The following is a 56,233-nucleotide window of genomic DNA, read 5'->3' as shown; positions in this document are numbered from 1 at the left end:
CGGTCACCGGTATCTCGTCGTCGCCGACCAGCTTGCGGATCACGGACTCGGCGTACTCGGTGGTCAGGTCGGGGGCGCCCGCCTCGACGTCGTAGCCCCACACGATGAGCCACTCGGTCCAGGGGCGCACGCAGCGCACCAGTCCGGCGCCGATGCCGCCGACCGTCGCTCCGGGTGCGAGGACCCAGTAGAGGGTGGAGGGGCGGTGGGCCGTGTACTTCGTCAGGTCGGCGTCGAAGACGATGTTGATGCTGCCGGCGACCCCCATCTGACCGCCCATCGGCAGGCCCGCGTCCTCGGCGACCCTCGAGCGTCCGCCGTCCGCGCCGATCAGGTACTTGGCACGGATCTCGTAGGTGTCGCCGCGCAGCCGGTCGCGGACGGTGGCCGTGACGCCGTCGGCGTCCTGGGTGTGGGAGAGGTACTCGGTCTCGAAGCGCAGCCGGGTGCCGCGGGCGACGGCCGCGTTCACGAGGACCGGCTCCATGAGGTGCTGCGGCATGTCGCACATACGGGTGGGGCCGGCGAGTTCGTGCGCGGCCTGCACCAGCGGGTCGTTGCCCCAGGAACGCACCCGGCCCAGTTCCTCCCCGGCGAGGCTGGTGCAGAAGGTGGTGTTGCCCATGAGGTGCTGCGGGGTGGCCTGCCGGATGACGTCCTGTTCGACGCCGAGGTCGCGCAGCACCTCCATCGTGCGCTGGTTGGTGATGTGCGCGCGGGGCGTGTCGGCGAGGCTCGCATAGCGGGTCACGACGAGGTTGGGCACGCCGTAGGTGCTCAGGGCGAGCGCGGCCGAGGCACCGGCCGGGCCACTGCCCACGATCAGAACGTCGGTCTCGACGACGGTGGACACGGGGTGCTCCTGACGGGGGAACGGACACCAGGTGTTCATGATCATGGACCTGCGCGAGGGCGTGCGGGTGTCTCATTACGAGACATTGCGGCCGTCCGGTGCGCGGAACAGGGGCAGTTGTTGCCGTTTCAACCGAACCCGCTACGGTGGGTGCGTTGTGACCACGACAGAGCACTCCCTCGCCGGCCCCGCGCTCGCCCCGCTGCGTCTGGCACGCGAGCGATTCCTGGCGGGGCGTCCGCTGCCCGACGGCATACCGGAGGAGGTCGTCGCCGCCTGGCGGCGTGCGCGGTTCTTCGGAGTGCCGCACGACCTGAAGGAGCCGTCCGCCGATCCGGTGCATCCGGTGGAGTCCGCGCTGCTGGATGCGGCCCGGCCCGTGCTCGAACGGATCGCCCCCGCGCTCGGACGCGGACGGTCGGCCCTCGTTCTCACCGACGAGCGGCTGCGGGTGCTGTGGACGGCAGGGAGCGTGGCCGCACTCGCCCCCTGGCCGGATCTGTCGGAACGCGCGGTCGGCCACAACAGCGCGGCGCTCGCCCTGCGCACTCGGCGGCGGGCCGAGGCCCACGGGCCGGAGCACTTCCTCGACCGGTGGCAGGACGTGTCGGCGGTCAGCGTCCCGGTGTCGGCGCCCAGAACCGGGCAGACGCTCGGCACGGTGACCGTGGCGTCACAGCTGTGCGCCGGATGCCCGCCGCATCCGGGCGCGGCACTCGCGGAGGCGGCCGCCGCGGCGGTGGAGGCCGAACTGCTCGCCCGGGCACGGCCGCCCGAGCGCGTCCTGCTGGACGCCTATCTGCGGGCGGCGCACCGGCCGGACGCCGCGGTGGCCGCGCTGGACGGCCTCAGCCGCCTGGTCAACGGGGCGGCTGAGCGCATGCTGACGCCGGAGTCCCTTCAGGCCCTGGAGCGCACGGCGGTGGCGGTACGGCACCGGGAGGACGTGCCCGCCGACGCCGTCCTGCCCGAGGGCGCGGGCTGCACCGCACGGATCACTCCGGTATGCCGGGACGGCGCGGCCATCGGCATCGTGGCCGTACTGGAGCCGCTGGCCGATGCCCCACCGCCGGCGCCGCGCCCGGCCGTCGCCCTGGTCGGCCGCTCGGTCCCCTGGCGCCATGCCGTCGGGCGCGCCGTCGAGCTGGCCCGCTCCCGGGAGCCGCTGCTGCTGACCGGTGAGCGCGGCACGGGGAAGACCGCGCTCGCCCGGGAGCTGCTGGGCGAGCGCGCCACACGGGTGGTCGACGCGGCGGAGAACGGGGAGCTCGACCGCGCGCTCGGCGAGCTGGCCCGGGGCCGCCCCCTCCTGCTCCGCCACGCCGAACGGCTCGCCCAGTCCGGTGTGGCCGCCCTCAACACCCTGCTCGACGCGCACCCCGAGGCACCGCTGCTGGTCACCCACACGCCCGGCGCGCCGCCCGGCCCGTGTCTCCAGCGGCTCCTCGACACGCTGGCCGCCCGCTCGGTCACCCTCCCCGCGCTGCGCGAGCGCCCGGAGGACATAAGGGAGTTGCTGCCCGCGCTGGCCCCGCGGCCCGCACCCGGCCGACCGCCGCTGACCTGGGCGCTGGACGCCCTGCGCGCCCTGGAGCGGTATCCGTGGCCCGGGAACGTGACCGAACTCGCGCATGTCGTACGGGCGCTGGCGGAGCACCGCCGGGCGTCCGGGCCGGTCCGCCGTGCCGAGCTGCCGGACCCCGTGCGCGACGGACCCGCCATCCGTCCGCTCAGCCCGATGGAGCACGCCGAGCGCACCACGATCCTGGAGGCGCTGCGCCGCCACGGCGGCAACAAGGCGCGTACGGCGGCGGCACTCGGCATCGGCCGCGCGACGCTCTACCGCAAGCTGCGCGGGTACCGGGGCTGACCGCAACGTCGTTGCAACGTGGCCCGTGCTGGGATCGTGGCGTGACCATGGACATGATTCCGCGCGTGGAGCTGACCCCCGCGGCCGCCGAACTGGTGCGGCGGCTGCGGGAGGTCCACGGGCCGCTGATGTTCCACCAGTCCGGCGGCTGCTGCGACGGCAGCGCGCCCATGTGCTACCCGGAGGGCGAGTTCCGCACCGGCGGCTCGGACGTGCTGCTCGCGGAGCTGGAGGTCGACGGGGTCGGCGAACCGGTCGGTTTCTGGATGTCCCGAAGCCAGTACGAGGCGTGGAGCCACACCCGGCTCATCGTGGACGTGGTGCCGGGCCGTGGCAGCGGCTTCTCCCTGGAAGCACCCGAAGGAGTGCGTTTTCTCATCCGTTCCCGCGTCGTCGACGCCTGAGCACCGCGCGGAACACCGCCGTCTGGTGCACTTCCCCCGAGTCCTGCGGAAGTTGACGACTTAAGGGGGAGCTGTGACGCGTCACGACAGACGGTTCCGAGTCGTACTGACGGCTCTGCTGGCATGGAGCGCACTGGCCGGTGCCGCCCTCGCGGGGGCCGCACCGGCCAGTGCCGCGCCGGGCGCCCGGAGGATCGCGCCGGGGGTCCAGTACAGCGAGTTCGACATCTCCGCGGCCCACGGGGTGACGCGCGCGCACCTCGTCACCGTGGACCTGCGCGATCCGCGGGTACGGGTCGACCTGCTGCATCCGCGCGCCGTGGCCGCCCGCGCCACCGTCTCTCAACTCGTCGGCGCACAGCGCGCGGTGGCGGGGATCAACGGCGACTTCTTCAACATCACCGAGACCCAGCATCCGTGGGTCCCGGCGACCGGCTCGGCGGTCGGCCCGGCCGTCGCGAGCGGGCACACGCTCAAGGCCGCCGTGCCGTACGGGCAGCGCTTCGGACCGGCCCTGCCGCCCGGCACGAGCACCGAGGACGTGCTCGGCGTGGGCACGGACCGTACCGCGCGCCTGGACCGGCTCACCCTCGACGGCTCCGTGACCACACCGGGCGAGCAGCTGCCGCTGCGCGGGCTCAACCAGTACGCGCTTCCCGAGGGGTCGATCGGGGCGTACACCTCGGACTGGGGCAGCGTCTCGCGGCTGCGCGCCGTCTGCGGGACCGACACCGACCGGGGCGCGCCGTGCAGCACGGACTCGTACGAGGTGACCATCCGGGGCGCCGGGTCTCCGCCACGGCCGATCATCCGGGCAGCGGCCCCGTCGCGGCAGGCAGCACGGTGCTGGTGGGCCGTGAAGCGGGGGCGCGTCAGCTGCGCAAGCTCTTCAAGGGCGAGAAGGTCCAGGTGCGGCACCGGCTGGTGGCGGCCGCGTCCGGGGTTCCGTACCGCTTCGCCGTCGGCGGCTTCCCGGTGCTGCGGCACGGCACGCCGCTGCCCGGCCTCGACGCCACGACGTCCGCCGTGCGCACCGCGGTGGGCGTCGAGGACGGCGGCCGCCGCCTGCTCCTGCTCGCCCTGGACGGCTCGGCCGCCCATCGCAGCGGCCTCACCGTCTCGGAGGTCGCCCGGACCTTGCGGGGGCTGGGTGCCACGGACGGGTTCAACCTGGACGGCGGCGGGTCCACGACCTTGGTCACCCGGTCGCCGGACACGGGCGCGGTGAGCGTGCGCAACCACCCGAGCGGAGGAGCCGAACGCCCCGTCCCGGACGGGATCGGCGTGTTCAGTTCGTGAGCGTCAGGGGCGCAGGCTGCTGACGATCTGCGCGGTCGCCGCGAGCCCCTGGTGGATGGTCGGGGCCATGCTGGTGCTGGCCAGGAAGAAGCCGAGCAGGATGCAGACCAGCGCGTGCGAGAGCTTCATCGCGCCGTTGCGCAGGAAGATCACCGCAATGATCAGGAGCAGCAGCACCACCGAGATGGAAACGGCCATCATCATCCTCCTCCGCCACGCCCACTTCGCGGCTTTCGGCCGCAAGTGTGGCGTAGCCAAGGGTTCATCCGGGCGGCTGACGTGTCCGCCGAACGTGTGGTTCTGCCCCCTCTCGCGGGCGTCGAGGAGAGCCTTTGAGTCGCGGCAGGGTCGTCAACGCGCGCATGCGTGAAGCCCGCCCCAGGCGGGACGGGCTTCACGCACGGTGGATCAGGGCGACTGGAGGTCGACCAGTTCGGCAAGTACCGCGCGGTGCGCTCCCGCCGTGCCGCAGGCGATCGAATCGGCCTTGGCCCGCTTCAGATACAGGTGGACCGGGTGCTCCCAGGTCATGCCGATCCCGCCGTGCAGTTGCAGGGCCTCCTCGGTGACGCGTACGGCGACCGGGGAGGCGTAGGCCTGCGCGACGGCCACCGTGACGTCGGTGTCCTCGCCTGTGGCGAGCGCATCGGCAGCCGCCCGTGCGGCGGCCCGGAGGCCCGCGACCTCCAGCCAGAGCTGGGCGAGCCGGTGCTTGAGCGCCTGGAACCCGCCGACCGGCCGGTTGAACTGCTTGCGCTCCTTCAGATAGCGGACCGTCTCGGTCAACGCCCAGTCGGACGCACCCAGTTGCTCGGAAGCGAGCAGTCCGGCCGCGGCACGCAGGGCTCGTCGCACGGCGGGTTCGGCGTCGCCGACACGGCGGCCGGGCGCCCCGTCGAGGGAGACGGTGGCGAGCGGGCGGGTCAGGTCAAGGGAGACCTGCGGCGTGACGGTCACGTCGTCGGCGTTCACGGCGTACAGGCCACCGTCGTCGGCCGGGACCAGCAGGACGTCGGCGACGGCGGCGTCGGCGATGCCGGTCAACTCACCGTGCAGGGTGCCGTTTTCCAGCCGAGCGGTCTTCGCCACGGCACCTGGAGCGGTGTGCAGGCCGACCGCCAGGGCGCCGATCGCGCGTCCTGAGGCCAGCCGGCCCAGGAGCTCCTCGTCACCGCAGACCAGCAGGGCCTCGGTGGCCACGACCGCGCTGGTGAGGTACGGCACGGGGGCGACGGCCCGGCCCAGTTCCTCCAGCACCACGGCGACTTCGCGGTGCGAGGCGCCCTGGCCGCCCAGTTCCCCGGGCACCAGCAGGCCGGCGAGGCCCATGCCGTCGGCGAGCGCCTTCCAGGCCGCGAGGTCGTGCGGGGCGCCGGACTCGGTGCGCGCGATGACGCCGGGCGCGTCGCAGTGGTCGGCGAGCAGGTCCCGCACGGCGGCGCGCAGCGCCTCTTCCTCCTCGGAGTAGAGAAGATCCGTCATCGGGCGAGGTCCTTCCATGCGACGTCCTTGTCGGTGCGCGGCTCGGCGGGCAGGCCGAGGACCCGCTCGGCGACGATGTTCAGCAGGACCTCACTGGTCCCGCCCTCGATGCTGTTGCCCTTGGCCCGCAGATAGCGGTAGCCGGCGTCGCGGCCGGTGAAGTCGACCAGCTCGGGGCGGCGCATGGTCCAGTCGTCGTACAACAGGCCCTCCTCAGCGCGCAGTTCGACCTCCAGGCCGCTGATCTCCTGGTTGAGGCGCGCGAAGGCGAGCTTCATGCCGGCGCCCTCGGGGCCGGGCTGCCCCGCGACGAGTTGCTGGCGCAGGCGTTCCGCGGTGAGCCGGGACACCTCGGACTCGACCCACAGCTTCAGCAGCCGCTGATGCAGGTCGTGCGTGCGCAGTTCGGGGCGTTCGCGCCAGGTCTTCGCGACCGGGCCGATCATGCCGCCCTCGCGGGGCAGCCGCATGCCGCCGATGGCGACGCGCTCATTGTTGAGGGTGGTCTGGGCGACCCGCCAGCCGTCGCCGACCTCGCCGAGGCGGCGGGAGTCGGGAATGCGGACGCCGGTGAGGAAGACCTCGTTGAACTCGGCCTCGCCGGTGATCTGGCGCAGCGGCCGCACCTCGACACCCGGGTCGGTCATGTCGCAGATGAAGTAGGTGATGCCCGCGTGCTTGGGCACGTCGGGGTCGGTGCGGGCGATGAGGATGGCCCAGCGGGCGACGTGGGCGCTGGAGGTCCACACCTTCTGCCCGTTGACCACCCAGTCCTCACCGTCCCGGACGGCGCGGGTGCCGAGCGCGGCGAGGTCGGATCCGGCGCCGGGCTCGCTGAACAGCTGGCACCACACCTCCTCGCCCGTCCACAGCGGCCTGAGGTGGCGCCGCTTCTGCTCCTCGGTTCCGTAGCGCAGGATCGTCGGCGCGGCCATGCCGAGCCCGATGCCGTTGCGGCGCGAGTCGTTGTCGGGGGCATCCGCGGCCTCGAGCTCGGCGTCCACGACGGCCTGGAGGTGGCGGGGCGCACCGAGCCCGCCGAGGCCCTCCGGGTAGTGCACCCAGGCGAGTCCGGCGTCGAAGCGAGCCCTGAGGAAGTCGAGGCGGTCAGTGGTGGCCGGAGGATACTCGGCCAGCAACTCCTGCGTACGGCGGCGCAGTTCGGCGGCGTCGGTCATGCGGCGGCTCCGTTCTCCAGGACGACGGCGACCCTGCCGGTCGTCACGCCGTCGGCCACGCGCTGCACGGCGGTCGCGGCACCGCTCAGCGGGACACGCTCGCTCACCAAGGGCTTGACGACGCCGCGGGCGGCCAGCTCGGTGAGCTGTTCGTGGCAGTGCTGGACCAGCTTCGGGTTCTTGGTGTTGTACAGGCCCCAGTGCAGGCCGAGGATCGAGTAGTTCTTGACAAGTGCGTGGTTCAGCCCCGGGCTGGGGATGGACCCGCTGGCGAAGCCCACGACGACGATCCGGCCCTCGAAGGCGACGACCTTCGCCGACTGCGCGTAGGCCTCCCCGCCCACCGGGTCGTAGATCACGTCGGCGCCCCGGCCGCCGGTGGCCTCCTTCACCGCGGCGACGACGTCCTCGGCGCGCCGGTCGATCACCACGTCGCAGCCCAGCTCCCGGGCGACGGCCGCCTTCTCCGCGCCCCCGACGACGCCGATGACCCTCGCACCGGCGGCCTTGCCGAGCTGCACGGCCGCGCTGCCGACCCCTCCTGCGGCAGCGTGGACGAGCAGCGTCTCGCCGGCTTCCAGAGCGGCCCGGCGGTGCAGACCGAACCAGCCCGTCTGGTAGCCGATGTGCAGGGCGGCGGCCTCGGCGTCGTCGAGGGAGTCCGGGGCGGGCAGCAGGGCCGCGGCGTCCGCGACCGCGTACTCGGCGAAGCCGCCGTACGGCAGCGCCGGGTTGGCGATCACGCGGCGCCCGTCCTCGGTCTCGCCGCAGATCTCCACGCCCGGCGTGAACGGCAGTGGCGGCCGGACCTGGTACTGCCCGCGGCACAGCAGCGCGTCCGGGAAGTTGACGTTGGCGGCCCGTACCTTCAGCAGGACCTGGCCGTCACCGGGCGTGGGCCGCTCCACCTCCGCGAGGCGCATCACCTCACCGGGCTCACCGTTCTCGTGCACGTGCCATGCCTGCATGCGGGGCCTCCACCGACTGCTCTGTCCGACCGGGCTCGTCGCATACTAAGCGGTCGCTTGCCCATAGGGAACAGTCGGATGCGTCACGAACGCGCGGGCCGCGCCCGTACATGCATCCGCTCCCCCTGCGGCCCGAACAGGCTGAGGAACTCCACCGGCCCCTCCCCCGTCGACCCGAACCAGTGCGGCACCCGCGTGTCGAACTCCGCCGCCTCCCCCGCGGTCAGCACCACGTCGTGCTCACCCAGCACCAGCCGCAGCTTTCCGGACAGCACGTACAGCCACTCGTAGCCCTCGTGCGTCCGCGGATCGGGTGCCTGCTTGCGCTGCGGTTCGAGGACCTTGAACGCCTGGAGGCCTCCGGGCTGCCGGGTCAGCGGCCAGTGGGTGCGGCCGCCCCGGACGATCGGCTTGGCGCGCACCCGCGGATCCCCCACCGGTGGCGCGCCCACCAGCTCGTCGAGCGGTACCTGGTGGGCCTGCGCGATCGGCAGCAGCAGTTCGAGGCTGGGTCTGCGCAGGCCCGACTCCAGCCGGGAGAGGGTGCTGACGGAGATGCCGGTGGCCTCCGACAGCGCCGCGAGCGTCACCTCCCGCTCCTTGCGGATGCGTCGCAGCCTCGGGCCCACGCCCGCGAGAACGTCGTCGGTACTCATGGCTGCATTGCAGTTTCGGCAAACGTGTTTGTCAATGCCGCAGCATCGGGCGGTTTCGCGGCCGACCGCGAGAGACGAAGGTGTAGGCAGGCCGCCCGGGGTGCACCATGACTGCATGCTGCTGAGCCGGCTCGCCCGTGTGTCCCAGGAGGTCGCCGCCACGTCGGCACGGTCCCGGAAGATCGCGCTGCTCGCCGAGCTGTTCCGGGCCGCCGACGCGGACGACGTGCCGATCGTCATCCCGTATCTGGCCGGACGTCTGCCCCAGGGGCGGCTCGGCATCGGCTGGAAGCTCCTCGACCAGGCGGTACCGCCGGCCGAGGAGGCCACGCTCACCGTGCGGGACGTGGATGCCCGGCTGACCCGGATCGGCTCGGTCACCGGCACCGGCTCGCAGGCGGAACGCAGGAGGCTGGTCGGCGCGTTGCTGGCGGCGGCCACCGCCGAGGAGCAGCGGTTCCTGTTCGGGCTTCTCACCGGGGAGGTGCGACAGGGGGCGCTGGACGCCCACGCCGTGGAGGGACTGGCCGAGGCGACGGGCGCCGACGCGGCGGACGTACGGCGGGCCGTCATGCTCGCCGGATCGCTGCAGACAGTGGCGCGGGCCCTGCTCGCCGACGGCCCTGCGGCCTTGGAGGCGTTCCGGCTCACGGTCGGCCGGCCGGTGCTGCCGATGCTGGCGCAGACCGCGCCCTCGGTCGCCGAGGCCGTCCGGAAGCTGGGCGCCTGCGCCGTCGAGGAGAAGCTCGACGGCATCCGCGTCCAGGTCCACCGGGACGGCGACGAGGTACGCATCCACACCCGGACCCTGGACGACATCACCGACCGCCTGCCGGAGATCACCTCCGCCGCCCTTGAGCTGCGGGGCGAGCGGTTCATCCTGGACGGCGAGGTCATCGCCCTGGACGAGGACGGCAGGCCGCGCTCGTTCCAGGAGACCTCGGGGCGTGTCGGCTCCCGGGTGGACGTGGCGACGGCCGCCGCGTCCGTCCCCGTCTCCCCCGTCTTCTTCGACGCGCTGTCCGTGGACGGCCGGGACCTGCTGGACCTGCCGTTCACGCACCGCCACGCCGAGCTGGCCCGGCTGGTCCCGGAACCCATGCGGGTCCGGCGCACGCTCGTGCACGACCCGGGCGACCCGGGGGACATCGCCGCCGCGGAGGCCTTCCTCACCGAGACGCTGAAGCGCGGACACGAGGGCGTGGTGGTCAAGGCGCTCGACGCCCCCTACAGCGCGGGCAGGCGCGGCGCGTCCTGGCTCAAGGTGAAACCGGTGCACACCCTCGACCTGGTGGTGCTGGCCGCCGAGTGGGGCCACGGTCGCCGTACCGGCAGGCTGTCCAACCTCCACCTCGGCGCCCGCAACCCCGACGGCTCCTTCGCGATGCTCGGCAAGACGTTCAAGGGCATGACGGACGCGATGCTCGCCTGGCAGACGGAGCGGCTGAAGGAACTGGCCGTCGAGGACAACGGCTGGGTGGTGAAGGTACGGCCCGAACTCGTGGTCGAGATCGCGTACGACGGGCTGCAGCGCTCCACCCGCTACCCGGCCGGCGTCACGCTGCGCTTCGCCCGGGTGGTGCGCTACCGGGAGGACAAGCGCCCCGAAGAGGCAGACACCGTGGAGACGCTGCTGGCCGCCCACCCGGAGGTGGCGCCGTGAGCGGGAGGAGCAGGCGCAGCGCGGGTCTGCTGCTGTTCCGGCGCACCGACCACGGTCCGGAGGTCCTGCTGGCCCACATGGGCGGCCCGTTCTTCGCCCGCCGTGAGGCCGGCGCGTGGACCGTGCCCAAGGGCGAGTACGACCCCGACGAGCCGTCCTGGGACGCGGCCCGCCGTGAGTTCCAGGAGGAGCTGGGGCTGCCGCCGCCCGACGGGGAGGCCGTCCCGCTCGGCGAGGTGCGCCAGAGTGGCGGCAAGACGGTCACGGCCTGGGCGGTCGAGGCGGACCTCGACCCGGCGGCGATCGAGCCGGGCACCTTCACGATGGAGTGGCCGCCGAGGTCGGGGCGCCTGGAGGAGTTCCCGGAGGTGGACCGGGTGGCGTGGTTCGGCCTCGACCGGGCCCGGGAGGTGATCGTGAGCGCGCAGCGGGAGTTTCTGGACCGGCTCGCGGAGCACTCGGGCGTGGGTGGTGTCCGATGACACCGGGACAACGCCGCCCGCGTTGCGGTCCCCACCGCCGCGCGGGAAGGTCGAAGCAAGCCTTTCCAGGAGGTCAGCCATGCCCATCGCCACCGTGAACCCGGCGACCGGCGAGACGCTCAAGACGTACGACGCCCTGGGCGCGGAGGAGATCGAGCGCCGGCTCGCCGCCGCCGAGGCCGCGTTCCGCACCCATCGCACCACGACGTTCGCCGAGCGGGCGCTGCTCATGCGCAGGGCGGCCGACCTGCTGGAGGAGGACCAGCAGGACATCGCCCGGGTGATCACCACCGAGATGGGCAAGCCGGTCAAGCAGGCCCGCGCCGAGGCCGCCAAGTGCGCCAAGGCCATGCGCTGGTACGCCGAGCGCGCCGAGGAACTGCTCGCCGACGAGGAGCCCGCCGACGTCGACGTGAAGGACTCGGGCGCCTCCCGGGTGATCGTGCGCTACCGGCCGCTCGGCCCGGTGCTCGCCGTGATGCCGTGGAACTTCCCGCTGTGGCAGGTGATCCGGTTCGCCGCGCCCGCGCTGATGGCGGGCAACGTGGGCCTGCTCAAGCACGCCTCCAACGTCCCGCAGACCGCCCTCTGCCTGGAGGACCTGTTCCGCCGGGCGGGCTTCCCCGAGGGCTGCTTCCAGACCCTGCTGATCGGCTCCGGTGAGGTCGAGAAGGTGCTGCGCGACCCGCGGGTCAAGGCGGCCACGCTCACCGGCAGCGAGCCGGCGGGCCGGTCGGTCGCCTCGGTCGCCGGGGACGAGATCAAGAAGACGGTGCTGGAACTGGGCGGCAGCGACCCGTACATCGTCATGCCGTCCGCGGACCTGGACCGGGCCGCGCAGGTCGCGGTGACGGCCAGGGTGCAGAACACCGGGCAGTCCTGCATCGCCGCCAAGCGGTTCATCGTGCACTCGGACGTGTTCGACGCGTTCGCCGAGCGGTTCACGGCCGGGATGAAGGCGCTCAAGGTGGGCGACCCGATGGACGAGGAGACCGAGGTCGGGCCGCTGTACAGCGAGCGGGGCCGGGCCGACCTCGAGGAACTCGTCGACGACGCGGTGGAGGCGGGGGCGACGGTCCTGTGCGGCGGCGAGCGACCCGACCGACCCGGCTGGTACTACCCGCCGACCGTCCTCGCCGACATCACCCCCGAGATGCGGATCCACCGCGAGGAGGCGTTCGGCCCGGTGGCCACGCTGTACCGGGCCGCGGACCTCGACGAGGCGGTGGCGATCGCGAACGACTCACCGTTCGGACTGAGTTCGAACGTCTGGACCCGCAACGGGACCGAAGTGGACCGTTTCGTGCAGGACCTGGAGGCCGGCGGGGTGTACGTCAACGGGATGACGGCGTCCCACCCGGCGTTCCCGTTCGGCGGGGCCAAGCGCTCGGGTTACGGGCGCGAGCTGGCCGAGCACGGAATCCGCGAGTTCTGCAACATCACCACGGTGTGGCACGGGGCGTGAGCGTCACGCGGTTACGATCGCCTCTGTGAACCGCGAAGTGACCCTGCCTCTGATCGTCGACGACCGCGGGACCTTGCAGGTGGCTGCCGCCGATGTGAGCAAGTTGCTGCGCAGGCTGGGCGGTCGATGGGTGCGGCTTGTGGAGGAGGGGGACCAGGGGTTGGACGAGGACACGGTGGCCGCGCTGGCCATTGAGCTGGCGAAGCTGGCGGACCGGATCGACGTCGCGTGCATCGCGCACAGCAGCGGTTCGTAGGGCCGCCCGGAGCCGCTGCGGTCAGCCCTTGCCGTCCAGTTCCCACAGCGCGTGCCAGAAACCGGTCTCGTGGTTCTGGAGCAGGCGGCCGTAGCGGTGGGCGCGCTCCTCGTTCAGGCGGTCCGCGTCAAGAGCCTCCTGGACCGCCGCGCTCGCCTTTCGGTCCAGGTCCGGGGACGGCTCCGCGAACAGGTCGAAGAAGGCGCAGGCCTCGTCGGTGAAGCCGTAGTGGCTCCGTAGTGCCTGCGCGATCCTGGCGCAGTAGTCGCCCCAGGTCGCGAAGTTGGCGCTCAGGGCCAGGACGACGTCGGCCGGTTCCCCGTTCAGGGCCAGCCAGGCCACGTAGGCGGCGTACCCCTGGCAGTCCGCCATCGGCTCGTACCCGGCCGGCTCCGCCTCCCGGCAGGCGGCGGCGTACGCGCCCAGACGGTCCTGAGCCACGGCCTCGGCCTCGGCGAGAGCGGTGAAGAACTCCGCGCACGCCGGCTGGTCCCGGCAGCGCTCGGCGAGGTGCTGGAAGGCTCGGCGGTCGGAGGCGATCACATCCCGCTGTTCGGCGGCCAGGGCGGCGAGCGTGGCGGGCCGGGCCGCCCCGCGGGCGATCAGCGGAAGCAGCCGGTTGGCGTGCGGATCGGGGGCGAGCGTCTCGGTGGCCGTCTCCAGCAGTTCCCTGGCCGTTCGTGTCATCGGCGCTCCTTCTCGTAGGACGGCTCAGACTACGGTCTGCGACTTCACGCACACACCTCGTCACTGTACGTCCACCACTGGATCGGAGTAGCACCGCGAGATATCCCCGCTGCGCCGGGTGATCGTGGGTGGACCACCCGCGTACGGGTGACGAACCCCCTTCCGCCGGGGGACGAAGAGTCCTCCGCCAAGGCGAAAGAAGGCGCGCTCCATGGCGACTCTGTGCAAGCCCGCGGTTTCTGTCCCGGAACACGTGATCACGATGGAGGAGACGCTGGACCTGGCGCGCTCCCGCCACCCGGACCACCCCCAACTCCCTCTTGCGCTGCGGCTCATCGCGAACACCGGGGTCAAGACCCGGCACATCGTGCAGCCCATCGAGGAGACCCTGAAACACCCGGGCTTCGAGGAGCGCAACAACCTCTACGAGGCCGAGGCGAAGGCCCGCGTGCCCGCGGTGGTGCAGCGGGCGCTGGACGACGCCGAACTGCTCACCACCGACATCGACGTGATCATCTACGTGTCGTGCACCGGGTTCATGATGCCCTCGCTGACCGCGTGGCTGATCAACTCGATGGGCTTCAGCACCGACACCCGGCAGATACCCATAGCCCAGTTGGGCTGCGCCGCCGGCGGCGCGGCCATCAACCGGGCGCATGACTTCTGCACGGCGTACCCCGACGCCAACGCCCTCATCGTGGCCTGCGAGTTCTGCTCGCTGTGCTACCAGCCCACCGACCTGGGCGTCGGCTCGCTGCTGTCCAACGGCCTGTTCGGCGACGGCATAGCGGCGGCGGTCGTGCGCGGCAAGGGCGGCACCGGCGTCAAGCTGGAGCGCAACGCCTCGTACCTGATCCCGAAGACCGAGGAGTGGATCGCGTACGACGTCCGGGCCACCGGATTCCACTTCCTGCTGGACAAGCGGGTGCCCACCACGATGGAACCGCTCGCCCCGGCGCTCGACGGACTGGCCAGGCAGCACGGCTGGGACGCCTCCGAGCTGGACTTCTACATCGTCCACGCGGGTGGCCCACGCATCCTGGACGACCTGAGCAAGTTCCTGCACGTGCCGTCGGAGGCGTTCCGGTTCAGCCGGGCCACGCTCACCGAGTACGGCAACATCGCGAGCGCCGTCGTCCTGGACGCGCTGCGCCGGCTGTTCGAGTCGGGCGGTGCCGAACACGCGGCGCGCGGGCTGCTGGCCGGTTTCGGACCGGGCATCACGGCGGAGATGGCGCTGGGCCGCTGGCACATCTCCGGGAACGGGAAGAAATGAGATGACCACCGACACGGACGACAGGCGCCGCGCCGCGCCCGAGGGGACGAGCGGCGGGAGCCTGCCGCCGGTCCGCCCCTGGCCCGCCCTCCACCCACCCGGCCCGGACTTCGGTCCGGACCTGGCCGAGCTGATGCGCGAAGGCCCGGTCACCCGGGTCGGGCGGCCCGACGGCGAGGGCTGGGCCTGGCTCGTGACCCGGTACGACGATGTGCGTGCGGTCACGAACGACCCCCGGTTCGGCTGTGAGCCGGTCATGGACGGTCGGCCGGTCCGGCTCGCCCCGCACGTCGTCCCGCAGCGGGACGCGGTCGCCTTCCCGCACCCACACGACCCTGCCCGGCCGCGCCGCTCGGTCGCCGCGGCCTTCACGGCACGCGGCGTCGAACGGGTGCGGGAGACGGCGCGGCGCATGCTCGACGAGCTGGTCGACGAACTGCTCCAGGACGGGCCGCCCGCCGACCTCACGGCGACGGTCCTCGGCCCCTTCCCCGGCGCCGTGATCTGCGAGCTGATGGGGGTCCCGGCCGCCGACCGGAACGACATGCGCACCTGGACCCGGCTCATCCTCTCCCCCGCGCACGGCACGAAGGCCGGCGAGCGGGCCAGGGACGAGATGAGCGCGTACTTCACCGGCCTGATCGGCGCCCGTGAGGGCGGCAGCGGCGAGGACGTCGTCTCGCTGCTCGGGGCCGCCGTGGGACTCGGTGAGGTGGCACTCGACGAGGCGGCCGGCCTCGCGGTACTGCTGCAGATCGGCGCGGAGGCGGTCACCGACCACACCGGCCGGCTGTTCCACCTCCTGTTGACCCGACCCGATCTGATCGAACGTCTGCGGACCGAGCCGGCGATCCGCCCGCAGGCCGTCGACGAACTGCTGCGCTACATCCCGCACCGCGACCCCGTGGGACCGCCCCGCGTGGCGACGCAGGACGTGGAGGTCGGGGGTGTACGGATCCGGACGGGCGAGGCGGTGTATGTGTCGTACGCGGCGGCGAACCGCGACCCGGGCGTCTTCCCGGACCCGGAGACGATCGACTTCGCGCGCTATCCGAACCCCCATGTGGCGTTCGGCTCCGGCACGCACCGCTGCCCGGGCGGCATGGCGGCCAGGCTGGCGTCCGAGATGCTGCTGGACGCCCTCCTGGACCGGGTGCCGGGGCTGCGGCTCGCGGTGCCGCCCGACGAGGTCTGGTTCCGTGAGGGCGCGCCGACCCGCGGGCCCGAGGCCCTTCCCGTGACGTGGTGAGCGCTCATGACGACGACTGACAGACCAGTGGCCACGGAGGGACTGTTCGTGCCGCCGGGTCACGGACGCGTGGTGCGGACTCCGGCCCAGCACGTGACGTTCAAGGTGACGGGATCGCACTCGCGCATGGCATCCACGTTCGAGGTGATCGTGCCGCCTGGCTTCGACGTCGGTGCCCATGTGCACACGCGCAGCGAGGAGCTGTTCTACGTGCTCGAGGGCGAGCTGGACGTGCTCGCCTTCGAGCCACGCGTACGGACCCCCGACAACTGGCAGAAGTGGGAGTCGAGCTCGGGCCGCCGGGTGCTGCGCGCCACCCCGGGCACGGTCATCGTCGTACCGCCCGGCTGCCCCCACGCCTTCGCGAACCCGACGGAGACCCCGGCGAAGATGTTCTTCCAGGCGTCCCCGCCCCCGGACCACGAACGCTACTTCGAGGAGCTCCTGGAGATCCTGGGCAACGGGGGCCCGCCGGACCAGGAGGCGATCGAGGCGCTGCGGAGGCGGTACGACATCGAGCAGCTGACGCCGCTCAAGCACCGTTAGAGCCTGTAGGGGCTCTTAGAGCCTGTGGGGGGCTCTTAGCGAATGGGCATGCCCGCGAGTGTCCGGGCGATCACCAGGCGCTGGATCTCGCTCGTGCCCTCGAAGATCGTGTAGATGGCCGCGTCCCGGTGCATGCGCTCCACGGGGTAATCCCGGGTGTACCCGTTGCCGCCGAGGATCTGTATCGCCTGCGCCGTGACCTTCTTCGCCGTCTCACTCGCGAACAGCTTCGACATCGACCCCTCGGCAGCGGTGAACGGCTTGCCGTTGATCGCCATCCACGACGCCCGCCACACCAGCAGCCGCGCCGCGTCGATCTGCGTCCGCATGTCCGCGAGCTGGAAGGCGACGCCCTGGTTGTCGATGATCGGCCGCCCGAACTGCTCGCGCGTCCTGGCGTAGTCGAGGGCGACCTCGTAGGCGGCGCGGGCGGTGCCCACGGCCATCGCGCCGACGGCCGGGCGGGAGGCCTCGAACGTGGCCATCGCCGCGTTCTTCACGCGCTCTCCGCCGTTCCTGGCCTTCTCCCGGGCCCGGGCGAGCCGCTCGTCCAGCTTCTCCTTGCCGCCGAGCAGGCAGGAACCGGGGACACGGACGTCGTCGAGGATGACCTCGGCGGTGTGCGAGGCGCGGATGCCGTGCTTCTTGAACTTCTGGCCCTGGGCGAGGCCCGGCGTGTTCGGCGGGATGATGAAGGACGCGTGACCCTTGGAACCCAGCTCGGGGTCGACGACCGCGACCACGACGTGGACGTTGGCGATGCCGCCGTTGGTCGCCCAGGTCTTGGTGCCGTTGATCACCCACTCGTCCTTGGCCTCGTCGTACACGGCGCGCGTGCGCATGGAGGCGACGTCGGAGCCGGCGTCGGGCTCGGAGGAGCAGAAGGCGGCCACCTTGACGTCGTTGGCGTCGCCGTACATCTGGGGGATCCAGGTGCCGATCTGCTCCTCGGTGCCGTTGGCGAGGACGCCGACGGCTGCGAGTCCGGTGCCGACGATCGACAGGGCGATGCCCGCGTCGCCCCAGAACAGCTCCTCCATCGCCATGGGGATGCCGAGACCCGTGGAGTCGAAGTACTGCTGGGCGTAGAAGTCGAGGGAGTAGATGCCGACCTTCGCGGCCTCCTGGATGACCGGCCAGGGAGTCTCCTCACGCTCGTCCCATTCGGCGGCCGCGGGGCGGATGACATCGGCGGCGAAGCCGTGCAGCCAGTCCCGGACCTCCTTCTGTTCGTCGCTCAGCTCCATGGTGAACTCGGCCATGTCCCCTCCAGCAGTGCGCCTCATGTGTTACTTGCGGTAACAGAGTCTGTTACTCGCCAGTAGAAGAAGTCAACTCCCGGACCCGGCCGGGCCGCCTCCTTGGCGAGTCGGCAGCTCGTTCGATACCGACCCGCCTTTCAGTGTTACTTTGCGCAGGCGTCACCGAATCAGGACGGGTGGGGAGAGATGATGGACACCACGCAGCGGACCGATCAGGAGCGGTCCGCCGACCGCCGACGGCGAGAGTTGCTCGAGGCCGCCGACCGAGTGGTGCTGCGCGACGGCCCCGGGGCCTCGATGAACGCCATCGCCGCCGAGGCAGGCATCACCAAGCCGATCCTCTACCGCCACTTCGGCGACAAGGGCGGGCTGTACGCGGCGCTCGCCAAACGCCACACGGACGCGCTGCTGGACTCGCTGCGGGCGGCGCTGGACGCCCCGGCGGACCGGCGCGAGCGCGTGGAGTCCACGCTGGACACGTACCTGGCGGCGATCGAGGCACGGCCGCAGGTGTACCGGTTCCTGATGCATCCGGCGGAGGGCGGCTCGCAGAACGACCAGGGCTTCGACACCGGCCGCCACTCGATCCCGGTGCTGCGCCGCATGGGTGAGGAACTGGCCCAGGTCATCGAGGAACGCCTGGACCTGGGGCCGGACACCCACCAGCTGGCGCGGGTGTGGGGCCACGGCATCGTCGGCATGATGCACGCCGCCGGCGACTGGTGGCTGGGGGAACGGCCTTGCTCGCGGGCGGAGTTGGTGCGGAGCTTGGCGGACTTGCTGTGGGGCCGTCTGGCTGCGGCCGGGGACCGCGTCGGAGGCCCCGGGTTCTGAAGCGCGCCCTTGGGGCGCGGGGAACTGCACGACCAGCCGAAGGCGGCCTGCGGTCGCCGACGCCTCATCGCCCCCACGGCGCTCTCGCGGCCTGCCGCAACACCCTCCGCTTGCGCCACCCCGCCAGGTGATCCACGTACAGACCACCGGCCAGGTGATCGCACTCGTGCTGCAGGCACCGGGCGAACCACCCGGTGCCCTCCACCCGCACCGGCTCTCCACTCACCGTGAACCCCTCGACGACCGCCCGGTCGAACCGCTCCGTCCCGGCCTCGAGCCCCGGCAGGGACAGGCACCCTTCCGGCCCCCGGATCACCACACCGTCCGCCTCCACGAGCCGTGGATTCACCACATGGCCCAGGTGACGCACGTCTTCGTCGTCCGGACAGTCGTACACGAACACCCGCAACAACTCACCGACCTGATTCGCGGCCAGACCGACGCCCTGCGCGGCGTACATCGTCGCGAACATGTCCTCGACGAGCCGGGCGAGTTCGGGTCCGAAGTCGGTGACGTCCCCGCACGGCTCGCGAAGTACACGGTCGCCGAGCACGGTGATGGGCCGGACACGCCCTCGGGCGCCCGGGATGGTGCGATGTGGCATGCCGGCAAGGGTACGGTCGGCAGGGTCGCGCGGGCGCCTGGGTGGTGCCGCGGTTCGGGGGCGTGCGGGGATCTCGATAGGCTGAGGCCCACACGTTGCCGGAACAGGGCGCGGCGCTGTACGCAAGGAGGATCGAGAACTGATGGCAGGCAACTCGGACCCGCTGACGCCGCGGGCCAAGCTGGCCGTGACCGCGGGCAAGGCGGTCGCTGCGGCATCGCGCGCCGCGGGGCGCGGCAGCGGTTCGGTGATCGGCGGCCGAGTGGCGCTCAAGCTCGACCCCGACCTCCTCGCCCGGCTCGCCCAGAACCTGGACGTCGTCCTGGTCTCGGCGACCAACGGCAAGACCACGACCACCCGGCTGATCGCGGAGGCGCTGCGCGCCGCGGGCCCGGTCGTCTCCAACGCGCTCGGCGCCAACATGCCCGCCGGCATCACCTCCGCGCTGGCGGGCGGCTCCGACGCCAAGTTCGGTGTCATCGAGGTCGACGAGAAGTACCTCGCCGGGGTCGCCCGCGACACCGACCCGAAGTGCATCGCGCTGCTGAACCTCTCCCGCGACCAGCTCGACCGCGCCGCCGAGACCCGTATGCTCGCCGAGAACTGGCGTGAGGGCCTGGCCGGGTCCAAGGCCGTCGTCGTCGCCAACGCCGACGACCCGCTGGTCGTGTGGGCCGCCTCCTCCTCGCCCAACGTGATCTGGGTCGCCGCCGGCCAGATGTGGAAGGACGACGCCTGGTCCTGCCCGTCCTGCGGCGGTGTGATGCAGCGCCCCGGCGACGACTGGTACTGCGGCGAGTGCGGCTTCCGCCGGCCGACCGCCAGCTGGGCGCTGTCCGGGGACCACGTCCTCGACCCGCACGGCTCCGCCTGGCCCATCCACCTCCAGCTGCCGGGCCGCGCCAACAAGGCGAACGCCGCCACCTCGGCCGCGGTCGCCGCCGTGTTCGGCGTGCCCCCGCAGGTCGCTCTGGAGCGCATGTACCAGGTGCAGGCGGTGGCCGGGCGCTACGACGTCGTCCAGTTCCAGAACCGCGACCTGCGCCTGCTGCTGGCGAAGAACCCGGCCGGCTGGCTGGAGACGTTCTCGCTGATCGACCCGCCGCCGACCCCGGTGATCCTCTCGGTGAACGCGCGCTCGGCCGACGGCACCGACACCTCCTGGCTGTGGGACGTCGACTACACGCGGCTGACCGGCCACCCGATCTTCGTCATCGGCGACCGCAAGCTGGACCTCGCCGTGCGCCTGGAGGTCGCGAACCAGTCCTTCCAGGTCTGCGAGAACCTCGACCAGGCCGTACAGCTCGCGCCGCCGGGCCGGATCGAGGTCATCGCCAACTACACCGCGTTCCAGGACCTGCGCCGCCGCGTCGGCAACTGATCACGAAGGACGATCATCGATGAGTGACAACCAGCTGCGTCTGGTGTGGATCTACCCGGACCTGCTGAGCACCTACGGCGACCAGGGCAACGCGCTCGTCGTGGAGCGCCGGGCCCGTCAGCGCGGCCTCGATGTGGCGCGCCTGGACGTGCGCAGCGACCAGCCGATCCCGACCTCCGGCGACATCTACCTGATCGGCGGCGGCGAGGACCGTCCGCAGCGGCTCGCGGCCGAGCGGCTGCGTCGCGACGGGCACCTGTACCGGGCCGTGGAGAACGGCGCGATCGTCTTCTCGGTCTGCGCCGGCTACCAGATCCTCGGCCACGAGTTCATCAACGACCTCGGGCAGCGAGAGCCGGGTCTCGGCCTGCTCGACGTGGTATCGGTGCGCGGCGAGGGCGAGCGGTGCGTCGGCGACGTCCTCGCGGACATCGATCCGCGCCTCGGCCTGCCCCCGCTCACCGGCTTCGAGAACCACCAGGGCGTCACCCACCTCGGCCCGACCGCCCGCCCGTTCGCGCAGGTGAAGCTCGGCAAGGGCAACGGCACGGGCGACGGCACGGAGGGCGCGTACAACGACACGGTCTTCGGTACGTACATGCACGGGCCCGTGCTGGCGCGCAACCCGCAGATCGCGGACCTGCTGCTGAAGCTGGCGCTGGACGTCAACGCGCTGCCGCCCGTCGACGACCGCTGGTACGAGGCGCTGCGGGGCGAGCGCATCGCGGCCGCGCAGCAGCCCGCGTAGACGGAGCCGCCCGGCAGCCCGCGCAGGTACTACAGCCGCGCGAGCCGACGTGGGCGCGGCCCCGCCGCAGTCCGAGGGAAACGGTTCCGCAGGGTCGCGTCCGGCCCCCCGTACACCGGCCGGACAACCTGCGGCAACCGGCCCGTCTGACAGTGCGTCCGCACAGCTGAGCGGGCGCGTCCAGCAGGCGGACGCACGATGCGGCCCCGCCCCCCTTCGCCGGTAGGGTGGCGGGGATCGAGCCGGACAGCGCGGTCCGGTCCCGTGCCCACGTTGAGAAGGTATTCCGGGCTATGCGCATTGGTGTCCTCACGTCCGGCGGTGACTGCCCCGGTCTGAACGCCGTCATCCGGTCCGTCGTGCACCGCGCCGTCGTCGACCACGGCGACGAGGTCATCGGCTTCCGGGACGGTTGGAAGGGTCTCCTGGAGTGCGACTACCTCAAGCTCGACCTCGACGCGGTCAGTGGCATCCTGGCCCGCGGCGGCACCATCCTCGGCTCCTCCCGGGTCCGTCCCGAACACCTGCGGGACGGTGTGGAGCGGGCCAAGGGCCACGTCGAGGAGCTCGGTCTCGACGCGATCATCCCGATCGGCGGTGAGGGAACGCTCAAGGCGGCCCGGCTGCTGTCCGACAACGGACTGCCGATCGTCGGCGTGCCGAAGACCATCGACAACGACATCGCCGTCACGGACGTCACCTTCGGCTTCGACACGGCCGTCGGTGTGGCCACCGAGGCACTGGACCGGCTGAAGACCACCGCCGAGTCCCACCAGCGGGTGCTGATCGTGGAGGTCATGGGCCGCCACACCGGCTGGATCGCGCTGCACTCCGGGATGGCGGCCGGCGCCCACGCGATCGTCGTGCCGGAACGCCCCTTCGATATCGACGAGTTGACGGCCAAGGTCGGCGAACGGTTCGACGCGGGCAAGCGGTTCGCGATCGTCGTCGCCGCGGAGGGGGCCAAGCCGAAGCCCGGCACGATGGAGTTCGACGAGGGCGGCAAGGACGTCTACGGGCACGAGCGGTTCGCCGGTATCGCCCGGCAGCTCTCGCTGGAGCTGGAGGAGCGGCTCGGCAAGGAGGCCCGTCCGGTGATCCTCGGCCATGTGCAGCGTGGTGGTACGCCCACGGCGTACGACCGGGTGCTGGCGACGCGGTTCGGGTGGCATGCGGTCGAGGCCGTGCACCGGGGCGAGTTCGGCATGATGACCGCGCTGCACGGCACGAAGATCGTCATGGTGTCGCTGGCGGAGGCGGTGGAGACGCTCAAGACGGTGCCGATGGAGCGGTACGCCGAGGCGGAGTGTGTTCTGTAACGCATCGGCAGGCTTCAGCCGCCCCCGGTCGCAGCCGCGGCCGGGGGCGGTTCTAGTCTGGGTGCGGACAGACAGCTGTGGACAGACAGCGCACAACCCCCACGAAACAGGAGCCGGCGGATGGATCACAGCGGGCACGGCATGACCATGGATCTGCCGCCGTTCACGCTGGGGCGGGGGCTCGCCTGGTCGACGGACCCGTTCTTCCTGATCGCCTGCCTGGTCGGGCTCGGGCTGTACGGGTGGGGCGTCGTCCGACTCGTGCGCCGCGGGGACAAGTGGCCGGCCGGCCGTACGCTCGCCTACACCGTCGGCGTACTGATCGTGCTGCTCACGATGTGCACCAGGCTGAACGACTACGGCATGGTCATGTTCAGCGTGCACATGGTCCAGCACATGCTGATCAGCATGCTGGCGCCGATCCTCATCCTGCTCGGCGCGCCGATCACCCTGGCACTGCGCGCCCTGCCGACCGCGGGGCGCGGCCGCAGGGGGCCGCGCGAGCTGCTGCTGATGCTGCTGCACAGCCGCTACCTGCAGGTCATCACGCACCCGGCGTTCACCATCCCGCTGTTCATCGCGAGCCTGTACGGGCTGTACTTCACCCCGCTCTTCGACTTCCTGATGGCGTCCAAGGCCGGGCACATCGCGATGATGGTGCACTTCCTCGCCGTCGGCCTGGTGTTCTTCTGGCCCATCATGGGCGTCGACCCCGGCCCGCACCGGCCCGGGCATCTGATGCGGATGCTGGAGCTGTTCGCGGGCATGCCGTTCCACGCGTTCTTCGGTATCGCCCTGATGATGGCGTCCACACCGATGGTCGACGCCTACCGGCACCCGCCCGCCTCGCTCGGCATCGACGCCCTGGCGGACCAGACGTCGGCGGGCGGCATCGCCTGGGCGTTCAGCGAGGTCCCGTCCGTGCTGGTGCTCCTCGCGCTGCTGTTCCAGTGGTACAGGTCCGAACAGCGGCAGGCCAAGCGGAAGGACCGGGCCGCGGACCGCGACGGCGACAAGGAACTCGAGGCGTACAACGCCTATCTGGCCTCACTCAACGCACGGGGCCGCTGAGTTCCGTCACACCGCTGAATTCCCTTTCTTTTCAGGCTGCCTGAAGCACCGCTCCATTCGGTAGCCTGGTGCGGTGACGCCCTGCCGCCGCTCTGCAGGGCGTGGGGGACCGCAGGGGGGAGCGGTGATGAGAATGCGCGCGTCTTTGCACCGGGCGGGGAAATACCCGGCCCGAAGGATCGGCGTTCTGCTGGCCGCGGTGCTGGTCGTCGCCGGCTGCGGAAAAAACGCACAGACGTTCGTGGTGAAGGCCGTCGCCGTCGGGATCCCGTCGCTGAATCCCTTCTTCGACGAGCGCAGCGGTCTCGGGCACGACACCACGGTCCGCATCCGGGAGGTGCCCGGAGGGCTGCAGGCCGGGAACACGCCCGGGCTCTACGGCGGTACCCGGCAGCCCACGATCTGTGACGTCAAGCAGCTGAAGGAATTCCTCACCGATCCCGGGAACGACCGCAAGGCGAAGGTCTGGGCACAGGTCCTCGGAATTACCCGAACACAGATCCCCGACTATCTCGACCGGCTCACACCGGTCCTACTGCGTCACGACACTCTCGTTCAGAACCACGACTACAAGGAGGGCAGGGCCACCCCTTTCAACTCGCTGCTCCAGGCCGGAATCGCCGTATTGGTGAACGACCAGGGGCAGCCCACGGTGAAATGCTCCTGCGGAAACCCACTGCGCCCGTTCCAGGGCGACACCACACGGATTTCGGTCACGTTCGAGGACGGCAACAGGAAATGGGCCGGATACGACCGTTCCTCGGTGGTGGCGGTCAGGCCCGCGCCGCGGCCGCTGACCCGGCTGGTGCTCGTCGACGTCGACGACCCGGGCCGAGGGATCAGCCGCCCCGTCGGGACGGCCGGCGGTCACGACTCCCCCTTCGACGCCCGGGTACGGCACCGGGTGCCCCGGGTGACGGGGATGCCGTTCGCCGAGGCCGGCCGGCGGCTGACGGACCTGGGACTCGCGGTCGCCTACGCCGGGAAGGGGGCGCCGCCCGACAAGGCCGTCGTCACGGGTTCGGATCCCGGGCCGGGCACCGAGCTGGCGTTCGGGCAGTACGTCACCCTGTCGGTGGACACCGCCACCACGGACGGACCCGGCGGCGGCACGAGGGCGACGTCCACTCCCCCGTCGTCGGGCGGGACCACGACACCGGGGAAGGACGGCAACGGCTCTCCCCCGACGCCGGCCGACAGCGGGAAGGTCTCCTCCCCGTCGGCGTCCGGGGGCTCCTCCTCGCCACCGGGGAGCGGCGCGAGCACCTCCGGCGGCTCCGCACCGTCCAGGACCACCCACCCGTCCGCGTCGAGCAGCGCGGCTCCGTCCGGTACGGCGCCCGGGGCGCCCGGTTCCCCGACCACCGGCGAACCGGGGACGAGCAGCACGCCCGCGACGTCGGCGCCCGGCCCTTCCAGGACGCCCGGCTCCTCCAAGTCCCCCGCACCCTCGAAGTCGCTCGACCCGTCCGAGCCAACCGCCCCCTCCAAGCCAACCGCCCCGTCCAAGCCGTCGAAGCCCGTCACCTCGGCGCCCGAGAGCGGCAGGCCGTCGACCGGCACGCCGCCGCCCGGGAGACCGGCCACGAGCAGGCCGGCCACCGGCCCACCGGCCACCAGCGCGCCACCGGTCACCTACAGCCCCTGATCGGCCGGCCCACGGACGTCCCGCACCAGACCGCCGCAGCAGACCGGGGAGCGACGCGATGCCATCAGGATCACCGCAGTCGGGAGTGGGCCGGACCATCGCCGGTCGTTACCTCCTGCTGAACCGGCTCGGCAGCGGCGCCATGGGCCATGTGTGGCGCGCCCATGACCAGCGGCTGGACTGCGAGGTCGCCCTCAAGGAGGTCGTGTTCCGCAATCCGGTGGAGGCGATCGAGGAGCGGGCCGCCCGGGTCGCCCGCGCCCGGGCCGAGGCCCGGCACGCGGCAGGGCTGCGCGGGCATCCGCACGTGGTCACCGTGCACGACGTGCTGGAGCACGAGGGCCTGCCATGGATCGTCATGGAGTACGTCCCGGGCGCGCTCGACCTGCGCGAACTGGTCCGTCGTCAGGGCCCTCTGGCCCCCGCGGAGTGCGCCCGCGTCGGGCTCGCCGTGCTGGACGCCCTGACCGCCGGGCACGAGCGGGGCGTCATGCACCGGGACGTGAAGCCGGCGAACATCCTGCTGGCGCCGGACCGCGACGGGGTCCCGTACGCCCGGGTCCTGCTCACCGACTACGGCATCTCGGTGCAGCCGGACGCGGGCGAGCCCCGGTACACGCTGACGTCCGCGCTCGTCGGCACGCCCGGCTACCTGGCGCCCGAGCGTGCGACCGGCGGGCCGCCGACCGCGGCGGCCGACCTGTTCTCGCTGGGCTGCACCCTGTACTTCACGGTCGAGGGATGCGGGCCCTTCGAGCGGGACACCCAGCTCGCCGAGATCACCGCGGTGGTCCTGGAAGAGCCCCGGCCTCCGGTTCGGGCCGAGGCTCTGGGGCCGCTGCTGTCCGCCGTGCTGGTCAAGGATCCGGCCCTGCGGATCACAGCGGCCGACACGGCAGCCGCACTGACGGCGATCGCGGCTCCGAGCCGCACGGTCCCGGGCTCGCGGACGCGGTGGGCACGTCCGCAGGCGCCGACCCGGACGTCGTACAGCCCGGCGGCAGGCGGCCTGCCGACGTCCCCGGCCGCGCCCTCCCCGGCGAACCGGCGCGTACGCCACCCCCGACGCGCACACCTCCTGCGCGCCCTCCTCGCCTGCGCCCTGGGCCTGGTGCTCGCGCTGGGCGGGGTCTGGTACGCGGTGGTGCACCCGTCAGGCGGCGGGGCGGCCAAGCCGTACGGGGACGCCGTCGGCCTCGCGCGGCCCCTGAAGGACGGTGACTGTGTGGTCGCCGACTGGCCCGGGACCCCCTTCCAAAGCGGTCCTCCGCGGCTGACCGTGGACCCGACCTGCTCCGAGAGGACCCCGGACGGGCAGGTGATGGCGCTCGTCTCCAGCCCGTCCGCGGACGAGGCCCGCCGGCACGGGTCCGACGCGTGCGAGCGGCGCACGCTGGAGGTCCGCGAGAAGCTCGCCGACGTGCGCGGTTACGCCGTCGTCCCGACCCGGGACGGGTTCGGGGCGGCCGGGCGGCGCACCGCGTGTCTGGTGCTGGGCGCGCACGGGCCGGTGTACGGGCCGCTCGGGGACCACCGCAAGCCGGGGATGCCGTTCGTGGACACCGCCCAGATGCAGAAACGGGACTGCCTGGACGCGCCCTCCCTGCGGGTCGCCCGCCTGGTCTCCTGCACGGGCACCCACGACCAGCAGGTGCTCGGCTTCACCCGGCTCGGCCCCGGCACCACCCTGACCGAGGCCAGGAGTCTGTCCGACGCGGCGTGCGCGCGCGACGTGCCGCCGAAGGACTACGGCTTCGATCCGTCCCGCTACGAAGCCGCGTCCTGGACGGGCACGAGCGCCTGGTTGTCCGGAACTCATCTGGTCGTCTGCACCGTGCGCAAGCAGAACGGGGGCACCATGGGTGAGGACGAACCATGAGGAGGGTGTTGCCATGCCCGGTTCCACGAAGGCGATGGGGGTGCTCACCGTCGGTGCGCTCGTCGTGGTGACGGCCTACACGGTGGCGCTCGGCAGCAGCGGCTGGCTGTGGTTCGGCTGGGTCGTCCTCGGCCTCATCACGCTCGGCATGGTGGTCACCACCCGCAACACCTGACTCGGAGCCTGTGTCAGGGGCCCGGCAGCCGCCCCGCCGAGTGCACCCCCGGCTGGTACTTCGGCAACCGGATCGTGATCTTCATGCCCGCCCCCGGCGCGGTCTCGATGACAAGTGCGTGCTCATCTCCGTAGACCTGGCGCAGCCGGTCGTCGACGTTGGACAGTCCGATGCCGCCGGACGGGCTGATCTCCCCGGCGAGGATGCGGCGCAGCAGCTCCGGGTCCATGCCCGCGCCGTCGTCCTCGATGACGACCAGGGCCTCGGCGCCCGCGTCCTGCGCGGTGATGCCGATGTGCCGTTGGTCGGTGGTGCCCTCCAGGCCGTGCTTGACGGCGTTCTCGACGAGCGGCTGGAGGCAGAGGAAGGGCAGGGCGACCGGCAGTACCTCCGGCGCGATCTGCAGGGTGACGGTGAGCCGGTCGCCGAAGCGGGCCCTGACCAGCGCCAAGTAGTGGTCGATGGCGTGGAGTTCGTCGGCGAGCGTGGTGAAGTCGCCGTGCCGGCGGAACGAGTAGCGGGTGAAGTCCGCGAACTCCAGCAGGAGTTCACGGGCACGCTCGGGGTCGGTGCGCACGAACGAGGCGATGACGGCGAGCGAGTTGAAGATGAAGTGCGGGGAGATCTGGGCGCGCAGGGCCTTGATCTCGGCCTCGATGAGCCGCGTACGGGACCGGTCGAGGTCCGCCAGCTCCAGTTGTACGGAGACCCAGCGGGCCACCTCCCCCGCGGCGCGGACGAGGACCGCGGACTCGCGGGGCGCGCAGGCGACCAGCGCGCCGTGGACGCGGTCGTCGACGGTGAGCGGTGCGACCACGGCCCAGCGCAGCGGGCAGTCGGGCACGTCGCAGGTCAGCCGGAAGGCCTCGCCGCGGCCGGTCTCCAAGGGGCCCGAGAGCCGCTGGAGCACCTCCTCCCGGTGGTGCTCCCCCGCTCCGTCCCAGGCCAGCACGGTCTCCCGGTCGGTGAGGCAGAGCGCGTCGGTGCCGAGCAGGGAGCGCAGCCGTCGCGCGGACTTGCGGGCGGTCTCCTCGGTGAGCCCGGCACGCAGCGGGGGTGCGGCCAGGGAGGCGGTGTGCAGGGTCTGGAAGGTGGCGTGCTCGACGGGGGTGCCGAGCCCGCCGAGGCGCTCGGGGCGGGCGGTGCGCCGGCCGAGCCAGAACCCGGCGGCCAGCAGGGGCAGGACGGCCACGCACAGCCCGGCGAGGAAGCCGCTCACGCCGTCACCTCCGCCCGCAGTTCCTCGGGCAGGTGGAACCGGGCCAGGATCGCCGCCGTCCCGGCCGGCACCCGCCCGGGTGTGGCCAGGGACACCAGCACCATGGTCAGGAACCCGAGCGGCACCGACCACAGCGCGGGCCAGGCGAGCAGGGCGTGCAGGGTGCCGCTGCCGGGGTAGCCCGCCATGGTCGCCGCCACCGCGAGGAACGCCGCACCGCCGCCGGCGAGCATCCCGGCCGCGGCGCCCGGCGGGGTGAGCCGGCGCCACCAGATGCCGAGCACGAGCAGCGGGCAGAACGACGACGCGGACACCGCGAAGGCGAGGCCCACCGCGTCGGCCGCCGGAAGCCCGCCGACCAGCACGCTCGCCGCCAGCGGCACCGCCATCGCGAGCAGCGTGCCGAGCCGGAAGTGCCGCACGCCCCGCGTCGGCAACACGTCCTGGGCCAGCACCCCGGCCACCGCCATGGTCAGCCCGGAGGCGGTGGACAGGAACGCGGCGAAGGCTCCGCCCGCGACCAGTGCGCCCAGCAGGTCCCCGCCGAATCCGCCGATCATGCGGTCGGGCAGTAGGAGGACGGCGGCGTCGGCGCCGCCGGTGAGGGTGAGTTCGGGGGCGTAGAGCCGGCCCAGGGCGCCGTAGACGGGCGGCAGGAGGTAGAAGGCACCGATCAGGGCGAGCACGGCCACGGTGGTGCGGCGGGCGGCGACCCCGTGCGGGCTGGTGTAGAAGCGGACGACGACGTGGGGCAGGCCCATGGTGCCGAGGAAGGTGGCGAGGATCAGCCCGTACGTGGCGTACAGCGGGCGTTCCGCGCGGCCGGAGACGAGCGAGGTCGACATGCCGCCGTTGCTGCCGTGCTCGGCGACGGGGACGGGGTCGCCCCGGGTGAAGGTCAGCCGGGTGCCGCGCTCGATGCGATGGGTGCCGGTGGCGAGGTCCGCGCGCTGTCCGTCGTACCGGCGGCCGTCGACGGTGCCCGAGGCGGTGACGGCGAGCGGGCGGGACAGGGTCAGGTCGAGGGTGTCGTCGATCCGTACCACTCGGTGCTCGCGGAAGGTCGCCGGTTCGGCGAACGCCCCGCGGGGTGCGCCGTCGCCCTGCCAGGCCAGCACCAGGAACAGCGCGGGGACGAGCAGAGCGGTGAGTTTCAGCCAGTACTGGAACGCCTGGACGAAGGTGATGCTGCGCATACCGCCCGCGGCGACGGTCGCCACCACCACGACGGCGACGATGATCCCGCCGAGCTGCTGGGGAGCCCCGGTCAGCACGGCCAGGGTGAGTCCGGCGCCCTGGAGCTGGGGCAGCAGGTACAGCCAGCCGACGCCGACGACGAACGCCCCGGCGAGCCGCCGCACCGGCTGGGAGGCGAGCCGGGCCTCGGCGAAGTCGGGCAGGGTGTAGGCGCCGGAGCGGCGCAGCGGCGCGGCGACGAACAGCAGCAGGACGAGGTAGCCGGCGGTGTAGCCGACCGGGTACCAGAGCATGTCCGGGCCCTGGACGAGGACGAGTCCGGCGATGCCGAGGAAGGAGGCCGCGGACAGGTACTCGCCGCTGATCGCGGCCGCGTTCAGGCGGGGGCCGACGGCGCGGGAGGCCACGTAGAAGTCCGAGGTGGTGCGGGAGATGCGCAACCCGAAGGCGCCGACGAGGACGGTCGCGAGGACGACGAGGGCGACGGCGGGGACGGCGTAGTTCTGGTTCACTGCCCTGTCCTCAGCGGTCCTCGACGAGCCGGACGAAGTCCTTCTCGTTGCGTTCGGCGCGGCGCACGTACCAACGGGCGAGCAGGATCAGCGGCGGGTAGAGGCCGAACCCGAGCACCGCCCATTCCAGACCGCCCGTGCGGGTGGCGGCGAAGAACAGGGGAAGGGGCCCGATCAGGAGCACCAGCACGGTGAACACGGCGAGAGCCGCGCGGAGCTGGCTGCGGATCAGTGAGCGGACGTAGGTGTGGCCGAGTGTGGTCTGCTCGTCGATCTCGGTGCGCGGGCGGTAGTAGCCCAGGGCGCGGCGGCGTCCGCTCCGGGGCGGCCCGGTGACGACGACGCGGCGCTCGGCGGGGTCCTGCGGCACACCGTCCCCCTAGCCCGCGGTCCGGCGTATCAGCATCTCCCGCAGTTCGCGGGCGTGCCGGCGGCTGACCTGGAGTTCGACGGAGCCGACGAGGACACTCACGGTGCCGGCGTCCAGACGGAGTTCCTCGATGTGCCGCAGGGCGACGAGATGGCGACGGTGGATGCGGACGAATCCGCGCGAACGCCACCGCTCCTCCAGGGTGGACAGCGGAATCCGCACGAGATGGCTGCCCTGGGCGGTGTGCAGGCGGGCGTAGTCGCCCTGCGCCTCGACATGGGTGATGTCCTCCACGGGCACGAACCGTGTCACGCCGCCGAGTTCCACCAGGACGTGGTCGGGATCCGGCTCGTGCACCGGGATCAGCGGCGTGGTCTCCCTGAGCTGTTCGGCGCGGCGCACCGCCTCCGCGAGCCGCTCACGGCGTACGGGCTTGAGGACGTAGTCGACGGCCTTGAGGTCGAACGCCTGCACGGCGAAGCCTTCGTGGGCGGTCACGAACACGACGAGCGGTGGCTTCGCGAACCCGGTGAGCAGCCGGGCCATCTCCAGGCCGTCCAGACCGGGCATGTGGATGTCGAGGAAGACGACGTCGATCGCGTCGGGGCCGTCGGGCCCGGACTCCAGGGCGCGGTTGATGCGGCGCAGTGCCCCGGTGGCGTCGCCCGCACCCTCCACGCTGCCGATCCTGGGGTCCGCGCGGAGCAGGTAGAGCAGTTCCTCGAGCGAGGGGCGTTCGTCGTCGACGGCGAGGGCGCGCAGCATGAAGGTGGAGTCTAGGAGCAATCCGCAGCTGTGGGCATGTGCGGAGCACGACGTTCTCGCTGGATGCGGTGGCGGCGCCGCGCCGGACACGGTGCCGCGCCGAGTCTCGTTACAGTGCCCGCATGAACAGCAGGCCGGCATCGTTCGACGAGCTCGACCGGAAGATCATCACCGCTCTGATGGCGAACGCCAGGACCAGTTTCGCCGAGATCGGCGCGGCCGTCGGCCTGTCGTCCACGGCGGTCAAGCGCCGGGTGGACCGGCTGCGCGAGACGGGTGTGATCACCGGATTCACGGCCACGGTGAAACCGTCGGCGCTGGGCTGGCGCACGGAGGCGTACGTCGAGGTGTACTGCGAGGGCGCGGCGCCGCCCCGGCGCCTGGCGGAGGTGGTGCGCAACCATCCGGAGATCACGGCGGCGATGACGGTGACCGGCGGCGCGGACGCACTGCTGCACGTGCGGGCGAGGGACGTCGAGCACTTCGAGGAGGTGCTGGAGCGGATCCGCGCGGAGCCGTTCATCCGGAAGACGATCAGCGTGATGGTGCTGTCCCATCTGCTCCCGGAAAGCCCGGAGGCGGGCGCGACCCAGGCGGCGCCCGACGACGTGCCGGAGGGCGCAGCAGACGTGCGCTGACCGGCCCCAAGACGCAGCATTGCTGCGCGAACACGCAGCTCTCGTCGCTTGTCGTCCGTATCCGCCGCTTTCTACCTTGGTGTCAACCCTCAGTCGACACTCCAGGAAACGGAGGAACCCCTCTGTGCCTGACAGCCGTGTGCCGCGCCGGCGGCGCTTCCTCGTCTGCGAACCCAGACACTTCGCCGTGCAGTACGCGATCAACCCCTGGATGCATCCCGACACCACGGTCGACGTGGATCTGGCCCATGAGCAGTGGCAGGGACTGATCCGCGCCTACCGCGCCCACGGCCACGCCGTCGACAGCGTGGACCCGGTGCCCGGTCTGCCGGACATGGTGTTCGCCGCGAACTCCGCGGTCGTCGTCGACGGCCGGGTCTTCGGCTCTCTCTTCCACGCGCCCGAGCGGCGCCCGGAGTCCCTCCACTACGAGACGTGGTTCAAGGCGGCCGGTTACGACGTCCACCGCCCCGTCTCCGTCTGCGAGGGCGAGGGCGACCTCGTGTGGACGGGCCGGTACCTGCTGGCGGGCACCGGGTTCCGTACGACCCGGGAGGCGCACCGTGAGGCGCAGGAGTTCTTCGGCCACCCGGTGATCAGCCTGACGCTGGTGAACCCGTACTTCTACCACCTGGACACCGCTCTGTTCGTCCTCGACGACGACAACGTCGTGTACTACCCGGAGGCGTTCTCGCCGGGCAGCCGGGAGGTGCTGGCGCGGCTGTTCCCGGACGCGGTGCTCGCGACGCACGAGGACGCGATGGCGTTCGGCCTGAACTCCGTCTCCGACGGACGCCACGTCTTCATCGCGCCGAAGGCCGAGGCGCTGGCCTCACGCCTCGCCGACCAGGGTTACGACCCCGTCCCCGTCGACCTGTCCGAGTTCCACAAGGCCGGCGGAGGCATCAAGTGCTGCACCCAGGAGATCCGGGAGACCCGTTCATGACCGCACCCGCCCGTACGCGTTCGACCGCCGAGCTGATCCGGGCCGAGGAGCCCGTCCTCGCGCACAACTACCACCCGCTGCCCGTGGTCGTCGCCCGTGCCGAGGGCACCTGGGTGGAGGACGTGGAGGGCCGTCGCTATCTCGACATGCTCGCCGGGTACTCGGCCCTGAACTTCGGTCACCGCAACCCGGTGCTGATCGAGGCGGCGCACCGTCAGCTGGACCGGCTGACACTCACCTCGCGGGCCTTCCACAACGACCAGCTGGCCGAGTTCGCGCAGTCCCTGGCGGAGTTGACGGGCCTGGACATGGTGCTGCCGATGAACACGGGCGCGGAGGCGGTGGAGAGCGCCGTCAAGGTGGCCCGGAAGTGGGCGTACGAGGTCAAGGGCGTGCCGGCCGACCGGGCGACGATCGTGGTGGCGGCCGGGAACTTCCACGGCCGTACGACGACGATCGTCAGCTTCTCCACGGACGAGACGGCGCGGGCGGGATTCGGGCCGTTCACGCCGGGTTTCCGGATCGTCCCGTACAACGACCTGGCGGCGCTCGAGGCGGCGGTCGACGAGACGACGGCGGCCGTGCTGATCGAGCCGATCCAGGGCGAGGCGGGCGTGGTCATCCCCGACGAGGGTTACCTCACCGGGGTCCGGGAGCTCACGCGCCGGGCGGGGTGCCTGTTCGTCGCGGACGAGATCCAGTCCGGTCTCGGGCGTACCGGTCGCACGCTGGCCGTGGAGCACGAGGGTGTCCTGCCGGACGCGCTGCTGCTCGGGAAGGCGCTCGGCGGCGGGATCGTGCCGGTGTCGGCGGTGGTGGCGCGCCGGGAGGTGCTCGGGGTGCTGCGGCCGGGCGAGCACGGATCGACGTTCGGGGGCAACCCGCTGGCCGCGGCGGTGGGTTCGGCGGTCGTCGGCCTGCTGAAGACGGGCCATTTCCAGCTGCGAGCGGCCGAGTTGGGTGTGGTGCTGCGGGACGGGCTCACCTCGCTCGTCGGCAAGGGCGTCGTGGGCTTCCGCTCGCGCGGGCTGTGGGCCGGCGTGGACGTCGACCCGGCGATCGGCACGGGACGCGAGATCAGCGAACGGCTCATGGCGGAGGGGATCCTGGTCAAGGACACCCACGGCTCGACGATCCGCCTGGCGCCGCCGCTGACGATCACGGAGGAGGAGCTGCGGTCGGCGCTCGGGGCGCTGGAGAAGGTGCTGGCCGCTTGAGCACGGCGCCGCACCGGCTGTGATCCGCCCCCGCCGCCCCCACGCATCGCGTCCCCAGGGGCTCCGCCCCCGCCCCTCCGCTCCCGGCGGGGTCCGGAGGCGCGGCCCCCGAGGGCAGGGGGCGGCGGGGGCGAACCCATGGCCGGCCGTCAGGGCCAGAGTCCCGTCCGCTCCAGCGCCTCCGCCGGCGTCCGCGCGTACCGTACGCCGCGCACCTCCCGCCCGTCGGCGTCCACGAGGCGCCAGCCGTCGCCGAGCTGGACCACGGGCACGCCGCCCCGGCGCATCGCCAGGGCCAGTTCCGACAGCGTGCCCCAGGAGCCGCCGACCACGATGACGGCGTCCCCGCTGTGCACGATGACGCTGTTGCGTGCCTGCCCGAGGCCGGTGGCGATCGCGACGCTCAGGTCCGGGCCGGCGCCGGTACGGTCGGCCCCGGGCAGCACCCCGACGACGACGCCGTCGCGTGACCGGGCACCCGCCGCGACCGCGGCCATCACCCCGCCGTGCCCGCCGCAGATCACCACGGCCCCGCGTTCCGCCAGCAGCCGGCCCACCTCGTACGCGAGGGCCCGCTCGCCTTCCCCGCACCGCGCGGGCCCGCACACCGCCACCTGTACCGCCATGGCCGTGGTCAGGTACGCCGCCTCAGGCGGCGGGCGAGTGCCGCCGCGGGGGCCGCCGCCAGGGCGGCGGCGACGGCTGTCGTCGCCCAGGCGCCGAGGTGTGAGGGCGGCGCGGGGCGCTGCGCCAGACGCTCGGGCAGCTCCGCGGGCAGGGGTCCGTCCAGGCCGAGGGCCAGCGCCTCGGCCAGGTGGAGGGCCCGGCGGCCCGTGCCGCCCTGCTCGATCTGGGTGCGGCAGCTGAAGCCGTCCGCGAGAACCAGACCGGACGGGGCGGCCCCGCGCACGGAGGGCAGGACTCCCTGTTCCGCGACGGCCATGGACACCTCGTGGTGGCCCCGCTCGAACCCGAAGTTCCCGGCGAGCCCGCAGCAGCCCTCGTCGAGGACCTCGGCGTCGAGGTGGGCGCGCCGCATCAGCTCCTGGTCGGCCTCGAACTTCATGATCGCGTGCTGGTGGCAGTGGGTCTGCACGGTCGCCTGCCGGGCCAGGGCGGGCGGACGCCAGTCGTCCGGGGCGTGGTGGACGAGGTGTTCGGCGAAGGTGCGGAACTGCCCGGCCAGGCGCTGCACGTCCTGGTCGGTGGGCATCAGTTCGGGCGCGTCGGCCCGGAACACGGCGGTGCAGGACGGTTCCAGGCCGATGACGGGCGTACCGGCCTCGATCCACGGGCGCAGGACGTCGAGGGAGTGCCGCAGGACCTTCTTCGCCACCGCGAGCTGACCGGTGGAGATCCAGGTCAGTGCGCAGCACACGGGCCTGGTGGGTACGGCGACCCGGAAGCCGGCGTCCTCGAGGACCCGCACCGCGGACTTCGCGATCGAGGGGTGGAAGTAGGTGCTGAAGGTGTCGGGCCACAGCACCACGGCCCGCTCGTCGCCGGGCTCCGGTTCCTCGCTGCCGCGCGTCCGCCACCACTGCAGGAAGGACTCCTCGGCGAACACGGGGGCCTGGCGCGCGCCGTCGACGCCGGCCAGCCGTTTGCCGACGGCGGCCAGTCCGGGCGCGTGCAGCAGGTTGTTGACGACGGGCGGGGCGAGGCGGGAGAGCCGCGCCCACGCCGGCAGCCAGCCCATGGAGTAGTGGGCGGCCGGGCGGAGTCTGCCCGCGTAGTGGTGGGCGAGGAACTCGGCCTTGTAGGTGGCCATGTCGACGCCGGTGGGGCAGTCCGACTTGCAGCCCTTGCAGGCCAGGCACAGGTCCAGGGCGTCGCGGACCTCGGTGGAGCGCCAGCCGTCGGTCACGGAGGAGTCCGCGTGGCCGTCCAGCATCTCGAACAGCAGCCGTGCCCGGCCGCGCGTGGAGTGTTCCTCCTCCTTGGTGGCCCGGTAGGACGGGCACATCACCCCGCCGTGGTGGCTGCGGCAGTTGCCGATGCCGACGCAGCGCAGCACGGCGCGGGTGAAGGAGTGTTCGTCCTCCGGGTAGCCGAAGTGGGTGTCCGGGGTGGCGGGCCGCCACGCGGAGCCGAGGCGGAGCTGTCCGTCGACCGGATGGGGATCGACGACCTTGCCGGGGTTCATCCGGTTGTGCGGGTCGAAGAGCGCCTTGAGTTCCCCGAACGCGGCCACGAGCCGCTCGCCGAACATGCGGGTCAGCAGCTCGCCCCGGGACTGACCGTCCCCGTGCTCGCCCGACAGGGAGCCGCCGTAGGAGGCCACGAGGTCGGCGGCGCGCTCAAGGAAGCGGCGGAAGTCGGCCACGCCCTCGGCGGTCTTCAGCCCGAACGGGATACGGGTGTGCACACAGCCCTGCCCGAAGTGCCCGTACAGCGAGGGGTGGTCGTAGTCGAACTCCTCGAAGAGCCCCTTGAGGTCGCGCAGGTAGTCGCCGAGGCGGTCGGGCGGGACGGCGGAGTCCTCCCAGCCCTCCCAGGTCTCGCGGTCGTCCGGGGGCCGCGCGGTGACCCCGAGTCCGGCCTCCCGGGCCTTGAGCATCCTCTGCTCGCGCTCGGGGTCGTCGGAGAAGGCGACGGTGGACTCCTTCTCGTTCCGGCCGACCGCGCGCAGCAGGGCGTGCGCCTTCTCGTCGACCTCCTCCTGGCCGTCGCCGCTGAACTGCAGCAGCAGCCAGCTGTCGCCCTCGGGGAGGGAGTCGAGGGACTCCAGGTAGGCGTGCTCCTCGCGCATCAGCTGCGCCATCCGCCCGTCGAGCGCCTCCAGCTGGCTGGGCGAGCAGTGCTGAAGGAGGCGGGGGACGTCGTCCGCGGCGGCGCAGATGTCCTCGTATCCGAGGACGAGCAGCGACTGGTAGCGGGGCACCGGGACCAGGTCGAGTTCGGCCCGCAGCACCGTCACCAGGGTTCCCTCGCTGCCGACCAGGGCCTTGGCGACGTCGAAGCCGTTCTCCGGGAGCAGGGAGTCCAGGTTGTATCCGGAGACGCGGCGCGGGATCTTCGGGTAGCCCTGGCGGATGTCCGCCAGGTACTCGGTGACGATGCGGTCGAGGCCGTCGTAGATCTCCGCCCGGCGCCCGCCCTCGGCGGCGATCTGCGCCCGCTCGGCCTTCGAGGTCGGCCCCACCCACATGCGGGTGCCGTCGTAGGTGAGGACCTCCAGACGGCGTACGTTGTCCACCGTCTTGCCGTACGCCTGCGCCGACGCCCCGCACGAGTTGTTGCCGATCATGCCGCCGAGCGCACAGTGGCTGTGCGTGGAGGGTTTGGGCCCGAACTGGAGGCGGTGGTCGGCGAGCCTGCGGTTGAGCTCGTCCAGGACCAGCCCGGGCTCCACGACGCAGGTGCGGGCGTCGGGGTCGACCGACACCAGGGCGTCGCAGTACTTGGTCCAGTCGACGACGACGGCGGTGTTGGTCGTCTGCCCGGCCAGGCTGGTGCCGCCGCCCCGGGACAGGACGGGCGCGCCGAACCGCGCGCACACCTCGACCGCCCTGGCTCCCGCCTCCACCCCGCGCGGCACGACGACGCCGATGGGGACCTGCCGGTAGTTGGAGCCGTCCGTGGAGTACGCGCCCCTGCTGCCCGCGTCGAACCGGATCTCGCCGTCCACGGCACTGCGCAGCGCCGCCTCCAGCCCGGCCACGTCGAGCGCGGTTCCCGCCCGGCCGAGAGCCGGGGACGTGTCGTTGCGGGATGTCAGGGCCATGGATCGAGACCGCCTTTCCTGCACTGTTGGACTATGCAAGGGAGTTTCGCGATCCGTGCCGCCCAAACGGGCGCACGTGGGCGGGGCGCACGTGGGCGGCCTGTGGGCCCCGGTGTGACCCCACCGGGGGTCAGCCGACCTTGCGGCCCTGAAGCGGTGCCGTCGGGGCGCCGGCGCCCTCCTGCAGCCCGTGCAGGAACTCCTCCAGCACCTCGGTCGCGGTCCGCCGCGGCTGCCAGCCGAGCACGGTGCGCGCGCGGGTGCAGTCCATGAGCGGCAGCCTCAGGACGGCGTCGAAGAGGTGGGGTGAGGCGGGCAGCAGCCGCAGCCCCCAGGCGGCGGCGATGGCCGACCGTGCGGCCGTGCGCGGCAGACGCACGGGGCGGGATCCCAGCAGCTCGCCCAGGATCTCGGCGTCCAGGGGCGGATCGGCGGCCAGGTTGAAGGCGCCCCGGACCTCGGCGTGGACGGCGAGCTGGTAGGCGCGGGCCGCGTCGTCGGTGTGCAGGGCCTGCACGCGGAGCCCCTGGATGTCCGGCAGGAAGGGCAGCAGTTCCGGGCGGGCCAGCGGTCCGGGCAGGAACTTCCCGCCGAAGATGCGCCGCTGTTCGCTCGCCGATTCGCGTTTGAACAAGAACGCGGGCCGCATCCGTACGACCCGGATCCCGGGGTGCCGGAACTCGAAGGTGTCGAGATACCGCTCCAGATAGGCCTTCTCCCGGGTGTAGGCGGCGTCGGGCCAGCCGTGTGTGGGCCAGGACTCGTCCACGGAGCGGTTCTTGGGCCCCGGGGAGTAGGCCCCCACGGAGGAGGCGTGCACCAGTGTGGGCACCGTGGCGGTGGCGGCGACGGCCTCGAAGACCCGGATGCTGCCGAGGACGTTGGTCCGCCAGGTCGCGACCGGATCGTGCGTCGGCTGGAACGCCCACGCCAGGTGCACCACCGCGTCGGCGCCCCGGAACTCCCGTACGAGATCGACGTCCTTCGCCGCGAGGTCGACCTTCGACCACTCCACACGGTCCGGGCCGAGGTCGGGGATGCGGCGCGCGAGGCCCCGTACGCTCGCGACGGCCGGATCCTCGGCGAGCAGCCGCACGAGGCTGGTGCCCACATTGCCGGTGGCACCCGTGACCACGATCTTCCTGCCTGCTTCGGTGCTCACTTCGGGCTCCTCTCGGTGACCGGTGACCGGGACCTGCGAGTACCCACGGTGAGGGCCGTTACTGCTGCTGGCGCTGCCTGCCGTGTGCGGCGTCCTGCCGGACGAGGAGGGCGAGCAGCTCGGCGACGGTCAGGCTCGCCTCCGCGGGGTGGCGCAGCGGCGTGCCCGGCTGGATGCGGTAGGTGTTGCTGCGCCCCTCACGGGTGTGCGTGAGATAGCCGTCCTGCTCGAGATCGGCGATGATCTTCTGGACGGCGCGTTCCGTCAGCCGGCAGTGGGCCGCGATGTCACGGATGCGTACGCTCTGGTCGTCGGCGATGGCCGCCAGCACGCGTGCGTGATTGGTGAGAAACGTCCATCCCGTATGCGGCTCTCGCGCTCCACCCATGCATAAAGAGTAGGCGCCGCGATTCGCGAATTCAAAAAGGTGAATTCGAATTCGTGTATCCCTTGACATATGACCTGCGGCGGGCAGAGCCTGTCTAGGGGTGCTCGGCGCGGATCGGCGGACACCCCCTGGGTCGGGGAGCGCGGTAGGGGCGAGCTCGGGAGGCTGCCATGGACGAGCGCGTACTTCCCGAGCTCGAGAGCGCGGACGGTGACGTCCGGGTGACCTGGGCGCATCCCCCGCAGCACCTGCTGCCGCCCTGCCTACGCGTCGAGACCCACCAGGACGGGGACCGGGTCGCCGTGGTGGTGTCCGGCGAGCTGGACATCGACACCGAGCAGGCCCTGCAGGACGCCCTACGGGAGGCCGTACGGCGTTCGGTGGGAGGTGTCGACGTGGATCTCGGCGGTGTGGACTTCTGCGACTGCTCCGGCCTCAACGTGCTGCTGAGCGCCCGCAGCCAGGCTCTGGCGGACGCCAAGACGCTCACGCTCGGCCCGACCGGCCCCTCCGTGGACAGGCTGCTGTCGCTGACCGGCACACGGACTCTGTTCGACAACGCCCCGACCGCCGGTACGGCTGCTGGGGACGGCCAGGACGGGCCGCTCCAGCGGCACGGCCCCCCGCGAGGGGAGGAGCCGCCGAAGGACCCCGACCTGGACGCGAACATCGCCCCGGACCTGGCCCCCGACAGGGACCTGGACCCGGCGAGCGAGCGGGACCTGCACATCGAGCTGGTCCAGCTCAGGCGGGCCATGCAGACACGGCCGGTGATCGACCTGGCCCGGGGGGTGCTGATGGCGTCCTTCGCGCTGACCGCGCAGGACGCCTGGGACATCCTGGTCACCGTCTCCCAGAAGACCAACACGAAGCTGCACAACGTCGCCGAGGACCTGGTGGCTGCCGTCAACGGCGACGTTCCGTCCGACCCGCTCCGCCTGGAGCTGGCCGCCGCGGTCACCGCGCTCAAGGAGCCCTCGAACGCGCGTCCCGCAGACTGAGGTCCGCCGCGCGGTGGGCGGTTCCCCCGCCCGGGTGCACGCCCCGGAGCGCCACCACCCGTCGGCGGTACGCGCGCCGCCTCGGAAACAGCGGCAGGGTAAGCCTTCCACCATGACCTTCAAGAGTCCCGCCCACCGCGGCGGCCCCAAGCGCGGGATGTTCGAGGAACTGGCGGAGAGAGCCTCCAACTTGACGAGCTCCCCGCTGTTCTTCCTGATCTGCCTGGCCTTCGTCGGCTTCTTCGTCGCCGCGCACGCCGCGCACCTGCCGCTGGAGCTGCTGCTGCTCGCCGGGGAGTCGATGACCGCGGTCACCCTTCTGCTCCTCGCCCTGCTCAAGAACTCGGAGATGCGGGCGGAGCACGCCATCCAGCGCAAGCTCGACGCCATCGCACGCGCCCTGCTGGACGTGAACGAGGACAGGGACAGCCGCGCCCTGAGGGAGCTCAAGGAGTCGATCCGCATGGAGGAAGAGACATAAGATGACATTCATCGACATGACGGGAGTGAGCCGATATGACCGACCGAGAGCATGGCCGGTACGCGGACGACTCCGGCCACCTCAGGGACATGACCGAGGAAACCCTCGGCGCCCAGGAACAGGCACGCCAGGAGCGTCAGCACCGGCTCGAGCAGCCACAGAGCGGCCGCCGGGCGGACGACGAGGCCACCTACCCCGAGCTCTTCGACCAGGGAGACGACGACTATCTGTGAGGGCCGCGCCCGGGGTGTGACCGACCGCTTCCTCAGCACTCGATGACGTTGACGGCGAGACCGCCACGGGCGGTCTCCTTGTACTTGACCTTCATGTCGGCTCCGGTCTCCTTCATGGTCTTGATGACCTTGTCGAGCGAGACGTGGTGCCGGCCGTCGCCACGCAGGGCCATCCGGGCGGCGGTGACGGCCTTGACCGCGGCCATGCCGTTGCGCTCGATGCAGGGGATCTGGACGAGGCCGCCGACCGGGTCGCAGGTCAGGCCGAGATTGTGCTCCATGCCTATCTCGGCGGCGTTCTCCACCTGTTCCGGGCTGCCGCCCAGCACCTCGGCGAGGCCGCCGGCGGCCATCGAGCAGGCCGAGCCGACCTCGCCCTGGCAGCCGACCTCGGCGCCGGAGATCGACGCGTTCTCCTTGAAGAGCATGCCGATGGCGCCCGCGGCGAGCAGGAAGCGGACGACCCCGTCCTCGTCGGCGCCCGGCACGAAGGTGAGGTAGTAGCGCAGAACGGCGGGGATGATGCCCGCCGCGCCGTTCGTCGGGGCGGTGACGACCCGGCCGCCTGCCGCGTTCTCCTCGTTCACCGCCATCGCGTACAGGGTCACCCACTCCATCGCGCGGGCCGCGGGGTCGCCCTCGCTGCGCAGCGCCCGGGCCGCCGCCGCGGCCCGTCGGCGGACCTTCAGGCCGCCGGGGAGGATGCCCTCACGGGACAGACCACGGGAGACGCAGTCCTCCATGACGCGCCAGATCTCCAGCAGACCCGCGCGGATCTCCTCCTCCGTGCGCCAGGCCCTCTCGTTCTCCAGCATCAGCGCGGAGATCGACAGGCCGGTCTCCCGGGAGAGCCGCAGCAGTTCGTCCCCCGTGCGGAACGGATGGGGCAGCGCCGTATCGTCGGGCTTGATCCGGTCTGCCCCGACGGCGTCCTCGTCGACCACGAATCCGCCGCCGACCGAGTAGTACGTCTTCTCCAGCAGCGGCAGTCCGTCGGCGTCGTGGGCGAAGAGAACCATGCCGTTGGCGTGGTACGGCAGCGCGCGCCGGCGGTGCAGGACCAGCTGGGCCGAGACGTCGAAGTCGATCTCGTGGGCAGCGCCGATCTCGACGCCGAGGAGGCGAATGCGTCCGGTGGCGCGGATCCGCTCGACGTCCAGCTCGGCCCGGGCGACGTCGACCGTGTGCGGCTCGTTGCCCTCCAGGCCGAGCAGTACGGCCTTGGGGGTGCCGTGGCCGTGTCCGGTGGCACCGAGGGAGCCGAACAGTTCCGCCCGTACCGCGGCGGTCTGCGCGAGCAGGCCGTCCTTCTTCAGCCGGGCGGCGAACATCCCGGCCGCACGCATCGGGCCGACGGTGTGCGAGCTGGAGGGGCCGATGCCGATGGAGAACAGGTCGAAGACGCTGATTGCCACGCCATACTCCGTGGGGTGGGAGAGGGTGCCGGGCATGTCATGGGCACGCCCCAGCGGGGGGGGGTTGTCGATCGCAGGCCCGGGTGGGGCGGTTGCTTCTCCCGGGTGCGGAGACATGAGCCCTTCTCGTGCTCATGGTTCGAACAGGCGGGCGGGCGGCCGGGCGGTGCGCACGCATGCCGCGGCGGTGCCGGGCCGCCTGCCGGTGACGGCCTGGCACCGCCAGGTCACCCTTACCGCCCTGCCCGGCCGCTCACCCGTATTCCACGGCCGCGTCCAGCAGCCAGTCCGTGAGGTAGCCGGCGAAGGAGGAGCGCACCAGTACCCAGAAGCCGGCTCTGAATTCGTCGCGGGCGACCAGGACGACCTGCGTGCGCGCCAGCGTCGTCTGGGCGCAGCGGCCGGGGCCGAAGGCGCGCGGGTGCAAGTCCAGCGCGCAGCCGTGGGACAGCAGGTCACGGGCGCGGGGGCCCGCGACCAGAAGGGTGGTGCGCTGGGCGGAGACGTCGGTGACGGAGACGGGCTCGTCCCCGGCCGCCGCACGGATCCGGCCCTCCAGCTCGCGCTGCGTTCCGGGCGGGGCCACCAGCAGCCATTCGTCGGGACCGAGCCACACCGCGGTCAGATCCCCGGCCCGTACCACGGTGTTCGGCTCCAGGGGCAGCTGGAGCCCCAGGGCGAGCCCCACGGCGTCCGCCGCCGGGCTCTTGGCGTCGAGGCGGACGTTCACCTGGGTCAGGAAGGGGAGTTCGGCCAGGCGGACCGCGCCCCCGGAGGTGCGCGTCGCGGCGGCCAGGCGGTCGGCGGCGTGCGCCAGGGGGCTGCGCTGCCGTGCGGTCAGGGCGGTGTCAGCCATCGCGGCGGGCTCCCTCGGGGTCGTAGAGGACGGGGTTGGCGACGGTCACCGGGACCAGCCGGTCGCCGACCGGCGCGTAGAGGCGTTCCCCGATGCGGTCGCGACCGCCCTTGATCAGGGCGAGAGCGAAGGTCCGGCCGAGCGCCGCGCTGCGGTAGCTGGAGGTGACGTGACCGAGCATCGGGACGGGCGGGGCGGGCAGTTCGCTGTCGGCGACCAGGTGGGTGCCCTCGGGGAGGAAGGCGGCCGGATCCTCGGGGAGGAGGCCGACGAGGTGCTTGCGGTCGGGGCGCACGGTGTCGGCGCGGGCGTAGGAGCGCTTGCCGATGAAGTCCGGCTTCTTCTTCGACACCGCCCAGCTCATGCCGAGGTCCTGTGGGGTGACCGTCCCGTCGGTGTCCTGGCCGATGATCGGGTAGCCCTTCTCGGCGCGCAGGACGTGCATGGTCTCGGTGCCGTACGGGGTGATGCCGTACGGGGCGCCGGCCTCGTACAGGGCCTCCCACAGGGCCAGGGCGTCCCAGGGCGAGACGTTGATCTCGTAGGCGAGTTCGCCGGAGAAGCTGATCCGGCACACGCGCGCGTCGATGCCGGCGACGGTCGTCTCACGCCACGCCATGAACGGGAAGTCGTCGTTGCCCACGGCCAGTCGGGGCGCGAGCGAACCCAGGACGTCGCGGGAACGGGGGCCGACGAGGGCCACGGTCGCCCACTGCTCGGTGACGGAGGTGCAGTGGACCCGCAGTTCGGGCCACTCGGTCTGGAGCCACTCCTCCATCCAGTCCAGGACGGCGGCCGCGTTGCCGGTGGTCGTGGTGACCAGGAAGCGGTCCTGCGCGAGCCGGATGACCGTGCCGTCGTCGAAGACCATGCCGTCCAGGCGGCACATCACGCCGTAGCGGATCATGCCGACCTTCAGGGTGCTCATCATGTTGGTGTAGAGCCGGTCGAGGAAGAGCGCGGCGTCCGGGCCCTGCACGTCGATCTTGCCGAGGGTGGAGGCGTCCATGAAGGCCACGGCCTCGCGGGCGGCGCGGCACTCGCGCAGTACGGCGGTCTCCATGTCCTCGCCGTCCTGCGGGTAGTACCAGGGGCGCTTCCACTGGCCGACGTTCTCGAAGAGGGCACCGTGCTCGACATGCCATGCGTGCAGGGCGGTGGTGCGGATCGGGTCGTGCAGCGGACCGCGGTCGCGGCCGGCGAGGGCGGCGAAGGAGACGGGGGTGAACGGCGGCCGGAACGTGGGCAGGCCGAGCGCCGAGATGTCCACGCCGAGGAGTTCGGCGACGACTCCGCTCGCCAGGACGCCGGCCGTCCTGCCCTGGTCGCCTCCGGTGCCGGCCGTGGTGTAGCGCTTGGTGTGCTCCACCGAGCGCAGGCCCGCCCCGGTCGCCCGCGCCAGGTCGTCGACCGTGACGTCGCGTTGGAGGTCGACGAACCGGGGGGCGCCGGTGGGAGTGGGGACCGTGAAGACCTGCATGGACGGGGTGTGCGGCTGGGCGGCCACGGCCGGGAGGGCGGGCGCCTCGGCGGTGTAGCCCTCCGCCTCGACCGCGCGGGCGCCGGCCGCCGTGCCCTCAGCGAGAGCCGTGGCGAGGTCGAGGGCGCCGTTGGCGCTGCCCGCGACCTCCACCGCCTGACGGCAGCTGTCGGGAACGAACGTGCCGAGTGCCTCGTCGTGGCGGAGCTTGCCGCCCGCCTGGCTGAACAGGTGCGCGACCGGGTTCCAGCCGCCGGAGACCAGGAGCAGGTCGACGGCGAACTCCCTCTGTCCGGCGGACTCCCCGTACGGGGCGACCGTCACGGCGGTGAGGCGGGACCCGCCCTCCGTGCCGGTGACCGCGTGTCCGGCCAGCACCTCGATCCCGGCGGAGCGGGCACGCTCGGCCCACTCCCCCGGCTCGGGCCGGGTGTCGACGATCGCCGCGATGCCCACTCCCGCCGCCGCCAGGTCGAGCGCGGCGGCGTAGGCGCTGTCGTTGGTGGTGAACACGACCGCGTGACGGCCGGGCAGAACGGCGTACTTGTGGAGGTACGTCCGGGCGGAGGCGGCCAGCATCACGCCGGGGCGGTCGTTGTCGCCGAACGCCAGCGAGCGCTCGTGGGCGCCGGTCGCGAGGACCACGCGGCGGGCGCGGATGCGCCAGACGCGCTCGCGGGAGACGTGGTCCGGGGCCTCGGCGCCGAGGTGGTTGGTGCGGCGCTCCACGGCGAGGAGGTGGTTGTCGTCGTAGTGGCCGAAGACGGTGGTGCGGCGCAGGACGCGTACCTCGGGAGCGGCCTCCAGTCGAGCGCGCGTCGCCTGCACCCAGTCGAGGTGTTCGCCGGTGCCGAGCAGGCTGCCGCCGAGTTCTGGCTGGTCGTCGGCGAGGATGACGCGGGCGCCGCTGTTCGCCGCCGCCGCTGCGGCCGCCAGGCCGGCGGGGCCCGCGCCGACGACCAGCAGGTCGCAGTGGGCGTGTACGGCGTCGTAGCGGGCGGGGTCGGGTTCGGCGGCGAGGCGGCCCTGGCCGGGGAGGCTGCTCGCGACCAGGCCGTCGTAGAGCTCGACGGTCGTGGCGGGGAGCATGGGCTCGGGGAAGGGAGCCTCGATCTGGACGACCGCGTTGGGCTCTTCGACGCCGGCCGAGAAGATGCCCCGCGGACGGCCGAGTCTGATGCTGGTCGCTGCCGCGATGACGCCGTTGGCGAGGAGGGCGGAGGCGAGGGTGTCGCCGCGGTAGCCGTGGTACTCGGTGCCGTCGAAGACGAAGGTCAGGGCGGCCTTCCGGTCCACTCGGCCGCCGGTGGGGAGGCGGAACGGTTGGTTGTCCTCGCCCGCCCCGCCCCTTCCCGATGTGTCCGACGTGGGGCTGCCGCCGCGTGGCAGGGGCCCGCCGCCGGCCCCCGCCAGAGGCTCCGCCGCCGGACCCCCGGATCGTTCTCCGGACTCCTCCTCGAGCTCCCCCAGAGGGGGTGCCCCCAGACGGGCCGGTGATGCCGGGCGTGGCTCAGAGGCGGCCGTAGCCGCTGAAACAGCCCGCCTTGGCTCAGGAGTTGCCGGACGCGACTCGCCCACCTTGTAAACGGCCAGGATCTCGTTCGTCGCCGTGTCCCGTACCGCGTTGAACCACTTGCGGCAGCCCGCCGCGTGGCTCCACCGCTCGGCGAACGGCCCCTTCGGGTTGGCGCGGAAGAACAGGTAGCGCGCCCACTCCTCGTCGGTGAGGGCCGCCGGATCCTCGGGGTAGGGCACATGGGCCTGGCCGCCATAGTGGAACTCGGCCTCGTCACGGGGCCCGCACCACGGGCAGGAAATGAGCAGCATGGTTCGGCTCCCTAGTGGGCCACCGCGGCCGCGCCGTGCTCGTCGACGAGCGCGCCGGTGGTGAAACGGTCGAGCGAGAAGGGGGCGTTCAGCGGGTGGGGTGTGTCGTGGGCGATGGTGTGGGCGTAGACCCAGCCGACCCCCGGGGTGGCCTTGAAGCCGCCCGTTCCCCAGCCGCAGTTGAGGTAGAGGTTGTCGACCGGGGTGAGGCCGACGATGGGCGAGGCGTCCGGGCTGACGTCGACGATGCCGCCCCAGGTGCGCAGCACGTGGGCGCGGGCGAAGACCGGGAAGAGCTCCAGGGCGGCGGACATCTGCTCCTCGATGATGTGGAACGCGCCGCGCTGGGTGTAGGAGTTGTAGGCGTCGATGCCGGCGCCCATGACCAGCTCGCCCTTGTGGGCCTGGCTGACGTACACGTGGACGGCGTTGGACATGACGACCGTCGGGTGCACCGGCTCCAGGAGTTCGGAGACCAGGGCCTGCAACGGGTGGCTCTGCAGCGGGAGTTCGATGCCCGCCATGGCGGCGAGGACCGAGGTGTGACCGGCGGAGCACAGGGCCACCTTGCCCGCCGCGATCGGGCCGAGCGTGGTCTGCACGCCGACCACCCGGCCGCCGACCACGTCGAGGCCGGTGACCTCGCAGTTCTGGATGATGTCGATGCCGGCGGCGTCCGCGGAGCGGGCGAAGCCCCAGGCCACGTAGTCGTGCTTGGCGATGCCGGCGCGCGGCTGGTAGGTGCCGCCGAGGACCGGGTAGCGCACGTCGGGTGAGATGTTGACGATCGGGCAGACCTCTTTGACCGCCTGCGCGTCGAGCCACTCGGCGTCGACGCCGTTGAGCCGGTTGGCCTCGACGCGGCGCACGCTGTCGCGGACGTCCTGCAGGCTGTGGGCGAGGTTCAGCACGCCGCGCTGGGAGAAGAGGATCGGGTAGTCGAGCTCCTCCTCCAGTCCTTCCCAGAGTTTGAGGGCGTGCTCGTAGATACCGGCGCTCTCGTCCCACAGGTAGTTGGAGCGGATGATCGTGGTGTTGCGGGCCATGTTGCCGCCCGCGAGCCAGCCCTTCTCCAGGACCGCGACGTTGGTGATGCCGTGGTTCTTCGCCAGGTAGTGGGCCGTGGCCAGGCCGTGTCCGCCGCCGCCCACGATCACCACGTCGTACGACCGCCTGGGCTCGGGGGTGCGCCAGAGCCAGTCGGGGTGGTCGGGGAGGTCGGCGCCGGGGGTGCGGGGGCTCATCGGGCGTCTCCTGAAGGACCGGAAAGGTGCGGGTAGAGCGGGTGCTCGGCGGCCAGGGCCGCAGTGCGGGCGCGCAGCGCCGCCACGTCCGGCTCGGGCTGCAGGGCGAGCGCGATCACGTCGGCGACCTCGGTGAAGTCCTCCTCGGTGAAGCCCCGGGTGGCGAGGGCCGGGGTGCCGATGCGCAGGCCGGAGGTGACCATGGGCGGGCGCGGGTCGAAGGGGACGGCGTTGCGGTTGACGGTGATGCCGATCTCGTGCAGCAGGTCCTCGGCGCGCCTGCCGTCGAGTTCGGACTCACGCAGGTCGACGAGGACGAGGTGGACGTCCGTGCCGCCCGTCAGCACCTTCACTCCGGCCGCGGCCGCGTCGGGCTGTGTGAGGCGCTCGGCGAGGATGCGGGCGCCGGTCAGTGTGCGGGCCTGGCGCTCTGCGAACTCGGGCGATGCCGCGACCTTGAAGGAGACCGCCTTCGCGGCGATGACGTGCTCCAGGGGGCCGCCCTGCATGCCGGGGAACACCGCCGAGTTGATCTTCTTGGCGAGGTCGGCGTCGTTGGTGAGGATCACTCCGCCGCGGGGACCGCCGAGCGTCTTGTGCGTGGTGGTGGTGACCACGTGCGCGTGCGGGACGGGGCTGGGGTGCAGTCCGGCGGCGACCAGGCCCGCGAAGTGCGCCATGTCGACCATGAGGAGGGCACCGACCTCGTCGGCGATGCGGCGGAAGGCCGCGAAGTCCAGCTGCCTCGGGTACGCCGACCAGCCCGCGATGATCATCTTGGGGCGGTGTTCCTTGGCGAGCCGCTCCACCTCGTCCATGTCGACGAGGTTGTCCGCTTCGGAGACGTGGTACGGCACGACATTGAGCATCTTGCCGCTGTAGTTGATGCGCATGCCGTGGGTGAGGTGGCCGCCGTGCGCGAGATCGAGGCCGAGGATGGTGTCGCCGGGCTGGAGGAGGGCGAAGAAGACAGCGGTGTTCGCCTGCGCGCCCGAGTGCGGCTGGACGTTGGCGAAACCCGCGCCGAACAGGGACTTGACGCGCTCGATGGCCAGGCGTTCGGTGACGTCGACGTGTTCGCAGCCGCCGTAGTAGCGGCGGCCCGGGTAGCCCTCCGCGTACTTGTTGGTCGCGACCGATCCCTGGGCCTCCATGACGGCGGAGGGCGCGAAGTTCTCGGAGGCGATCATCTCGAGGGTGGACTGCTGGCGGTGCAGCTCGGCGCCGAGGGCGGCGTGGACCTCGGGGTCCAGCTCCGCCAGCGGGGTGTTCAGCACGTTCATACGGTGTTCGCGTTCCTCTCGGCGGCCTCGACGACGTTGGCGAGCAGCATCGCCCGGGTCATGGGTCCCACTCCCCCGGGCATCGGCGCGAGCCATCCGGCGACCTGGGCGGCCTCCGGGTGGACGTCGCCGACGAGCCCGTGTTCGGTGCGGGTGATGCCGACGTCCAGGACGGCCGCGCCGGGGCGCAGCATGTCCTTGGTGATCAGTCCGGGCGAGCCGGCCGCGGCGACGACGATGTCCGCCTCGCGTACGTGCCAGGCCAGGCCCTTGGTTCCGGTGTGGCACAGGGTCACGGTGGCGTTCTCGGACCTGCGGGTGAGCAGGAGCCCGATCGGCCGTCCGACCGTGATGCCCCGGCCGATCACGCACACGCGCGCTCCGGCGAGCGGGACCTCGTACCGGCGGAGCAGTCCGACGATGCCGCGGGGGGTGCAGGGCAGGGGGGCGTCGACGCCGAGGACGAGCCGGCCGAGGTTGACCGGGTGCAGTCCGTCGGCGTCCTTGGCGGGGTCCATGCGCGTAAGGACGGCGTTCGCGTCCAGGTGGCGCGGGAGCGGGAGCTGGACGATGTAGCCGGTGCAGGCGGGGTCGGCGTTGAGTTCGTCGATGACGTCCTCGACCTGCCGCTGGGTCGCGTCGGCGGGCAGCTCGCGGCGGAGGGAGGCGACCCCGATCTGCGCGCAGTCGCGGTGCTTTCCGGCGACGTAGGCGCGGCTGCCCGGGTCGTCGCCGACCAGGACGGTGCCGAGCCCCGGCGGGCGGCCGGTCGAGGCGGTCGACTTGGCGACGCGCTCGGCGAGTTCACTACGGATGGCGGCTGCGGTCGCCTTGCCGTCGAGCAGTTGTGCGGTCACCGGCGTTACCTCTTCCCCACGGTCAGCCACGAAGTCGGGACATGGTCGGGTCGAACAGGGGCTCCTCCGCGACGACCGCCTCGACACGCTGGTCGAAGTAGCCGATGCGGACCGTGGTGCCCGGGGTGGCGAGCTCGGCCGGCAGCCAGGCGTAGGCGATGCCCTTGCCGATCGTGTAGCCGTAGGCGGCGCTGGTGACGTAGCCGACGGCGCGGTCGCCGTCGTACACCGGCTCCTTGCCCATGACGACCGAGTGCGGATCGTCGATGGTCAGGCAGGTCAGCTTCCGCCGTACGTCCGCCTTGCGGCGCTCCAGTGCGGCCTTGCCGATGAAGTCGCCCTTGTCGAGCTTGACGGCGAAGCCGACGCCGGCCTCGTAGGGATCGTGCTCGTAGGTCATGTCGGTGCCGAAGGAGCGGTACCCCTTCTCCAGGCGCAGGCTGTTGAAGGCGCCGCGGCCGGCGATGATGCCGCCCAGCGGTTCGGCCGCCGCCCACAGGGTGTCCCACAGCTTCTGGCCCAGGTCGGCGGTCGTGTACAGCTCCCAGCCGAGCTCGCCGACGTAACTCAGGCGCATGGCGGTGACGGGGACGGAGCCGATGTGGGCGCGCTTGGCGCGGAAGTACTTCAGGCCGTCGCCCGAGAAGTCCTCGTCGGTCAGGGGCTGGAGCACCTTGCGCGCCAGCGGGCCCCACAGGCCGATGCAGCAGGTGCCGGCGGTGATGTCGCGGACCTGGACCGTGCCGTCGGCGGGGAGGTGGCGGGTGAACCAGTCGAGGTCCAGGTTGCCGTTGGCGCCGATCTGGAAGAGGTCGCGGGCCAGGCGGGCCACGGTGATGTCGCTGCGGATGCCCCCGTCGTGGTCCAGCAGCAGCGTGTACGTCACCGAGCCGACCGACTTGGCGACCTTGCCGGTGACGAGGCCCTCCAGGAAGTCGGCCGCTCCGGGACCGCCGACCTCGAGGCGCTTGAGGGCCGTCATGTCGTACAGGGCGACCGTCTCCCGGGTGACCTGGGCCTCGGCTCCGACGATGGGCGACCAGTACTGCGCGGCCCAGTCGTTGGGCGTGGGGATGGAGCGGCCTTCGACGAGCGAGGCGTTGGCCTCGTACCACTGGGGGCGCTCCCAGCCGTTCGCCTCCAGGAAGAACGCGCCGTGTTCCCGCTGGCGGGCGTAGAAGGGGCTGGTGCGGATCGGGCGCGGCTCACCCGAAGGCTGGAGGGGGTGCAGGATGTCGTAGACCTCGACGAAGTTCCGGCAGTCCCGGGCCAGGACGTACTCCGGGGAGAGCTGGTGCGGCTCGAAGCGGTTGACGTCGCACTCGTGCAGGTCGAAGGAGGAGCAGTAGCCGTCGACCAGCCATTCGGCGACGGCCCGGCCGACGCCCGCGGAGTGCGTGACCCACACGGCCTCCGCGACCCAGAAGCCCTTGACGTCCGGTGACTCGCCCAGCAGCGGGTAGCCGTCGGTGGTGAAGGAGAACAGGCCGTTGATGCCCTCCTCGACCTTGGCCTCGCGGGTCGCGGGGAGCAGCGACTGGGTCTCGGTCCAGGCGTCCTCGAAGTCCTCCTCGGTGAACTTCAGGACGGAGGGCATCTGGTCGGCCTCGTCCACGGAGAGGATGTCGTCGGCGGAGACGGGCATGGGGCGGTGGCCGTAGTAACCGATGCCGATGCCGTCGAAGCGGTCGCGGTAGTAGAGGTCGGCGTCCTGGTGGCGCAGGATCGGGCGGACCGCTTCCTCGGTCTGACCGGCGAGGGCGGGAATCGGGCCCGTCCAGGCGAGCTGGTGGGCGAGCGGGGTGAGCGGCAGGTTCATGCCGACCATACGGGCGATCTTCGGGCCCCAGATGCCGGCGCAGCACACGACGATGTCGGCGGGGATCTCTCCCTGGTCGGTCAGCACACCGGTCACCCGGCCCTCGCTCTGCCGCACGTCGAGGACTTCGTGGCGGGCGAGGAAGCGCACGCCGCGCTCGGTGGCCCGGCGGATCTGCGCCTCGACGGCGAGGACGGCCTTGGCGAGGCCGTCGGTCGGGACCAGGAGACCGCCGAGGACCTTCTCGCGGTCGACCAGCGGGTGCTGCTCCACGCACTCGTCGGCGGTGAGCAGGCGCGCCTCGATGCCCCAGGCGGTGATCCAGCCGTGGCGGCGGTGGAGTTCGGCGAGGCGCTCGGGGGTCGTCGCCACTTCCAGGCCGCCGACCTGGAGGAAGCAGGGCTTGCCGTCGACGTCCAGGGAGCAGAACTTCTCGACGGTGTAGCGGGCCAGCTCGGTCATGGTCTTCGAAGGGTTCGTCTGGAAGACGAGACCCGGGGCGTGCGAGGAGGAGCCCCCGGTGGCCGGAAGGGAGCCCTGGTCGACCACGGTCACCTCGGTCCAGCCGCGTGCGGAGAGCTCGTCGGCGAGGGCCGCACCCACGACGCCCGCTCCGATGATGACCACTCGGGGTCCCGCCATCGCCCAACCTCCGAACTTGAGACCGGTTCAGTTGCTGTCTGCGCAACTCGATTCAGGCTGCGCAACTCAATGTGCCTGTCGCCGAGGAGGAGTGTCAAGGGGTCCGTGACGTCGGAAAACAGCCCGGAACAAGGCAACGCCCGGCGGGCGGTGCGCACAGGTGCGCACCGCCCGCCGGGCGTCTTCCACCGGCCCTTTTCCTCGTATCGAGCCCGTGCCTACTTCTTCAGCCAGGCATCGACCTTGTCGCGGTTGGCGTCGACCCACTTCTTGGCCGCCGCGTCGTCCGACATCTTGTCCACCGCGATGTACTTGGCCACGGTGTTCTGGTCGTCGTTGGTCCAGTTGAAGTTCTTCACCAGGTTGTACGCGGGGCTGCCCGACTTCGCGAAGCCGGCGCTGACGATCTTGTCCAGGTTGTAGACGGGGTAGTCGCACGCCACCTTGGCCGCGTCCGCGTCACAGCCCGTCTTGTACGCCGGCAGGTTCACCTTGACCAGCGGCACCTCGGACATGAACCACTGCGGCTCGTAGAAGTAGCCGATCATCCACTGCTTGTTCTTCTCGGCGGTCCGGAACGCCTGGATGAGCGCGGTCTCGCTGCCCGCGTACACCACCTTGAAGTTCAGCTTCAGGTTCTTCACCAGCGCCGCGTCGTTGGTGACGTAGGACGGGTCGCCGTCCAGCAGCTGGCCCTTGCCGCCGGACTCGGAGGTCTTGAACTTGTCGGCGTACTTGTTGAGGTTCTTCCAGTCGGTGATGTCCGGGTGCGCCTTGGCCAGCCACGGCGGCACGAACCAGCCGATGATGCCCTTGTTGCCCGTCTGCCCGGCCTCGACGGCGGTCTTCTGCTCGGTGATGTACTTCTTCTTCAGATCGTCGTGGCCCCAGTTCTCCAGGACGGCGTCGACCTCGCCGGTCCCGAAGCCCTGCCAGGCGATCTCCTCCTTCAGGTCCTTCTTGTTGACCGTGCAGCCGAGGTCGTGCTGCGCGACGTACGCGACGACCGCCGCGTCCGCCTCGTAGCCCACCCACGGGTTGACGGCCAGGTTGAACGTGCCGCACTTGCCGCCCGAGGACTTCGAGCCGGCGGAGGAGCTGTCGCCGACCTTCGCCCCTGCGCACGCGGTGAGGGTGAGGCCGAGGACGGCCAGGCCGGCCGCGCCGGCTCGCCAGTGTCTTGCCATGGTGTCGTGCTCCTTATGCCCTGGTGCGTCGCGCCGCAGCCTGAGTGATCCGGTCGAACATGACTCCGAGCAGTACGATGGCGAGCCCCGCCGCCAGCCCCTTGCCGTACAGCTCTCCCTGCGAGAATCCGGCCACGACGTCGTAGCCGAGGGCGCCGGCCCCTACCAGGCCGCCCACCACAACCATCGACAGCACGTAGATCAGCCCCTGGTTGATCGCGAGAGTCAGGGCGCTGCGTGCCATCGGCAGCTGAACCTTGGTGATGATCTGCCAGGTGTTGCACCCGGCCGAGGTGGCCGCCTCCACCGTGGACTCGGACACGTTCCGCACGCCGTCCGCGATGATCTTGATCGCGACGGGCGCCGCGTACACGACGGCCGCGACGATCGCGGTGAAGCGGGTGGCACCGAAGAGGGCCAGGAACGGCACGAGATAGACGAACGGCGGCATCACCTGTGCGGCGTCCAGGGTGGGCCGCACCAGCCTGTCCACGAGCAGGCTGCGTCCCATCCACACGCCGAAGACGACACCGAGCAGCATCACCAGCACCGTGGCCACGGCGGTCGAGGCGAGGGTCGTCATGCCGTCCGACCACAGGCCCGTGCCGACGAGCAGCCCGACGCACACGGCGGCCGTCACCCCGGCGCGCCAGCCGCCGAGCACCGCGCCGAGCGCGACCAGGGTGACGCCGACGAGCCACCACGGGGAGTCGGTGAGCAGCGTCTGGAACGGGTTGAGCAGCCCGTTGGTGATGACGTCCCGAAGCGCGTTGGTCAGGCCCGAGAGATGGTCCTGCAGCCAGGTGGTCGTGGTGTCGGCCGCGCTCGCGATGTGAGTGCCGGTGCTTCCCTCGCCGGGGAACTCGGCCGCCCAGACGTAGGTGTGGGACAGATAGACCAGGACCGCGGCAGTGATCCCGCCGGCCACCAGCAGCGGCCGGCGCCACTTGAGGAACCGGCCGCCTGTTCGGCGGGCCGCCTCGGTGCGTGCGGCAGCGGCCGTGGTGACCCGGTCGAGGACGATGGCCATGACGACGATGGCGAGGCCGGCGTTGAAGGCGGTGCCGACGTCGAGCGACTGCAGGGCCTGGACGACGGTCTTGCCGAGGCCGGGCGCGTCGATCAGGGCGGCGATGGTCACCATGGCCAGGGCGGCCATGATGGTCTGGTTGACGCCCATCACCACCGTGCGCTTGGACATCGGCAGCAGCACTTTCAGCAGTTGCTGCGACCGCGTCGTGCCGAGCGAGTCCGCCGCCTCGACAGTGGTCTCGGGCACGGAGCGGATGGCGTGCGCGGTGATGCGGATCGCGGGCGGTGCCGCGTAGATCACGGTGGTGATCACGGCGGAGGCCCCGCCGATGAGGAAGATCAGGGTCAGCGGGGCGAGGTAGACGAAGGTCGGCATCGTCTGCATGAAGTCCAGGAAGGGCGTCATGATCCGGTTGAACCGGTCGGAGAGACCGGCCCACACGCCGAGCGGGATGCCGATGACCAGCGCCACGATGACCGCCGAGAGGGTCAGCGCCAGGGTGTCCATGCTCTCCTGCCACAGCCCCTGCAGCCCGAAGAAGGTGAAACCGGCCACGGCCAGCAGGGCGACCCGCCAGTTGCCCACGGCCCAGGAGACGTAGCCGGTGAGGCCGACGACGCCGAGCCAGCCGATCTGCGGCACCGGGCGGCCGCCGCTCGGCTGCGAGATCAGGGACTGGACGAAGGTCACCAGGTTGTCGATGACCAGGCGGATCTCGTTGAAGAAGTACAGGAAGAGCGGGTTGGAGTTGCGGTTGGCGCCGATGCTGTCGTTGACGTCGTTCAGCCAGCGGTGCAGAGCCGTGAGATCGGCCGCGGCGAGGGACAGCGTCTGCCGGCCGCGCAGCACGGCGAAGAGCACCACCCAGGCGACCAGGATCGCCGCCACCACCATGGGACGGCTGACCCTTCTGCGTACGGTCGCGACCGGCGCGGCCGCGTCGGCGGCGACGGCCATCACGCACCGCCTTCCTGCCCGGCGACGACGGAGAGGATCTCCTCGTCGCCGACGATGCCGAGCAGCTTGCCGCCCTCGACCACCTTGACGGGCTTCTCGGCCGCCAGTACCGCCCGGGTGGCCTCACGGACCACGACGTCCGGGCCCAGCTCGGGGCCGTCGAGCGCGTCGTCGGGCTGCGCGGGGCGCATGATCCAGCGCAGGGTGAGGACGTCGCCGCGCGGCACGTCCTTGACGAAGTCCCGCACGTAGTCGTCGGCGGGGGCGCCGACGAGTTCGTCGCCGGTGCCGCACTGGACCATCTTGCCGTCGCGCATGATCAGGATGCGGTCGCCCAGCTTCAGGGCCTCGGAGAGGTCGTGGGTGATGAACACCATGGTCTTGCCGACCTCGTGGTGCAGACGGATGACCTCGCTCTGCATGTCACGGCGGATCAGCGGGTCGAGCGCGGAGAACGGCTCGTCGAAGAAGAGGACGTCGGGGTCGCCCGCGAGGGCGCGGGCGAGGCCGACGCGCTGCTGC

General features: G+C 71.9%; 49 protein-coding genes and 2 pseudogenes (2 of these 51 cut by a window edge). 24 read left to right on the top strand and 27 right to left on the bottom strand.

Annotation, left to right across the window (positions count from 1 at the left end; genetic code table 11):
- Window positions 1-892, bottom strand: the 5' portion of a protein-coding gene (locus C3488_RS10325; RefSeq protein WP_103839061.1) for an FAD-dependent monooxygenase. 887 nt of this gene lie to the left of the window's left edge; only the first 892 of its 1,779 coding nucleotides appear in the window; its start codon is at window positions 890-892; its stop codon lies beyond the left edge, outside the window.
- A gap of 118 nt (window positions 893-1,010) precedes the next feature.
- Here C3488_RS10325 and C3488_RS10320 point away from each other — a divergent pair, with 118 nt between their 5' ends.
- The 3 genes and pseudogenes from C3488_RS10320 to C3488_RS10310 all read left to right on the top strand — a co-directional run bounded on the left by C3488_RS10320 (window position 1,011) and on the right by C3488_RS10310 (window position 4,426).
- A complete protein-coding gene (locus tag C3488_RS10320; RefSeq protein WP_181138954.1) occupies window positions 1,011-2,723 on the top strand; it encodes a helix-turn-helix domain-containing protein in 1,713 nt (570 codons plus the stop codon).
- A gap of 47 nt (window positions 2,724-2,770) precedes the next feature.
- Window positions 2,771-3,127: a DUF779 domain-containing protein gene (locus C3488_RS10315; RefSeq protein ID WP_103839059.1), complete on the top strand. Its 357-nt coding sequence runs from the start codon at window positions 2,771-2,773 to the stop codon at window positions 3,125-3,127.
- A gap of 106 nt (window positions 3,128-3,233) precedes the next feature.
- Window positions 3,234-4,426 (top strand): annotated as a pseudogene (locus C3488_RS10310) (phosphodiester glycosidase family protein).
- Between the two features lie 3 nt (window positions 4,427-4,429).
- Here C3488_RS10310 and C3488_RS10305 read toward each other — a convergent pair.
- From C3488_RS10305 to C3488_RS10285, 5 genes are all read right to left on the bottom strand, one after another.
- Complete coding sequence (locus C3488_RS10305) at window positions 4,430-4,624, bottom strand: hypothetical protein (protein ID WP_103839058.1); 195 nt, start codon at window positions 4,622-4,624, stop codon at window positions 4,430-4,432.
- A gap of 210 nt (window positions 4,625-4,834) precedes the next feature.
- On the bottom strand, window positions 4,835-5,908 hold the full coding sequence (locus C3488_RS10300) for an acyl-CoA dehydrogenase family protein (RefSeq protein WP_103839051.1): 1,074 nt from the start codon (window positions 5,906-5,908) through the stop codon (window positions 4,835-4,837).
- Entirely contained in the window at window positions 5,905-7,086 is a 1,182-nt protein-coding gene (locus tag C3488_RS10295; RefSeq protein WP_103839050.1) for an acyl-CoA dehydrogenase family protein, read from the bottom strand. Before C3488_RS10295 ends, C3488_RS10300 begins: the two co-directional genes overlap by 4 nt.
- Window positions 7,083-8,054, bottom strand: a complete 972-nt coding sequence (locus tag C3488_RS10290) for an NADPH:quinone oxidoreductase family protein (protein ID WP_103839049.1) — start codon at window positions 8,052-8,054, stop codon at window positions 7,083-7,085. Before C3488_RS10290 ends, C3488_RS10295 begins: the two co-directional genes overlap by 4 nt.
- A gap of 83 nt (window positions 8,055-8,137) precedes the next feature.
- On the bottom strand, window positions 8,138-8,710 hold the full coding sequence (locus C3488_RS10285; RefSeq protein ID WP_103839048.1) for a helix-turn-helix domain-containing protein: 573 nt from the start codon (window positions 8,708-8,710) through the stop codon (window positions 8,138-8,140).
- A gap of 115 nt (window positions 8,711-8,825) precedes the next feature.
- Here C3488_RS10285 and C3488_RS10280 point away from each other — a divergent pair, with 115 nt between their 5' ends.
- The 4 genes from C3488_RS10280 (at window position 8,826) to C3488_RS10265 (ending at window position 12,576) form a co-directional block, all read left to right on the top strand.
- Entirely contained in the window at window positions 8,826-10,373 is a 1,548-nt protein-coding gene (locus C3488_RS10280; RefSeq protein ID WP_103839047.1) for an ATP-dependent DNA ligase, read from the top strand.
- Window positions 10,370-10,855, top strand: coding sequence for an NUDIX domain-containing protein (locus C3488_RS10275; protein ID WP_103839046.1), 486 nt, complete (start codon window positions 10,370-10,372; stop codon window positions 10,853-10,855). The genes C3488_RS10280 and C3488_RS10275 overlap by 4 nt, the downstream gene beginning before the upstream one ends.
- Before the next feature lie 79 nt (window positions 10,856-10,934).
- A complete protein-coding gene (locus C3488_RS10270) occupies window positions 10,935-12,320 on the top strand; it encodes an NADP-dependent succinic semialdehyde dehydrogenase (RefSeq protein ID WP_103839045.1) in 1,386 nt (461 codons plus the stop codon).
- A gap of 25 nt (window positions 12,321-12,345) precedes the next feature.
- On the top strand, window positions 12,346-12,576 hold the full coding sequence (locus C3488_RS10265) for a DUF6213 family protein (protein ID WP_103839044.1): 231 nt from the start codon (window positions 12,346-12,348) through the stop codon (window positions 12,574-12,576).
- Between the two features lie 21 nt (window positions 12,577-12,597).
- On the opposite strand, the gene C3488_RS10260 is transcribed toward C3488_RS10265, so the two are convergent.
- Window positions 12,598-13,263 (bottom strand): transcriptional regulator, encoded by a 666-nt coding sequence (locus C3488_RS10260; RefSeq protein WP_103839043.1) that lies wholly within the window; start codon window positions 13,261-13,263, stop codon window positions 12,598-12,600.
- Between the two features lie 202 nt (window positions 13,264-13,465).
- Here C3488_RS10260 and C3488_RS10255 point away from each other — a divergent pair.
- From C3488_RS10255 to C3488_RS10245, 3 genes and pseudogenes are all read left to right on the top strand, one after another.
- Window positions 13,466-14,539 (top strand): annotated as a pseudogene (locus C3488_RS10255) (type III polyketide synthase); the annotation flags it as partial.
- Between the two features lies 1 nt (window position 14,540).
- A complete protein-coding gene (locus C3488_RS10250; protein WP_103839041.1) occupies window positions 14,541-15,788 on the top strand; it encodes a cytochrome P450 in 1,248 nt (415 codons plus the stop codon).
- Window positions 15,789-15,794: 6 nt separating this feature from the next.
- On the top strand, window positions 15,795-16,334 hold the full coding sequence (locus C3488_RS10245; RefSeq protein ID WP_103839040.1) for a cupin domain-containing protein: 540 nt from the start codon (window positions 15,795-15,797) through the stop codon (window positions 16,332-16,334).
- A gap of 35 nt (window positions 16,335-16,369) precedes the next feature.
- Here the strand turns inward: C3488_RS10245 and C3488_RS10240 are convergent, their stop codons facing one another.
- Window positions 16,370-17,596, bottom strand: coding sequence for an acyl-CoA dehydrogenase family protein (locus tag C3488_RS10240; RefSeq protein WP_103839039.1), 1,227 nt, complete (start codon window positions 17,594-17,596; stop codon window positions 16,370-16,372).
- Between the two features lie 189 nt (window positions 17,597-17,785).
- On the opposite strand from C3488_RS10240, the gene C3488_RS10235 reads away from it, so the two are divergent.
- The gene (locus tag C3488_RS10235) at window positions 17,786-18,430 is read left to right on the top strand and encodes a TetR family transcriptional regulator (protein WP_103839057.1); all 645 of its coding nucleotides are present in this window, start codon (window positions 17,786-17,788) and stop codon (window positions 18,428-18,430) included.
- Window positions 18,431-18,494: 64 nt separating this feature from the next.
- Here the strand turns inward: C3488_RS10235 and def are convergent, their stop codons facing one another.
- Window positions 18,495-19,034 (bottom strand): peptide deformylase, encoded by a 540-nt coding sequence (gene def, locus C3488_RS10230; protein ID WP_103839038.1) that lies wholly within the window; start codon window positions 19,032-19,034, stop codon window positions 18,495-18,497.
- Between the two features lie 142 nt (window positions 19,035-19,176).
- Between def and C3488_RS10225 the strand changes: the two genes are divergently transcribed.
- From C3488_RS10225 to C3488_RS10195, 7 genes are all read left to right on the top strand, one after another.
- On the top strand, window positions 19,177-20,415 hold the full coding sequence (locus tag C3488_RS10225; protein WP_103839037.1) for a MurT ligase domain-containing protein: 1,239 nt from the start codon (window positions 19,177-19,179) through the stop codon (window positions 20,413-20,415).
- A 19-nt stretch (window positions 20,416-20,434) separates the two neighbouring features.
- The gene (locus tag C3488_RS10220; RefSeq protein WP_103839036.1) at window positions 20,435-21,163 is read left to right on the top strand and encodes a type 1 glutamine amidotransferase; all 729 of its coding nucleotides are present in this window, start codon (window positions 20,435-20,437) and stop codon (window positions 21,161-21,163) included.
- A 293-nt stretch (window positions 21,164-21,456) separates the two neighbouring features.
- Complete coding sequence (locus C3488_RS10215; protein ID WP_103839035.1) at window positions 21,457-22,482, top strand: 6-phosphofructokinase; 1,026 nt, start codon at window positions 21,457-21,459, stop codon at window positions 22,480-22,482.
- Window positions 22,483-22,602: 120 nt separating this feature from the next.
- Window positions 22,603-23,553, top strand: a complete 951-nt coding sequence (locus C3488_RS10210) for a cytochrome c oxidase assembly protein (protein ID WP_103839034.1) — start codon at window positions 22,603-22,605, stop codon at window positions 23,551-23,553.
- A 133-nt stretch (window positions 23,554-23,686) separates the two neighbouring features.
- Window positions 23,687-25,201, top strand: a complete 1,515-nt coding sequence (locus C3488_RS10205) for a DUF6777 domain-containing protein (protein ID WP_308460663.1) — start codon at window positions 23,687-23,689, stop codon at window positions 25,199-25,201.
- A 58-nt stretch (window positions 25,202-25,259) separates the two neighbouring features.
- Complete coding sequence (locus C3488_RS10200) at window positions 25,260-27,080, top strand: serine/threonine-protein kinase (RefSeq protein ID WP_103839032.1); 1,821 nt, start codon at window positions 25,260-25,262, stop codon at window positions 27,078-27,080.
- Between the two features lie 13 nt (window positions 27,081-27,093).
- Window positions 27,094-27,255 carry a hypothetical protein gene (locus C3488_RS10195; RefSeq protein WP_103839031.1) on the top strand — a complete coding sequence of 54 codons (162 nt, stop codon included), beginning with the start codon at window positions 27,094-27,096 and terminating at the stop codon, window positions 27,253-27,255.
- 13 nt (window positions 27,256-27,268) lie between these two features.
- On the opposite strand, the gene C3488_RS10190 is transcribed toward C3488_RS10195, so the two are convergent.
- From C3488_RS10190 to C3488_RS10175, 4 genes are read right to left on the bottom strand one after another with little or no spacing between them, the layout of a single operon-like run.
- Entirely contained in the window at window positions 27,269-28,474 is a 1,206-nt protein-coding gene (locus tag C3488_RS10190; RefSeq protein ID WP_103839030.1) for a sensor histidine kinase, read from the bottom strand.
- A complete protein-coding gene (locus tag C3488_RS10185; RefSeq protein WP_103839029.1) occupies window positions 28,471-30,183 on the bottom strand; it encodes a cation acetate symporter in 1,713 nt (570 codons plus the stop codon). Before C3488_RS10185 ends, C3488_RS10190 begins: the two co-directional genes overlap by 4 nt.
- A gap of 10 nt (window positions 30,184-30,193) precedes the next feature.
- Complete coding sequence (locus C3488_RS10180; RefSeq protein ID WP_103839028.1) at window positions 30,194-30,553, bottom strand: hypothetical protein; 360 nt, start codon at window positions 30,551-30,553, stop codon at window positions 30,194-30,196.
- Between the two features lie 9 nt (window positions 30,554-30,562).
- Entirely contained in the window at window positions 30,563-31,318 is a 756-nt protein-coding gene (locus C3488_RS10175) for a LytTR family DNA-binding domain-containing protein (protein ID WP_103839027.1), read from the bottom strand.
- A 122-nt stretch (window positions 31,319-31,440) separates the two neighbouring features.
- Between C3488_RS10175 and C3488_RS10170 the strand changes: the two genes are divergently transcribed.
- The 3 genes from C3488_RS10170 to rocD all read left to right on the top strand — a co-directional run bounded on the left by C3488_RS10170 (window position 31,441) and on the right by rocD (window position 34,119).
- Window positions 31,441-31,956 (top strand): Lrp/AsnC family transcriptional regulator, encoded by a 516-nt coding sequence (locus C3488_RS10170; RefSeq protein WP_103839026.1) that lies wholly within the window; start codon window positions 31,441-31,443, stop codon window positions 31,954-31,956.
- A gap of 124 nt (window positions 31,957-32,080) precedes the next feature.
- On the top strand, window positions 32,081-32,902 hold the full coding sequence (gene ddaH, locus C3488_RS10165) for a dimethylargininase (RefSeq protein ID WP_103839025.1): 822 nt from the start codon (window positions 32,081-32,083) through the stop codon (window positions 32,900-32,902).
- Window positions 32,899-34,119, top strand: coding sequence for an ornithine--oxo-acid transaminase (gene rocD, locus C3488_RS10160; protein ID WP_103839024.1), 1,221 nt, complete (start codon window positions 32,899-32,901; stop codon window positions 34,117-34,119). The genes ddaH and rocD overlap by 4 nt, the downstream gene beginning before the upstream one ends.
- A 149-nt stretch (window positions 34,120-34,268) precedes the next feature.
- Here rocD and C3488_RS10155 read toward each other — a convergent pair whose 3' ends face one another.
- The 4 genes from C3488_RS10155 to C3488_RS10140 all read right to left on the bottom strand — a co-directional run bounded on the left by C3488_RS10155 (window position 34,269) and on the right by C3488_RS10140 (window position 39,396).
- Entirely contained in the window at window positions 34,269-34,745 is a 477-nt protein-coding gene (locus C3488_RS10155; RefSeq protein WP_103839023.1) for a TIGR00725 family protein, read from the bottom strand.
- A gap of 8 nt (window positions 34,746-34,753) precedes the next feature.
- Complete coding sequence (locus tag C3488_RS10150; RefSeq protein ID WP_103839022.1) at window positions 34,754-37,846, bottom strand: FAD-binding and (Fe-S)-binding domain-containing protein; 3,093 nt, start codon at window positions 37,844-37,846, stop codon at window positions 34,754-34,756.
- Window positions 37,847-37,976: 130 nt separating this feature from the next.
- Complete coding sequence (locus tag C3488_RS10145; protein ID WP_103839021.1) at window positions 37,977-39,008, bottom strand: SDR family oxidoreductase; 1,032 nt, start codon at window positions 39,006-39,008, stop codon at window positions 37,977-37,979.
- A 58-nt stretch (window positions 39,009-39,066) separates the two neighbouring features.
- Complete coding sequence (locus C3488_RS10140; protein WP_103839020.1) at window positions 39,067-39,396, bottom strand: helix-turn-helix domain-containing protein; 330 nt, start codon at window positions 39,394-39,396, stop codon at window positions 39,067-39,069.
- A 170-nt stretch (window positions 39,397-39,566) separates the two neighbouring features.
- On the opposite strand from C3488_RS10140, the gene C3488_RS10135 reads away from it, so the two are divergent.
- From C3488_RS10135 to C3488_RS10125, 3 genes are all read left to right on the top strand, one after another.
- The gene (locus C3488_RS10135; protein WP_103839019.1) at window positions 39,567-40,397 is read left to right on the top strand and encodes an anti-sigma factor antagonist; all 831 of its coding nucleotides are present in this window, start codon (window positions 39,567-39,569) and stop codon (window positions 40,395-40,397) included.
- A gap of 112 nt (window positions 40,398-40,509) precedes the next feature.
- A complete protein-coding gene (locus C3488_RS10130) occupies window positions 40,510-40,878 on the top strand; it encodes a hypothetical protein (protein WP_103839018.1) in 369 nt (122 codons plus the stop codon).
- A gap of 35 nt (window positions 40,879-40,913) precedes the next feature.
- Window positions 40,914-41,111: a hypothetical protein gene (locus C3488_RS10125; protein ID WP_103839017.1), complete on the top strand. Its 198-nt coding sequence runs from the start codon at window positions 40,914-40,916 to the stop codon at window positions 41,109-41,111.
- Between the two features lie 32 nt (window positions 41,112-41,143).
- Here C3488_RS10125 and C3488_RS10120 read toward each other — a convergent pair whose 3' ends face one another.
- The 10 genes from C3488_RS10120 to C3488_RS10075 form a co-directional block, all read right to left on the bottom strand.
- On the bottom strand, window positions 41,144-42,526 hold the full coding sequence (locus C3488_RS10120; RefSeq protein WP_103839056.1) for an L-serine ammonia-lyase: 1,383 nt from the start codon (window positions 42,524-42,526) through the stop codon (window positions 41,144-41,146).
- 253 nt (window positions 42,527-42,779) lie between these two features.
- A complete protein-coding gene (locus tag C3488_RS10115) occupies window positions 42,780-43,382 on the bottom strand; it encodes a sarcosine oxidase subunit gamma (protein WP_103839016.1) in 603 nt (200 codons plus the stop codon).
- Entirely contained in the window at window positions 43,375-46,689 is a 3,315-nt protein-coding gene (locus C3488_RS10110) for a sarcosine oxidase subunit alpha family protein (protein ID WP_103839015.1), read from the bottom strand. The genes C3488_RS10115 and C3488_RS10110 overlap by 8 nt, the downstream gene beginning before the upstream one ends.
- Before the next feature lie 11 nt (window positions 46,690-46,700).
- The gene (locus tag C3488_RS10105; RefSeq protein ID WP_103839014.1) at window positions 46,701-47,933 is read right to left on the bottom strand and encodes a sarcosine oxidase subunit beta family protein; all 1,233 of its coding nucleotides are present in this window, start codon (window positions 47,931-47,933) and stop codon (window positions 46,701-46,703) included.
- On the bottom strand, window positions 47,930-49,216 hold the full coding sequence (gene glyA, locus C3488_RS10100; RefSeq protein ID WP_103839013.1) for a serine hydroxymethyltransferase: 1,287 nt from the start codon (window positions 49,214-49,216) through the stop codon (window positions 47,930-47,932). The genes C3488_RS10105 and glyA overlap by 4 nt, the downstream gene beginning before the upstream one ends.
- Window positions 49,213-50,073 (bottom strand): bifunctional methylenetetrahydrofolate dehydrogenase/methenyltetrahydrofolate cyclohydrolase, encoded by an 861-nt coding sequence (locus tag C3488_RS10095; protein ID WP_103839012.1) that lies wholly within the window; start codon window positions 50,071-50,073, stop codon window positions 49,213-49,215. Before C3488_RS10095 ends, glyA begins: the two co-directional genes overlap by 4 nt.
- 22 nt (window positions 50,074-50,095) lie before the next feature.
- Window positions 50,096-52,534, bottom strand: coding sequence for an FAD-dependent oxidoreductase (locus C3488_RS10090; RefSeq protein WP_103839011.1), 2,439 nt, complete (start codon window positions 52,532-52,534; stop codon window positions 50,096-50,098).
- A gap of 218 nt (window positions 52,535-52,752) precedes the next feature.
- On the bottom strand, window positions 52,753-53,721 hold the full coding sequence (locus tag C3488_RS10085; RefSeq protein WP_103839010.1) for an ABC transporter substrate-binding protein: 969 nt from the start codon (window positions 53,719-53,721) through the stop codon (window positions 52,753-52,755).
- Between the two features lie 13 nt (window positions 53,722-53,734).
- The gene (locus C3488_RS10080; protein WP_103839009.1) at window positions 53,735-55,711 is read right to left on the bottom strand and encodes a proline/glycine betaine ABC transporter permease; all 1,977 of its coding nucleotides are present in this window, start codon (window positions 55,709-55,711) and stop codon (window positions 53,735-53,737) included.
- Window positions 55,711-56,233: the final stretch of a glycine betaine/L-proline ABC transporter ATP-binding protein gene (locus tag C3488_RS10075; protein WP_103839008.1), read on the bottom strand. It continues 569 nt past the right edge of the window; 523 of the gene's 1,092 nt are visible here — the last part of the coding sequence; its start codon lies beyond the right edge, outside the window — the gene reads right to left on this strand; its stop codon occupies window positions 55,711-55,713. Before C3488_RS10075 ends, C3488_RS10080 begins: the two co-directional genes overlap by 1 nt.

The organism is Streptomyces sp. Ru72 (assembly GCF_002920635.1).
Classification (GTDB): Bacteria; Actinomycetota; Actinomycetes; order Streptomycetales; family Streptomycetaceae; genus Streptomyces.
The sequence above is the reverse complement of the archived record's forward strand: the minus strand, read 5'-3'. Positions and strand labels throughout refer to the sequence as shown.

Excerpts from the sequence above, each read along its gene's own strand:
- C3488_RS10315 (WP_103839059.1), top strand. The coding sequence starts at position 2,771 with ATGGACATGATTCCGCGCGTGGAGCTGACCCCCGCGGCCGCCGAACTG.
- C3488_RS10305 (WP_103839058.1), bottom strand. The coding sequence starts at position 4,624 with ATGGCCGTTTCCATCTCGGTGGTGCTGCTGCTCCTGATCATTGCGGTG.
- C3488_RS10300 (WP_103839051.1), bottom strand. The coding sequence starts at position 5,908 with ATGACGGATCTTCTCTACTCCGAGGAGGAAGAGGCGCTGCGCGCCGCC.
- C3488_RS10295 (WP_103839050.1), bottom strand. The coding sequence starts at position 7,086 with ATGACCGACGCCGCCGAACTGCGCCGCCGTACGCAGGAGTTGCTGGCC.
- C3488_RS10290 (WP_103839049.1), bottom strand. The coding sequence starts at position 8,054 with ATGCAGGCATGGCACGTGCACGAGAACGGTGAGCCCGGTGAGGTGATG.
- C3488_RS10285 (WP_103839048.1), bottom strand. The coding sequence starts at position 8,710 with ATGAGTACCGACGACGTTCTCGCGGGCGTGGGCCCGAGGCTGCGACGC.
- C3488_RS10280 (WP_103839047.1), top strand. The coding sequence starts at position 8,826 with ATGCTGCTGAGCCGGCTCGCCCGTGTGTCCCAGGAGGTCGCCGCCACG.
- C3488_RS10270 (WP_103839045.1), top strand. The coding sequence starts at position 10,935 with ATGCCCATCGCCACCGTGAACCCGGCGACCGGCGAGACGCTCAAGACG.
- C3488_RS10260 (WP_103839043.1), bottom strand. The coding sequence starts at position 13,263 with ATGACACGAACGGCCAGGGAACTGCTGGAGACGGCCACCGAGACGCTC.
- C3488_RS10250 (WP_103839041.1), top strand. The coding sequence starts at position 14,541 with ATGACCACCGACACGGACGACAGGCGCCGCGCCGCGCCCGAGGGGACG.
- C3488_RS10245 (WP_103839040.1), top strand. The coding sequence starts at position 15,795 with ATGACGACGACTGACAGACCAGTGGCCACGGAGGGACTGTTCGTGCCG.
- C3488_RS10240 (WP_103839039.1), bottom strand. The coding sequence starts at position 17,596 with ATGGCCGAGTTCACCATGGAGCTGAGCGACGAACAGAAGGAGGTCCGG.
- C3488_RS10235 (WP_103839057.1), top strand. The coding sequence starts at position 17,786 with ATGGACACCACGCAGCGGACCGATCAGGAGCGGTCCGCCGACCGCCGA.
- def (WP_103839038.1), bottom strand. The coding sequence starts at position 19,034 with ATGCCACATCGCACCATCCCGGGCGCCCGAGGGCGTGTCCGGCCCATC.
- C3488_RS10225 (WP_103839037.1), top strand. The coding sequence starts at position 19,177 with ATGGCAGGCAACTCGGACCCGCTGACGCCGCGGGCCAAGCTGGCCGTG.
- C3488_RS10220 (WP_103839036.1), top strand. The coding sequence starts at position 20,435 with ATGAGTGACAACCAGCTGCGTCTGGTGTGGATCTACCCGGACCTGCTG.
- C3488_RS10215 (WP_103839035.1), top strand. The coding sequence starts at position 21,457 with ATGCGCATTGGTGTCCTCACGTCCGGCGGTGACTGCCCCGGTCTGAAC.
- C3488_RS10210 (WP_103839034.1), top strand. The coding sequence starts at position 22,603 with ATGGATCACAGCGGGCACGGCATGACCATGGATCTGCCGCCGTTCACG.
- C3488_RS10205 (WP_308460663.1), top strand. The coding sequence starts at position 23,687 with ATGCGCGCGTCTTTGCACCGGGCGGGGAAATACCCGGCCCGAAGGATC.
- C3488_RS10200 (WP_103839032.1), top strand. The coding sequence starts at position 25,260 with ATGCCATCAGGATCACCGCAGTCGGGAGTGGGCCGGACCATCGCCGGT.
- C3488_RS10195 (WP_103839031.1), top strand. The coding sequence starts at position 27,094 with ATGCCCGGTTCCACGAAGGCGATGGGGGTGCTCACCGTCGGTGCGCTC.
- C3488_RS10175 (WP_103839027.1), bottom strand. The coding sequence starts at position 31,318 with ATGCTGCGCGCCCTCGCCGTCGACGACGAACGCCCCTCGCTCGAGGAA.
- C3488_RS10170 (WP_103839026.1), top strand. The coding sequence starts at position 31,441 with ATGAACAGCAGGCCGGCATCGTTCGACGAGCTCGACCGGAAGATCATC.
- rocD (WP_103839024.1), top strand. The coding sequence starts at position 32,899 with ATGACCGCACCCGCCCGTACGCGTTCGACCGCCGAGCTGATCCGGGCC.
- C3488_RS10155 (WP_103839023.1), bottom strand. The coding sequence starts at position 34,745 with ATGGCGGTACAGGTGGCGGTGTGCGGGCCCGCGCGGTGCGGGGAAGGC.
- C3488_RS10150 (WP_103839022.1), bottom strand. The coding sequence starts at position 37,846 with ATGGCCCTGACATCCCGCAACGACACGTCCCCGGCTCTCGGCCGGGCG.
- C3488_RS10140 (WP_103839020.1), bottom strand. The coding sequence starts at position 39,396 with ATGGGTGGAGCGCGAGAGCCGCATACGGGATGGACGTTTCTCACCAAT.
- C3488_RS10135 (WP_103839019.1), top strand. The coding sequence starts at position 39,567 with ATGGACGAGCGCGTACTTCCCGAGCTCGAGAGCGCGGACGGTGACGTC.
- C3488_RS10130 (WP_103839018.1), top strand. The coding sequence starts at position 40,510 with ATGACCTTCAAGAGTCCCGCCCACCGCGGCGGCCCCAAGCGCGGGATG.
- C3488_RS10125 (WP_103839017.1), top strand. The coding sequence starts at position 40,914 with ATGACCGACCGAGAGCATGGCCGGTACGCGGACGACTCCGGCCACCTC.
- C3488_RS10115 (WP_103839016.1), bottom strand. The coding sequence starts at position 43,382 with ATGGCTGACACCGCCCTGACCGCACGGCAGCGCAGCCCCCTGGCGCAC.
- C3488_RS10110 (WP_103839015.1), bottom strand. The coding sequence starts at position 46,689 with ATGCTGCTCATTTCCTGCCCGTGGTGCGGGCCCCGTGACGAGGCCGAG.
- C3488_RS10105 (WP_103839014.1), bottom strand. The coding sequence starts at position 47,933 with ATGAGCCCCCGCACCCCCGGCGCCGACCTCCCCGACCACCCCGACTGG.
- glyA (WP_103839013.1), bottom strand. The coding sequence starts at position 49,216 with ATGAACGTGCTGAACACCCCGCTGGCGGAGCTGGACCCCGAGGTCCAC.
- C3488_RS10090 (WP_103839011.1), bottom strand. The coding sequence starts at position 52,534 with ATGGCGGGACCCCGAGTGGTCATCATCGGAGCGGGCGTCGTGGGTGCG.
- C3488_RS10085 (WP_103839010.1), bottom strand. The coding sequence starts at position 53,721 with ATGGCAAGACACTGGCGAGCCGGCGCGGCCGGCCTGGCCGTCCTCGGC.
- C3488_RS10080 (WP_103839009.1), bottom strand. The coding sequence starts at position 55,711 with ATGGCCGTCGCCGCCGACGCGGCCGCGCCGGTCGCGACCGTACGCAGA.